The 57671-nt window shown below is 41.4% G+C and carries 52 protein-coding genes and 1 pseudogene (1 of these 53 running past the window's edge); 38 read left to right on the top strand and 15 right to left on the bottom strand.

Translation table 11 applies throughout. The annotated features are described in order from the left end of the window. Positions 1 to 225: part of a PorP/SprF family type IX secretion system membrane protein coding region (locus R2Q80_RS21800; protein WP_316801639.1), annotated on the top strand (this coding region is incomplete at its 5' end). Its footprint begins 499 nt before the window's first position; the window shows 225 of its 724 annotated nt. A gap of 113 nt (positions 226 to 338) precedes the next feature. Then, complete coding sequence (locus tag R2Q80_RS21795) at positions 339 to 986, top strand: response regulator transcription factor (RefSeq protein WP_316801638.1); 648 nt, start codon at positions 339 to 341, stop codon at positions 984 to 986. Between the two features lie 40 nt (positions 987 to 1026). Here the strand turns inward: R2Q80_RS21795 and R2Q80_RS21790 are convergent, their stop codons facing one another. Further along, positions 1027 to 1203 (bottom strand): hypothetical protein, encoded by a 177-nt coding sequence (locus R2Q80_RS21790; protein WP_316801637.1) that lies wholly within the window; start codon positions 1201 to 1203, stop codon positions 1027 to 1029. Positions 1204 to 1450: 247 nt separating this feature from the next. Here R2Q80_RS21790 and R2Q80_RS21785 point away from each other — a divergent pair, with 247 nt between their 5' ends. The 10 genes from R2Q80_RS21785 to R2Q80_RS21740 all read left to right on the top strand — a co-directional run bounded on the left by R2Q80_RS21785 (position 1451) and on the right by R2Q80_RS21740 (position 16849). Further along, positions 1451 to 2848 carry an aminopeptidase P family protein gene (locus tag R2Q80_RS21785; RefSeq protein ID WP_316801636.1) on the top strand — a complete coding sequence of 466 codons (1398 nt, stop codon included), beginning with the start codon at positions 1451 to 1453 and terminating at the stop codon, positions 2846 to 2848. Positions 2849 to 2853: 5 nt separating this feature from the next. Next, entirely contained in the window at positions 2854 to 4530 is a 1677-nt protein-coding gene (locus R2Q80_RS21780) for a M1 family metallopeptidase (protein ID WP_316801635.1), read from the top strand. Between the two features lie 206 nt (positions 4531 to 4736). Next, a complete protein-coding gene (locus tag R2Q80_RS21775) occupies positions 4737 to 5654 on the top strand; it encodes a dihydrodipicolinate synthase family protein (protein WP_316801634.1) in 918 nt (305 codons plus the stop codon). A 14-nt stretch (positions 5655 to 5668) separates the two neighbouring features. Then, positions 5669 to 7255, top strand: coding sequence for an aldehyde dehydrogenase (NADP(+)) (locus R2Q80_RS21770; protein WP_316801633.1), 1587 nt, complete (start codon positions 5669 to 5671; stop codon positions 7253 to 7255). Continuing rightward, a complete protein-coding gene (locus R2Q80_RS21765) occupies positions 7248 to 8249 on the top strand; it encodes a 4-hydroxyproline epimerase (protein ID WP_316801632.1) in 1002 nt (333 codons plus the stop codon). The genes R2Q80_RS21770 and R2Q80_RS21765 overlap by 8 nt, the downstream gene beginning before the upstream one ends. A 65-nt stretch (positions 8250 to 8314) precedes the next feature. Next, positions 8315 to 9556, top strand: a complete 1242-nt coding sequence (locus R2Q80_RS21760) for an FAD-dependent oxidoreductase (RefSeq protein WP_316801631.1) — start codon at positions 8315 to 8317, stop codon at positions 9554 to 9556. Positions 9557 to 9765: 209 nt separating this feature from the next. Then, a complete protein-coding gene (locus tag R2Q80_RS21755; RefSeq protein ID WP_316801630.1) occupies positions 9766 to 10668 on the top strand; it encodes an AraC family transcriptional regulator in 903 nt (300 codons plus the stop codon). A 123-nt stretch (positions 10669 to 10791) separates the two neighbouring features. Next, complete coding sequence (locus R2Q80_RS21750) at positions 10792 to 12222, top strand: APC family permease (protein WP_316801629.1); 1431 nt, start codon at positions 10792 to 10794, stop codon at positions 12220 to 12222. Positions 12223 to 12276: 54 nt separating this feature from the next. Further along, positions 12277 to 14571 (top strand): S9 family peptidase, encoded by a 2295-nt coding sequence (locus tag R2Q80_RS21745; protein WP_316801628.1) that lies wholly within the window; start codon positions 12277 to 12279, stop codon positions 14569 to 14571. A 169-nt stretch (positions 14572 to 14740) separates the two neighbouring features. Beyond that, positions 14741 to 16849, top strand: coding sequence for an FUSC family protein (locus R2Q80_RS21740; protein ID WP_316801627.1), 2109 nt, complete (start codon positions 14741 to 14743; stop codon positions 16847 to 16849). Here R2Q80_RS21740 and R2Q80_RS21735 read toward each other — a convergent pair. After that, positions 16846 to 17187 carry a hypothetical protein gene (locus tag R2Q80_RS21735; protein WP_047800732.1) on the bottom strand — a complete coding sequence of 114 codons (342 nt, stop codon included), beginning with the start codon at positions 17185 to 17187 and terminating at the stop codon, positions 16846 to 16848. The genes R2Q80_RS21740 and R2Q80_RS21735 overlap by 4 nt on opposite strands. A gap of 442 nt (positions 17188 to 17629) precedes the next feature. Between R2Q80_RS21735 and R2Q80_RS21730 the strand changes: the two genes are divergently transcribed. The 14 genes from R2Q80_RS21730 (at position 17630) to katG (ending at position 34477) form a co-directional block, all read left to right on the top strand. After that, a complete protein-coding gene (locus tag R2Q80_RS21730; protein ID WP_316801626.1) occupies positions 17630 to 19408 on the top strand; it encodes a hypothetical protein in 1779 nt (592 codons plus the stop codon). A gap of 46 nt (positions 19409 to 19454) precedes the next feature. Next, complete coding sequence (locus R2Q80_RS21725; protein WP_316801625.1) at positions 19455 to 20645, top strand: PAS domain-containing sensor histidine kinase; 1191 nt, start codon at positions 19455 to 19457, stop codon at positions 20643 to 20645. Positions 20646 to 20663: 18 nt separating this feature from the next. Continuing rightward, on the top strand, positions 20664 to 21692 hold the full coding sequence (locus R2Q80_RS21720; RefSeq protein ID WP_316801624.1) for a response regulator: 1029 nt from the start codon (positions 20664 to 20666) through the stop codon (positions 21690 to 21692). 108 nt (positions 21693 to 21800) lie between these two features. Beyond that, entirely contained in the window at positions 21801 to 22226 is a 426-nt protein-coding gene (locus R2Q80_RS21715; RefSeq protein WP_316801623.1) for a lactate dehydrogenase, read from the top strand. Continuing rightward, the gene (gene hemN / locus R2Q80_RS21710) at positions 22226 to 23572 is read left to right on the top strand and encodes an oxygen-independent coproporphyrinogen III oxidase (RefSeq protein WP_316801622.1); all 1347 of its coding nucleotides are present in this window, start codon (positions 22226 to 22228) and stop codon (positions 23570 to 23572) included. Before R2Q80_RS21715 ends, hemN begins: the two co-directional genes overlap by 1 nt. 11 nt (positions 23573 to 23583) lie before the next feature. Next, positions 23584 to 25968, top strand: coding sequence for a heavy metal translocating P-type ATPase (locus tag R2Q80_RS21705; RefSeq protein WP_316801621.1), 2385 nt, complete (start codon positions 23584 to 23586; stop codon positions 25966 to 25968). Continuing rightward, entirely contained in the window at positions 25965 to 26144 is a 180-nt protein-coding gene (gene ccoS / locus R2Q80_RS21700; RefSeq protein WP_316801620.1) for a cbb3-type cytochrome oxidase assembly protein CcoS, read from the top strand. The genes R2Q80_RS21705 and ccoS overlap by 4 nt, the downstream gene beginning before the upstream one ends. A gap of 76 nt (positions 26145 to 26220) precedes the next feature. Then, positions 26221 to 28359, top strand: a complete 2139-nt coding sequence (gene ccoN / locus R2Q80_RS21695) for a cytochrome-c oxidase, cbb3-type subunit I (RefSeq protein ID WP_316801640.1) — start codon at positions 26221 to 26223, stop codon at positions 28357 to 28359. 6 nt (positions 28360 to 28365) lie between these two features. Next, positions 28366 to 28548, top strand: coding sequence for a hypothetical protein (locus tag R2Q80_RS21690; RefSeq protein WP_316801619.1), 183 nt, complete (start codon positions 28366 to 28368; stop codon positions 28546 to 28548). Further along, positions 28535 to 29491 carry a cbb3-type cytochrome c oxidase N-terminal domain-containing protein gene (locus tag R2Q80_RS21685; protein WP_316801618.1) on the top strand — a complete coding sequence of 319 codons (957 nt, stop codon included), beginning with the start codon at positions 28535 to 28537 and terminating at the stop codon, positions 29489 to 29491. Before R2Q80_RS21690 ends, R2Q80_RS21685 begins: the two co-directional genes overlap by 14 nt. Beyond that, entirely contained in the window at positions 29475 to 30854 is a 1380-nt protein-coding gene (gene ccoG, locus R2Q80_RS21680; protein WP_316801617.1) for a cytochrome c oxidase accessory protein CcoG, read from the top strand. Before R2Q80_RS21685 ends, ccoG begins: the two co-directional genes overlap by 17 nt. 46 nt (positions 30855 to 30900) lie before the next feature. Next, positions 30901 to 31317 carry a FixH family protein gene (locus tag R2Q80_RS21675; RefSeq protein WP_316801616.1) on the top strand — a complete coding sequence of 139 codons (417 nt, stop codon included), beginning with the start codon at positions 30901 to 30903 and terminating at the stop codon, positions 31315 to 31317. Next, positions 31317 to 32015, top strand: coding sequence for a sulfite exporter TauE/SafE family protein (locus R2Q80_RS21670; protein ID WP_316801615.1), 699 nt, complete (start codon positions 31317 to 31319; stop codon positions 32013 to 32015). The genes R2Q80_RS21675 and R2Q80_RS21670 overlap by 1 nt, the downstream gene beginning before the upstream one ends. Positions 32016 to 32209: 194 nt before the next feature. Continuing rightward, entirely contained in the window at positions 32210 to 34477 is a 2268-nt protein-coding gene (katG, locus tag R2Q80_RS21665) for a catalase/peroxidase HPI (RefSeq protein WP_316801614.1), read from the top strand. An 88-nt stretch (positions 34478 to 34565) separates the two neighbouring features. On the opposite strand, the gene R2Q80_RS21660 is transcribed toward katG, so the two are convergent. The 4 genes from R2Q80_RS21660 to R2Q80_RS21650 all read right to left on the bottom strand — a co-directional run bounded on the left by R2Q80_RS21660 (position 34566) and on the right by R2Q80_RS21650 (position 36239). Continuing rightward, positions 34566 to 34862: a hypothetical protein gene (locus R2Q80_RS21660; RefSeq protein ID WP_316801613.1), complete on the bottom strand. Its 297-nt coding sequence runs from the start codon at positions 34860 to 34862 to the stop codon at positions 34566 to 34568. Next, a complete protein-coding gene (locus R2Q80_RS21655) occupies positions 34834 to 35262 on the bottom strand; it encodes a helix-turn-helix transcriptional regulator (RefSeq protein ID WP_316801612.1) in 429 nt (142 codons plus the stop codon). Before R2Q80_RS21655 ends, R2Q80_RS21660 begins: the two co-directional genes overlap by 29 nt. Before the next feature lie 202 nt (positions 35263 to 35464). Further along, on the bottom strand, positions 35465 to 35728 hold the full coding sequence (locus R2Q80_RS21960; RefSeq protein WP_410478782.1) for a helix-turn-helix domain-containing protein: 264 nt from the start codon (positions 35726 to 35728) through the stop codon (positions 35465 to 35467). Then, the gene (locus R2Q80_RS21650) at positions 35691 to 36239 is read right to left on the bottom strand and encodes a PAS domain-containing protein (protein ID WP_316801611.1); all 549 of its coding nucleotides are present in this window, start codon (positions 36237 to 36239) and stop codon (positions 35691 to 35693) included. The genes R2Q80_RS21960 and R2Q80_RS21650 overlap by 38 nt, the downstream gene beginning before the upstream one ends. A 289-nt stretch (positions 36240 to 36528) precedes the next feature. Here R2Q80_RS21650 and R2Q80_RS21645 point away from each other — a divergent pair, with 289 nt between their 5' ends. Together R2Q80_RS21645 and R2Q80_RS21640 are read left to right on the top strand one after the other, a co-directional pair. Next, on the top strand, positions 36529 to 37173 hold the full coding sequence (locus tag R2Q80_RS21645; RefSeq protein ID WP_316801610.1) for a response regulator transcription factor: 645 nt from the start codon (positions 36529 to 36531) through the stop codon (positions 37171 to 37173). A 228-nt stretch (positions 37174 to 37401) separates the two neighbouring features. Continuing rightward, positions 37402 to 38253, top strand: a complete 852-nt coding sequence (locus R2Q80_RS21640; protein ID WP_316801609.1) for a Cof-type HAD-IIB family hydrolase — start codon at positions 37402 to 37404, stop codon at positions 38251 to 38253. Positions 38254 to 38259: 6 nt separating this feature from the next. Here the strand turns inward: R2Q80_RS21640 and R2Q80_RS21635 are convergent, their stop codons facing one another. Both R2Q80_RS21635 and R2Q80_RS21630 read right to left on the bottom strand, forming a co-directional pair. Next, positions 38260 to 41604, bottom strand: a complete 3345-nt coding sequence (locus R2Q80_RS21635; protein ID WP_316801608.1) for a DEAD/DEAH box helicase — start codon at positions 41602 to 41604, stop codon at positions 38260 to 38262. A gap of 74 nt (positions 41605 to 41678) precedes the next feature. Then, entirely contained in the window at positions 41679 to 42326 is a 648-nt protein-coding gene (locus R2Q80_RS21630; protein WP_316801607.1) for a hypothetical protein, read from the bottom strand. A gap of 163 nt (positions 42327 to 42489) precedes the next feature. On the opposite strand from R2Q80_RS21630, the gene R2Q80_RS21625 reads away from it, so the two are divergent. From R2Q80_RS21625 to R2Q80_RS21615, 3 genes are all read left to right on the top strand, one after another. Further along, entirely contained in the window at positions 42490 to 42717 is a 228-nt protein-coding gene (locus R2Q80_RS21625; protein ID WP_316801606.1) for a helix-turn-helix domain-containing protein, read from the top strand. Between the two features lie 404 nt (positions 42718 to 43121). Beyond that, positions 43122 to 44657, top strand: a complete 1536-nt coding sequence (locus R2Q80_RS21620) for a phage tail sheath family protein (RefSeq protein WP_316801605.1) — start codon at positions 43122 to 43124, stop codon at positions 44655 to 44657. 62 nt (positions 44658 to 44719) lie between these two features. After that, positions 44720 to 45442, top strand: a complete 723-nt coding sequence (locus tag R2Q80_RS21615; protein ID WP_316801604.1) for a DUF92 domain-containing protein — start codon at positions 44720 to 44722, stop codon at positions 45440 to 45442. 26 nt (positions 45443 to 45468) lie between these two features. On the opposite strand, the gene R2Q80_RS21610 is transcribed toward R2Q80_RS21615, so the two are convergent. After that, the gene (locus R2Q80_RS21610) at positions 45469 to 46287 is read right to left on the bottom strand and encodes a hypothetical protein (protein ID WP_316801603.1); all 819 of its coding nucleotides are present in this window, start codon (positions 46285 to 46287) and stop codon (positions 45469 to 45471) included. A gap of 234 nt (positions 46288 to 46521) precedes the next feature. After that, positions 46522 to 47454: pseudogene (locus tag R2Q80_RS21605) on the bottom strand (NmrA/HSCARG family protein). A gap of 71 nt (positions 47455 to 47525) precedes the next feature. Between R2Q80_RS21605 and R2Q80_RS21600 the strand changes: the two are divergent. Next, positions 47526 to 47876, top strand: a complete 351-nt coding sequence (locus tag R2Q80_RS21600; protein ID WP_316801602.1) for a helix-turn-helix domain-containing protein — start codon at positions 47526 to 47528, stop codon at positions 47874 to 47876. Positions 47877 to 48283: 407 nt separating this feature from the next. On the opposite strand, the gene R2Q80_RS21595 is transcribed toward R2Q80_RS21600, so the two are convergent. The 5 genes from R2Q80_RS21595 to R2Q80_RS21580 form a co-directional block, all read right to left on the bottom strand. Beyond that, positions 48284 to 48913, bottom strand: coding sequence for a TMEM175 family protein (locus R2Q80_RS21595; RefSeq protein ID WP_316801601.1), 630 nt, complete (start codon positions 48911 to 48913; stop codon positions 48284 to 48286). Positions 48914 to 49129: 216 nt separating this feature from the next. After that, entirely contained in the window at positions 49130 to 49423 is a 294-nt protein-coding gene (locus R2Q80_RS21590) for a putative quinol monooxygenase (RefSeq protein ID WP_316801600.1), read from the bottom strand. Between the two features lie 127 nt (positions 49424 to 49550). Beyond that, positions 49551 to 50069: a site-specific integrase gene (locus R2Q80_RS21585; RefSeq protein ID WP_316801599.1), complete on the bottom strand. Its 519-nt coding sequence runs from the start codon at positions 50067 to 50069 to the stop codon at positions 49551 to 49553. A gap of 93 nt (positions 50070 to 50162) precedes the next feature. Continuing rightward, the gene (locus tag R2Q80_RS21955; RefSeq protein WP_410478784.1) at positions 50163 to 50357 is read right to left on the bottom strand and encodes a phage integrase SAM-like domain-containing protein; all 195 of its coding nucleotides are present in this window, start codon (positions 50355 to 50357) and stop codon (positions 50163 to 50165) included. A gap of 178 nt (positions 50358 to 50535) precedes the next feature. Further along, positions 50536 to 50835, bottom strand: a complete 300-nt coding sequence (locus R2Q80_RS21580) for an Arm DNA-binding domain-containing protein (RefSeq protein ID WP_316801598.1) — start codon at positions 50833 to 50835, stop codon at positions 50536 to 50538. 583 nt (positions 50836 to 51418) lie between these two features. Between R2Q80_RS21580 and R2Q80_RS21575 the strand changes: the two genes are divergently transcribed. From R2Q80_RS21575 to R2Q80_RS21550, 6 genes are read left to right on the top strand one after another with little or no spacing between them, the layout of a single operon-like run. Further along, entirely contained in the window at positions 51419 to 51616 is a 198-nt protein-coding gene (locus R2Q80_RS21575; RefSeq protein ID WP_316801597.1) for a hypothetical protein, read from the top strand. Positions 51617 to 51631: 15 nt separating this feature from the next. Next, positions 51632 to 52456, top strand: coding sequence for an SEFIR domain-containing protein (locus R2Q80_RS21570; RefSeq protein WP_316801596.1), 825 nt, complete (start codon positions 51632 to 51634; stop codon positions 52454 to 52456). A 4-nt stretch (positions 52457 to 52460) separates the two neighbouring features. Next, on the top strand, positions 52461 to 53573 hold the full coding sequence (locus R2Q80_RS21565) for a GTPase-associated system all-helical protein GASH (protein ID WP_316801595.1): 1113 nt from the start codon (positions 52461 to 52463) through the stop codon (positions 53571 to 53573). After that, a complete protein-coding gene (locus tag R2Q80_RS21560; protein WP_316801594.1) occupies positions 53573 to 54580 on the top strand; it encodes a TRAFAC clade GTPase domain-containing protein in 1008 nt (335 codons plus the stop codon). The genes R2Q80_RS21565 and R2Q80_RS21560 overlap by 1 nt, the downstream gene beginning before the upstream one ends. Next, on the top strand, positions 54580 to 55443 hold the full coding sequence (locus tag R2Q80_RS21555; protein ID WP_316801593.1) for a TRAFAC clade GTPase domain-containing protein: 864 nt from the start codon (positions 54580 to 54582) through the stop codon (positions 55441 to 55443). The genes R2Q80_RS21560 and R2Q80_RS21555 overlap by 1 nt, the downstream gene beginning before the upstream one ends. After that, entirely contained in the window at positions 55437 to 57539 is a 2103-nt protein-coding gene (locus R2Q80_RS21550; RefSeq protein WP_316801592.1) for a hypothetical protein, read from the top strand. The genes R2Q80_RS21555 and R2Q80_RS21550 overlap by 7 nt, the downstream gene beginning before the upstream one ends. Positions 57540 to 57671 lie beyond the last annotated feature (132 nt).

The raw sequence follows: 57671 nt of genomic DNA, 5'->3' as shown, positions 1-57671 counted from the left end.
GGTGTAAAGCTCTACGACAAGAGCTATCTTCAAAACGACCTGACACCACGTAACTCTGCTGTTGCAGCGATACAGATTTTTCCATCAGAAAAAATCAGGATTGGTTATGGTTATGATTTCTCTATTGGTCCATTACAGGGCTATAGCGGAGGTACACATGAAATCTCGATTGCCTATTCATTCATTAAGCCAAACATCCGGCTGGCAACACCAAGAGTGTTTTAAGTGCATAAAATCTTTTATATGTATAATAACCTTTACAGAATAAGACAAAAAATAAACTACATTTACGTATAATAAACTAACTTTTTACTAAATTGCCAAATATTCCTAATACAATGAAAGCAAAGAACGCAGTAGCGACGTTTTCAATTCTTATCGCCGATGATCATGAGATTATCCGCAGAGGTTTAAAAAGTTTGATATCAGACTTTTGGGCAGGTGTACAAATTCTGCATGCCTCAAATATGGATCAGGCATTGGTAGAGGCGGAAAAGTCTCCTAACTTGATTGTAATTGATGTAAACTTACCGGGGGGAAACAACCTGAAAGTAATTGATCAGCTAAAATTGGTTCAGCCGAACGCCAGGATCCTTGTATTTTCTTCACTGAACGAAAATATTTATGCCGTACCGTATCTTAAATCTGGTGCTTCAGGATACCTCACCAAAAATGCAGAGGAATCAGAAATTGTAACGGCAATTACCACGATACTTGCTGGCAGCAGGTACTCGAGCAGAAATGTGAAAGAAAACATGTTCAATAGCATACTGGGCAATGATGCGGATAACCCATTTACAAAACTTTCTTCAAGAGAGCTTGAGGTTGCAGAGTTACTGACAAAAGGAATTGGTGTATTGGAAATATCCAATCAGCTCAATCTCCAAATGGGAACAGTAAGTACCTATAAGCTTCGGTTATTCCAGAAACTGAAAATTAAAAGTATAATTGAGCTTGCCGAAAAGATGAGTATTTATGAAAGATAAAAAGAGTATCATACTCTTTTTATCTTCTCCATTCTGATATTTACTTTTTATCCTGATGTTTTGTGCCGGGTCCGTTCTCTTCTCCTGATTCATTTGGAGTAGATCCTGCCTGGCCATACTTTTCTGAGGCCCCTTTTCCATTCTGGTCAAAAGAAGCTTTTTCTTTGGATGTACCACTTGTTTTTCCTTTTGTATTTTCTTTTTCCTTAGTTGCCATAACGTTATCGTTTTATATGATAACATGTAGCCGCCTAAGATGGTTTGAATTAAATCGCAATACTTAGCTGAGTGCGTCTGTGTGGATTTATTTTTACAATAAACTGTACGCTAACCATAAATAAATTGCGATTTTTATACCCTTACGATAACCTTTAATTCGCAAATACTTATCATATATTAGCCATTGATGCTTTAGAGTCAAACTTAATGGTTGCAATCAGGATATTTGCCTAACACAAAAAACGATGTTCGATAAACAAGTTTACATTCAGCGCAGAGCAGCTTTAAAGTCAAAGATAAATTCCGGAATATTACTTTTTTTGGGAAATGAAGATAGCCCAATGAATTATAAAGATAATACTTATCACTTCAGGCAAGACAGTACTTTTCTTTATTATTTTGGTATAAGTGAGCCTGCTTTGGCGGCAATAATTGATTTAGATGGCGATGAGACCATTCTCTTTGGCAATGAAATGGGTATTGATGACATTGTATGGATGGGCCGCCAGAAAACACTTAAAGAGAAAAGTGAGGATGCCGGATTAAAACAGGTATTGCCTTTGGAAAACCTCGATGCCTACCTGACGCAGTATCAGGAAAGAAGAAAACCAATACACTTTTTGCCACCATACAGGCCAGAAAATAAAATCAAACTGGCGAGCTGGTTAAATTTATCTATTAATCAATTGCAAGATGCTGCATCTTTAGCTTTTATAAAAGCTGTAGTATCGCAAAGATCTGTAAAATCGACTGAAGAGATTACTGAGTTAGACAAGGCAGCATCATTGTCTGCAGATATGCATTTGATGATCATGAAAACGGCCAGACCAGGCATGTACGAGCGGGAACTTGCCGCGAAAATACAGGAGGCCGCTCTATCATCAGGAGGTAACCTGGCTTACCCCGCCATACTAACAGTGAAAGGAGAAATTTTGCACAATCATTATTACGGGAACCAGCTCAGCGAAGGGCAAATGGTACTGAATGATTCTGGTGTTGAAACCGCTATGGGATACGCGGGCGACTTAACGCGCACTTTTCCGGTTAGCAAGCAATTTACCTCGGAGCAAAAAGATGTTTATGACATTGTTCTGGAGGCCTATACAAATGCGAAAAACCTGCTTGCTCCCGGTGTCCGCTATCATGATGTTCATCTAACATCTTGCAAAACACTAGCTCAGGGACTAAAAGATCTTGGTTTAATGAAAGGCAATATTGAAGACGCAGTGGCACAAGGCGCTCATGCCATGTTTTTTCAATGCGGAACAGGGCATATGATGGGGCTGGATGTACATGACATGGAAGATTTGGGTGAACAGTATGTAGGCTATACCGATGAACTTCATAAAAATACGACTCAGTTTGGAATAAAGTCGTTAAGATTAGGTAAGGCACTGGAAACCGGATACGTTTTGACCGTTGAGCCTGGTGTTTACATTATTCCTGAACTGATTGATCGTTGGAAAGCTGAAAATAAGTTTACAGAATTCATCGATTACGACCAACTGGAGAAATTCAGAAACTTTTCAGGTATCAGGGTTGAAGATGACTTTCTGATCACCGAAGATTCAAGCAGGATGCTAGGTAAGCATCTGGCCATTACCACTAAAGAGATTGAAGCCATCAGAAGTCAGGCTTATTAGAAAACATGAAAATACTTAACACGACATTTCTAACGCTATTACTGCTGATTTCAGCAGCTAAACTGTTGGCGCAAAACCAGAAACCAGCCTATACTTTAGCAGATACACTTCGCGGGAGTTTAAATGCCGAACGTAGCTGGTGGGATGTGCAGCGTTACGAACTGAGTGTGAAACCAGATTACAATGATAAAAGCATTGCTGGCGATAACAAAATTGTATACAAAGTGGTTCGGCAAAACAGCGGGGGCACACGTATGCAGATTGATTTGCAACAGCCCTTAGTCATTGATAGTGTACTCTACAACGGTATCTCGAAACTTAGATTTGAACATGCAGGTTCTGTGTGGTATATCAATGTTCCCGCTCAGAAACTTTCAGCAACGAATAACATTCATATCTTTTACCATGGAAAGGTTCATCAGGCTATCCGTGCGCCATGGGATGGAGGTTTTATCTTTACCACCGATTCAGTTGGCCGACCATGGATGACAGTAGCTTGTCAGGGTTTGGGTGCCTCGGTCTGGTACCCTAATAAAGACCATCAAAGTGATGAACCCGACAAAGGTGCTTCCCTGACAATGACTGTGCCCGATAGTTTGGTGGCCATAGCTAACGGAAGGTTAAAGTATAAAAAAGTTAACCACGATGGAACAACAACTTATCAATACAATGTAGTTAACCCCATCAGTAACTATTGCCTCATTCCATACATCGGAAAATATGTCAATTTTAAAGAGGTATATCCGGGAGAGAAAGGTCCTTTAGACATTAACTACTGGGTGCTGGATTATAACTATCCTAAGGCGAAAACCTATATGCCGGATCAGGTACATAAGATGATGAAAGCCCTGGAGCACTGGTTTGGGCCTTATCCTTTTTATGAAGATGGTTACCAGCTGATCGATGCTTCGCATACGGGTATGGAACATCAGTCAGCGGTTTCGTATGGCAATGGTTATAAATTTGGTTACCGCGGCAGGGATGCATCTGGCTACGGATGGGGTATGAAGTGGGATTTTATTATCATACACGAAAGCGGGCATGAATGGTTCGGGAATAATATTACCACAAACGACCTTGCCGATATGTGGGTCCATGAGGGCTTTACTAATTATAGTGAAACCTTATTTGTAGATTATACTTTTGGTGAGCAGGCTGGGAATGAATATAATTTTGGTATCCGTAAAGGCATTCGAAATGATAAAACGATTATTCCGGCTTATGGTGTTAATGCACAAGGCAGTGGAGATATGTATCCCAAAGGAGGGAACATGTTGCAATCTATCCGGCATGGCCTGAATAATGATGAATTATTCAGATCAATATTAAGGGGATTGAATTCAACCTTTTACCATAAAACGGTAACTACCCAACAAATAGAAAACTTCATTTCGAAAAAAACAGGATTCAACTATTCCCCTGTGTTTAATCAATACCTTAGAACTGTTCAAATACCCGATTTTGAATTTTACCTGAAAGATGGAAAAGTATTTTTCAAATACAGCAATTGTGTTGAAGGTTTTAATCTTCCGCTGGTATTGAAAACGGATGGTGTTAAAACACTTAAGATCAATCCGTCCACAAACTGGAAACAGATGCCTATCACTGCTGATCAGCAACAACTATTCAATAAAGCAGCTATCGAATTCATGTATTATGTGCAGGTAAAAGCAGTTAAATAAGAGTTTCAATAAACTGCTTGAATATTAGTTTTAACTGGCGCATTTATAGTTGATATTGGTTAAAATCCTATAATCTTCTGGAAAACTGATCCTTTAACTTTGATATTATATCAACCACAACATTTATTGTAAAAGGTGGTTGCCAAAATTAAAAGAGTCATCTCCACAGATTAGAATTTTAAACTAAATCAATTATATAATATACCATGAGTATAAAATGGACTGGGGTTTTTCCTGCTGTTACCACTAAATTTACAGCAAATGACGAGTTGGATTTCGAAACATTCGACTTAAATATTGAAGCGCAGCTTGAGGCAGGAGCCGAGGGGATTATTCTTGGCGGTTCACTTGGCGAAGCAAGTGTTTTAACCGAAGACGAAAAATTCAGTCTTTTATCGCACACCCTGGAAGTTGTTGCAGGCAGGGTTCCTATTCTATTAAATATAGCGGAATCGACTACAAAAAAGGGTATTGAAGTGGCGCAGAAAGCGGAATCGCTTGGTGCTAACGGTTTGATGTTACTCCCCCCAATGCGATACAATGCTGCTGCGGATGAAACGCTAGCATTTTTTGGTGCCATTGCGGAAAGCACTTCTTTGCCCATCATGATTTACAACAACCCCGTAGATTATAAAATTGAAGTTACTCTCGATATGTTCGAGGTGTTAACCAAGTATGATAACATTCAGGCTATTAAAGAGTCAACCAGGGATGTATCTAACGTAACCCGTTTGATTAATCGCTTTGGCGATCGTTTCAAGATTTTTACTGGTGTAGATCCGCTTGCTATGGAAAGCATTGTAATGGGAGCTGACGGGTGGGTTGCAGGATTGGTAGATGCCTTTCCAAAAGAAACAGTCGCCATATTCAGATTGGTTAAACAAAACCGCATTGCTGAAGCCTTAACTATTTACCGTTGGTTTCTTCCGGTACTTGAGCTTGACATACACCCGAAATTAGTGCAGTACATCAAAATGGCTGAAAAGGCAACTGGCTTAGGAACAGAAACCGTTCGCGCGCCACGTTTAGCAGTAGAGGGTGCAGAGCGTGAAAAAGTGATGAAAATTATTAACGATGCACTGGCTGTTCGCCCTCAATTGCCTGCCGGTAGCTGGGGTAAATAGTTTAAAAGCCAAATATGAACGGAAAAAATATAGTAGCAGCGGAATATGTTGACGTTGCTGAAAAGAATCTTCAGGCACTTGACGCTGCTACGGGATCGGTGCTTAAAGGTACCTTTTCGAAAGCCAACGAAACTTTGGTGGATGAAGCCCTCGAAGCTGCAACATCTGCATTTAAGGTTTACCGAAACATCCATAAAGATAAAAAAGCGTTGTTTTTAAACGCCATTGCCGATGAGATTATGCTATTAGGCGATGTACTGGTAGCCAGGGCTTCGGCTGAAAGTGGTTTACCTCTGGCACGTTTACAAGGGGAGGTTGGCCGTACAACGGGGCAGCTCAGGTTGTTTGCCAATCTGGTATCGGAAGGTTCATGGGTAAACGCGATCATCGATCATGGTCAAGCCGACAGGCAGCCGCTACCAAAACCAGATATCAGGAGAATGCTTATTCCTATTGGGGCTGTGGTTGTTTTCGGAGCCAGTAATTTCCCCCTGGCATTTTCTGTTGCTGGTGGCGATACTGCTTCTGCTTTGGCATCTGGTTGTCCGGTTGTTGTTAAAGCCCATCCGGCACATTACGGTACAAGTGCGATGGTTGCCGGAGCAATAAGCAGGGCAGTGGAAAAAACCGGAATGCCGAAAGGGGTATTTTCTATGTTGTATGATGATGGATATCAGATAGGTGCAGCTTTGGTTAAACATCCCTTAACAAAAGCAGTAACCTTTACAGGTTCGTTTAAAGGTGGTATGTCGTTGGTTAAGCTGGCACAGGATAGAGCACAACCTATACCTGTTTTTGCAGAGATGGGTAGTATCAATCCGGTGATCTTTTTACCAAAGGCAATTGAGCATCAGGCGGAAGAATTGGCTAAAAAATATGCAGCATCCATTACACTTGGAGCGGGTCAGTTTTGTACCAATCCCGGACTTATGCTGGCTATTCAATCTCCCGGGCTTGAAAAGTTTAAATCTGTTATGGCTTCAGCAATCGAATTGATCCCTTCTGCAACGATGCTCACTCCGGGCATTGCAGCAAATTACAGCAAGCTTTCAGAAGAAGTGGCTGGCGAAACCGGAGTTGAAATCCTGGCAGTATCAGGTATCAAAAATGATTCACTTAAAAATCAATCAGAAGCCAGGCTGGCTCAGGTTAAAGCTAAGGACTTTATCGGCAATCCAAAACTTAGGGAGGAAATTTTCGGTCCCTATTCTTTATTGGTTGTGGCCGATGATGCAGCACAGCTCTCGCAGGTTGTTGCAGCTCTTGAGGGGCAGCTTACGGCAACAGTGATGGCCGCTGATCATGAGCTAGCAGACTATGCAGATCTCATTCATATATTGACAGAAAAGACCGGCCGTATTATATTGAACGGCGTGCCAACCGGCGTGGAGGTTTGCGCAGCTATGCAGCATGGAGGTCCGTTTCCGGCCACAAACGACAGCCGCTTTACCTCAGTAGGTTCAACTGCTGTTTACCGTTTTGTAAGGCCTCTTGCTTACCAGGACTGGGATCAGAATTTACTGCCCGATGAGTTGAAGGATGGCAATCCACTCGGTATTTATAGAACAGTTGATCAGAAAATAACCCTTCCAGATGAGTAAAACATTTTTTTGTGTAGACGCCCATACCTGTGGCAATCCGGTAAGATTGGTTGCAGATGGTGGCCCTCAACTCAATGGCTCTAATATGAGCGAAAAGCGCCAGCATTTTTTAAAAGATTACGACTGGATCAGAACAGGTTTAATGTTTGAACCACGTGGTCATGATATGATGTCGGGAAGTATTCTATACCCACCTCACGATCCTCAAAATGATGTAGCAGTATTGTTTATTGAAACAAGTGGCTGTTTACCCATGTGCGGCCATGGAACCATTGGCACAATCACGATTGCTATAGAAGAAGGTCTGATCCAGCCCAGGATTCCCGGTGTTATACGGATGGAGGCACCGGCAGGGTTAGTCCAGATTGACTATAAGCAGGAAGGTAAGAAAGTGAAATCAGTTAAGCTGAAAAATGTAGCCTCCTATCTGGCTGCAGAAAACCTTGAAGTAGAGTGCCCGGATTTAGGGATTTTAACTTTCGATGTTGCTTATGGTGGTAATTTTTACGCAATCGTAGATCCACAGGACAATTTTCCTGGGCTGGAAAATTATACCGCAACCCAGCTGATTACCTGGAGTCAAAGCATCCGCAAACGAATCAATGAACAGTACAGTTTTGTCCATCCGCTCGATCCGACAATTAATGGCTGCAGCCACGTATTGTGGACCGGTAAAACCCTGGACCCTACCTCTACTGCCCGCAATGCTGTTTTCTATGGAGATAAAGCCATTGATCGCTCACCTTGCGGAACAGGTACATCTGCACGTATGGCACAATGGCATGCTAAAGGTAAGTTGAAACAAGGTGAAGATTTTATACATGAAAGTTTCATCGGTAGCAAATTTACCGGAAGAGTGGAGGAGGTGGTTGAGTTAAATGGCATTATAGCCATTATACCAAGTGTGGAGGGTTGGGCAAAGGTATATGGTTACAATACCATAAAAATAGATGCTGAAGACGATCCGTATGCTTTCGGATTTCAGGTGATCTAATCAACTAATTTATCATTTGCCAATGGCCCGTTTATCGCCATTGGCTTTTACGTATCGCTACATCAATGGCAAAAGTTTTAATTATCGGTGGGGGAATTGTAGGATTAACCTCTGCTTACTACCTGAGTAAAAGAGGGTATCAGGTGACAGTTCTGGATAAGGGTGATATTACTGATAACTGCTCCTTTGGTAATGCAGGGATGATTGTGCCAAGTCACTTTGTACCTTTAGCTGCTCCCGGAATGATCAGTCAGGGAATTCGTTGGATGTTTAACAGTAAAAGTCCGTTTTACGTACGCCCATCTTTAAATGGCAGTTTGATCAACTGGGGTTTGAAGTTCATGAAAAATGCAAATCAGAAGCATGTTGACGCAGCTGCGATTCCATTGAGGGATCTTTCTTTATTGAGTAAAAAAATGTATGAGGAGCTAGCTGCTACGCCTGAATTTGAGTTTGAACTCACCCATAATGGCATTCTGGCATTTTATAAAACCGATCAGGCAGGAGAAGAAGAAGCACATCTGGCGCAAAAAGCTACAGCACTCGGTTTAGATATGGCCATATTGTCGCCCGGCGAATGTAAAGCGTTACAGCCAAACCTTGCACTGGATGTTTTAGGTGCAGTGCATTACCGTTGCGATGCACACCTGTATCCTGCTAAATTGATGAACGCTCTGCTTAATTATTTAGCTACCAATGGCGTGGAAATTCTTAAAAACACGGAAGTAACCAAAATAGAATCCATCAATGATCAGGTTAGCCGGGGGTATGCTGGTGAAAAAGTTTTCGAAGCCGATCATTTTGTAATAGCTACAGGTTCCTGGTCGCCGGCGGTAGCCAAAATGGCTGGACAAAATATTTCACTCATGCCCGGGAAAGGTTATTCTTTTATGGAACATGAGCCTGAAGGCCGCTTAACTATTCCAGCGCTGCTTTGTGAAGCGAGAGTAGCCATAACGCCAATGAACGGCAGTATTCGCTATGGCGGAACAATGGAACTCGACAAGATCAATTCACGGGTAAATATGCAGCGGGTAAGAGGGATTGTTGAGTCTGTTCCTAAATATTTTCCTGATTTAAAGCCGGTACTCCCTCATGAAAAAGAGATCTGGTATGGTTTCCGACCATCCTCACCTGATGGTTTGCCTTATATTGGAAGAAGTGAGCATAGAAAAAATCTGATCATTGCAACCGGTCATGGCATGATGGGTTTAAGCCTGGGGCCAGCAACGGGATTGCTCGTGAGCGAAATCATTTCGGAAACTCAAACATCAATGCCATTGAATGCTTTTGCGATAACTCGTTAGGGATGTTGCCAATAAACCTACTGTTTTTGGTGTAAATATTTGACACGTAGTGAGTTGTGCGGGTTGGGGTTCTTGTGAGGTTATTGGTTTCATTAAGATATTAGCATATGTTGACCATATTTTAACCTTGTTAGCTGATTTTTTATGTTTTTGAGTTAAAATCCTTAAATTCATTCCATAATCAACCAACCTAAACCAATCAAACTCAGATGAAAGTACTACCGTTTACCATGCTCGTTCCGGATGATAAGAGTGTTATTTCAGAACATATTGAACTGCCTTATTTTTATCAGTATTTGCACCGTCATGATGAGTGGCAAATCACTTACATCGAAAGGGGAGAAGGTACCTTGATCGCCGGAAACGATATGCATGCCTTCCGTTCAGGTGACGTATTTTTGATCGGAGCGAAACTTCCCCACCTTTTTAAGAGTAATCCCGAGTATTTTTCGGGGGACGAGCACAAATCTGTAAAAGCCTGTTCAATTTATTTTAATGCGAGTGGTGCATTAGCTGCTTTATTTGCCCTTCCGGAAATGAAAATGGCCAGTGCTTTTCTTGCTAAAAACAAACATGGTTTTAAGGTGCCGGAAAAACTGGCCAAGGAAATTGCTGCGAAAATGTTTAGCGTTTACCAGGCTTCGGGCGTTGATGTGCTGTTTAACTTTTTGAAACTGGTTAACGGACTTCAGGAATTGAATGAAAATGTTGAACCCCTCTGTTCAGATCTTTATTCATCGAACGTTTCGGAAAACGAGGGGATGAGGTTAAGTAAAATTATCAACTTTATCACTGAAAATTACAACAACCAGATTTCACTGGAAGACGTGGCCAATGCTGCATTTATGACACCTCAGGCATTTTGTCGTTATTTTAAGAAGCATACGGGTCATACCTTTGTGTCCTTTCTTAATGAAGTTCGTATCAACGATGCCTGTAAAAGCCTCATATCTGGCGAGAAAGCTGATTGTATTTCCGGAGTAGCGTATAAAGCAGGCTTCAACAGCATTACTAATTTTAACAGGGTTTTCAAAAGCATCATCGGACAATCACCCCGGGCTTACATTGACAATTATAACAATGTAAGCAGAGTGAGTCTTGTAGGTAGTTAACTTCAACTAGTTCGTGATAATAAATGAGGCCATTTCTTAAATGGATGGCTAGCCTGTTGTCAATTTTTTTTACTCAATGCATCTGTCTATTGACCTGATGTACTGATACTGGTAATCAACTCTATGGACGAAAATTCTGAACATTTCAAACCCTCACTTAAACTTATAGATGCTACCATGCTGGTTGCGGGCAGCATGATCGGCTCGGGTATTTTTATTGTAAGTGCCGATATTACCCGCAACGTAGGGAGTGCAGGCTGGCTGATGGTGGTATGGCTCATCACCGGATTTATGACACTTACTGCAGCATTAAGCTATGGTGAGCTGAGTGCCATGTATCCTAAAGCAGGAGGCCAATATGTCTATCTAAAGGAGGCTTATAATCCACTGGTAAGCTTTTTATATGGATGGAGCTTTTTCACCGTGATTCAAACAGCAACTATTGCAGCAGTGGGTGTAGCTTTTGCAAAATTTACCGCTTACCTCATACCCGCATTCAGTGAGGAACTGGTTGCCATTGATCTGGGTTTTTTATCTGTTTCACCGGCACAGCTTCTATCAATTGCAGTTATTGTATTGCTTACCTTTATCAATAGCAGAGGCGTTAAAGGAGGTAAAACCATCCAAACTACATTCACTGTAGCCAAACTACTAAGTCTTTTTGGTTTAATCATTTTCGGACTGTTATTCCTGGACAAAGATATCTGGAGAAATAACTGGGCAGATGCCTGGAAACTCACCGGATTAACGTCAACCGGTACTGATATTAACTATTCTGCCATTGCTGGAGTGGGTGCAATAGCAATCTCCATGGTAGGCTCTATCTTTAGCAGTGATTCCTGGAATAACGTCACGTTTATTGCCGGAGAGATCAAAAACCCGGCGAGGAACATAGGTTTGAGTCTGGCGCTCGGTACCATCATCGTTACCATACTCTATCTGTTAACCAATATCATATATACGGGGGTACTTTCATTGCACGACATTGCCTATGCTGATAAGGACCGGGTTGCAGTTTCTGCAGCGAATCATATATTCGGCACCGCAGGAACGGTGATTATTGCGGTCATGATTATGGTCTCTACTTTTGGATGTAACAACGGGTTGATCATGGCAGGGGCAAGGGTATATTATTCGATGGCGAAGGACGGGTTATTCTTTAAAAAAGTAGGTACGCTTAATCAAAAATCGGTTCCTGGATTTGGTTTATGGGTGCAGTGTTTGTTCGCATGTTTATGGTGTTTAAGCGGAAAGTACGGCGATTTACTGGATATGATTTCATTTGTGGTGGTGATGTTTTATATGCTTACAATTTTTGGGATTTTCATTCTTCGGAAAAAAAGACCTGATGCCGCACGCCCTTATAAAGCGATTGGGTATCCCGTATTGCCTGTCATCTATATTTTAATGGGACTGGCATTTTGTATTTTACTGATTGTTTTCAAACCTAAATTTACCTGGCCCGGATTAATCATCACCATGATTGGTATTCCGATATATTACCTGATAAAAAACAAGAGCAGGGAAACCCCTGAAGCTGTGGATGCTGAATAGTGTCTTCTCTGTTTTTTTAATTTATATCCTTAGTTTAAATAATTATTTCAACCTATGAATTGCAACAAGCTCAATGGCTTTCTCCTTACTTTTTTCACTATGCTTTCCGCCCACATGGCCATTGCACAACAAAAAGTAACGGCTTATTTACCCGATGCATCAGACATAGCATTAAATTATCAGCAGGCGTCAAAAATAGATACAGCACTACGCAATCTTCCTACTAATAACGATATCACGCCATTCTGGAAGAAGGACGGCACTGCATTCTGGTATAAGAAAAATCTGCCCAGCCGCAACTGGACATACATGTATGTTGATGCCATTTCAGCAAAAAAACAGGAGGCCTTTGATAACCGGAAAGTGGCCGCTGCCCTGGAAACCGTGTCAGGTAAGAAGCAAAATCCGGAAAGGCTGCAGTTTGAAGTGCTTTACTTTTCGGAGCAAAATCAAAATGCAACCCTTAAAAAAGATAACGAATGGTATACCCTTGATCTTAATACTTACCAGATAAAAGAAACCAATGATACAGTTGTATTTAATTATAATGCTAAGAAACCCCTTCAACAGCGGAAGTCGCGCTGGCAGGGCGTGAGGGATCAGAAAAAATCTCCCGACGGAAAATATGACCTTATTATCCGCGGCGGAAATATTTTGGTATTGGACGTCACCACCAGGTTAGAAACACAGCTGAGTTTTGATGGGAATGCCGAACACCCTTATGGAAGTTATACCTGGTCGCCCGACGGCAAAAATATCATTGCTTACAAAACCTTCCCGAAAGAAACAAAGAAAGTACATTATGTGCTTAGTTCAGTTGCCGGTACTACACGAGGTCAGCTTAAATCAAGAGAGTATGCGCAACCAGGTGATGAATTTACATCATATGAGCCCTACATATTTAATGTTGAAGCCAAAAAGTCCATAAAAGTGGATACAGATCCTGTTGACTTTTTTGGACCCCAGGAATTGCACTGGCGAGTGAATAACAACCAGTATTATACTTTCGAGAAAGCCGACCGCGGACATCAGCGTTTCAGGGTAATAGAAGTTGATGTGCAAACGGGTAAGACGAGAAATGTAATTGATGAAAAAAGCAAAACCTTCATTTACGAAAATAGAATTTATACCCGTTACCTGACAAAAACCAATGAAATGCTGTACACCAGTGAACAGGATGGCTGGCAGCATTTGTACCTGGTTAATACCATTACAGGCAAGCAGCAATTGATCACTAAAGGCAATTGGGTGGTAAGGGAAATCGATAGCGTTGATGTAGCTAAGAGGCAGGTTTGGTTTAGGGCAAGTGGGATGAATAAGGATGAAGATCCATATTTTATACACTATTACAGAATTGGTTTTGACGGGAAAAATCTCATTAATCTCACTCCGGAAAAAGGGAACCACAGCTTAACCTTTTCGCCAGATCGGAAATACTATATTGATACTTATTCTCAGGTAAATATTCCGGCAGTATCAAAGTTGAAAATTACGGGTAATACACACACCGTTACTGAATTTGAACGAGCCTCAGCCGATCCTTACCTGGAAGTGGGGGTGAAGCTGCCTGAAGTTTTTGTGGCTAAAGCACGTGATGGCATAACCGACATCTGGGGTATTGTTTGTCAGCCGTCAAAACTCGATCCAAATAAAACTTATCCGGTAATCGAATATATTTATGCTGGCCCTCAGGATAGTTTTGTTCCAAAGAGTTTTCTTCCGGCAAGTGAGATGCAAAGTATGGCCGAACTGGGTTTTATTGTTGTGCAGATGGATGGCATGGGCACTGCAAACCGCTCAAAGGCCTTCCATGATGTATGCTGGAAAAATCTTGCCGATGCGGGTTTTCCCGACCGTATTTTATGGATTAAGGCCATGGCCAGGAAATATCCAAATGCCGACATCAGCAGAGTAGGGATTTACGGCACATCTGCCGGCGGACAAAACTCAACCGGCGCCTTACTGTTTCACCCCGAGTTCTATAAAGCTGCTGTATCAGCGTGTGGTTGCCATGATAACCGAATTGATAAGCAATGGTGGAACGAGCAATGGATGGGCTATCCTGTGGGGCCGCACTATGATGAACAATCGAATATCACCAATGCGGCAAAGTTAGAGGGTAATTTATTTTTAATTGTTGGTGAGGCGGATGAAAATGTGCCACCAGAATCGACTTACCGGCTGGCTGATGCCCTGATAAAAGCTAATAAAGATTTCGATATCTTAAGTATTCCCGGCATGGGGCACAGTGATGGTGGTGTGTATGGCAGACGACGAAAGCGCGATTTTTTTGTACGACATCTGTTAAATGCAACGCCACCAAATCCAAATGCCGTTTTAAGTAAATAATTATTTAGATTTTTTTGACAACCCTTGGCCCAATATGGCGGTAAGGTTGTCAAAAACATTAAATCTCAGCGGAACGCATAAATTAAGATGTCCCTGTGATCTTTCAAATTGAAAACTGTACCTTTGCCCGCGTTTAATTTGGTTAATCCATATTATTCGATTATAAAATATGGGTAAATCAACCTTCCGTACACATATCTCAATTTTCTTCCTGGGTGAGTATTTTTCAGATGCAGTCCGCAATACGCTGTCTGTAGTGTTGCCTGTTGCCTTATTCTTCTGGTTAGGTAAACCCGAAACTGCTACCGGGATTGGTGTAGGTGCATTACTCATCAGTTTAACTGATTTGCCCGACCACAGGGCAAATAAACTTAGGGCTGCAATATATAGCATCATATTGTTTTTCTTTGCTTCACTAATCGTCAGTGCAAGTTTGCCCTATCCACTCCTTGCTGCTGCAGTGCTAATTTGTTTATCCTTTATCTTTTCCATGTTTATGGGCCTGGGTAACAGAATGGGTTTAATCGGAACCATGACACTTGCGCTCAGTACCTTTGTGGTAGGGCTACATCCCAGTCATCCTTTTCAGTTCAGTTGCTATGTGCTGATCGGTGGATGCTGGTATTATGCGCTGAGTTTGGTTCAGGTACTTTTGAGGCCCTACCGCTCACTGCATCACGCAATTTTCGAGTGTTTAATCAGCAGCGCCGCCTTCTTAAGGTCGAAAGCTGAACACTATAATCCCGAAATCCCATTAGAGAGTCTGCAATCCTCCTCAATCAGACTGCATATTCGCGTGAATCAACGCCATGAATTAATCAGGCAATTACTGCTTACTGATAATTATGCCATGAACCCGGAAAATCGACGTGGACAGGTTTTGATAAATAAAGCAAGGCTGGTGATCGACCTATATGAGCAACTTAGTGCGGTTCATTATGATTATGAATATGTGCGTAAAGCGTTGTCGGGTACAGAACGCCTGCCTTTAATTGAACAACTGATTGAGGGTTTGGCAAAAGAACTTGAATTGCTGAGCAGGGATTTCCGTAAACCCAGGCAAGGGGCACTCGCAAATGAGATGCTTAATTACCGACAGTGTAAAGAAATGATTCTGAATGACCGGGCAGGCTTGACCTCCGCACAGCAAAATATCATTTCGAGGATTGTATCAAACGCAGATGAAATCACATCGTTAATCAGCAAAATGAGAACCGAACCTGTAGTCTCTAATAACACTCCCAAGGCACTGGAAGATGAAATTGCCTATCCGTTGTTTGTAAGCCCGGAGAATACAGCCCTGCTCCAACAACTTAAGTTTTCTTCACCAATATTCAGGTTTTCCCTGCGCCTGGCATTTTCCTTTCTTTTTGCTTATATCCTGTTATCATTTTTTGAGCCCAGTAAATACAGTTACTGGGTTTTTCTCACCCTCCTAATCGTATCCCGCCCCAGATTTTCACTCACCTGGAAAAGGAATATACAAAGGGTACTTGGAACTTTGCCGGGGGTAGTTTTAGGTTTGATTGTGGTTTACCTCATCAAATTGCCTGTCGTTTTACTGGGCTTATCTGTGGTCTTCTTGCTTGGTTTTTATGCCTTTAACCGCCTAAACTATGCGCTGTGTGTGGGATTTATCACCGCTGCGGTAATTTTAACTTTAGGAAGTTATCATGGGCATTTTGACCATATTATCCAGGAAAGAATTATCTATACGATCATTGGCTGTGCCATTGCAGTTTTTGCCAGTTATTTGTTTCCAGTATGGGATAGCCGCAAACTGCAGCACTACATATCTCATGCGGTTCAGGCAACGCAAAATTATTTAAACGTGGCAGTATATAAAGCCAGTGCCAAAATCGTGGATCCAACACAGTCCAGAATGGCTCGCAAAAATGCACATTTAACGCTAGTTGAGCTATCTGATGCCATTGGGGCTGCAAAACTTGAACCCATCAGCCATTCGATTGATTTTTCTTCGTTAAATGCTATACAGTTTAACATTTATCAGATAGGGGCCTTAACTACTTCGATTTTCCTCAGCAGCGAAGAAGCTAAAGTCCACCCACAGCTGGATCAGGTAAACAACCTGTTTGGAAAAATTTTAGCTATAAGCGATGATCAGACTTTGACCACCAGTAGCCAACCGGTTTTCAACTACCAACTAAGCAGCGATGGAGTAAGCAGTGTAACCCACAAACTGAATGAGATTATGAAGCTGACCGAAAGCCTGTCTCATTACATGGCCAGTTTCAAAACAGCAAAAAACCAGGATTAACTAAAGTAGTCTTCCAGCAGCGCCAAGAAGTTAGGATCAGGTTTATTCTTAGTTTTGTTAATCAAAGTATGCTGCGCAGAATTGTACTTTTCAATAAATGTGGCCTGACCTTCATTGAATTTCAAATAGCCTTGCTCAAAATAACGCTCTTCAACAGCTGGAGACGAATCCATTGAATTGAACCAGAGTTTTATAAATGCACCATTTTGACGGTCGAGATATAGCCATTGATAAAGGTCTGATAAATCAGCACTATCAGGTAAATCCAGACGTTTAACTTCTACAATAAATAAGGTTGAACTCTCGAAAAGATATAGGATCTTAAAAGTAGGCGACATGACGCAAAAATACCAAGTACCTTAGCCAAATGCAAGGTTAATCTGAAAGATTTATTAAGATAAATAACTCATCACGATTAGCGTAAATTGTTTTTTAAAACATCACAACCCCTTTATTTATTCATATTGATAATTGTCAAATCTTAATGTCAGATTGTTCGACAACTTAAACAGCAGGTACTTATTTTTGATTTTAATTCATGAGTTCTTGTCTATCCTCTTGAATATAAGTTGGATTGGTATACAGTTTACTAGGGACATTAAATTGTAAACCAAGGTAAAGAGCGGCATTATTGTTCGCTCTTTATTTTTTAACGACGTTGTGACGAAAGACATAGCAAGCCAACCTCAAAAGTGATCTAAGTCATTTTTTTTGGTGATCGTATCCTGGCACAAATACCAGCTTCCTTGATAGTTTTGCTGATATAAAAAGAAGTTATTTATGTCGCATACCTTTCATATACCCGTTTTAGGTTTAGGTTTTTCTATTGATACCCCTTTAAAGGTTGCCAAATACGGCATTTCCTCGGTTATTTCAATTGTTGATGATGAATTGCTCGAGCGCATGCGCGAATATCATAGTGGGAAAAGGGCACAGGGTTTTGAAGCTATTGGCAAAACAAGCGCCGATAGCCGGAGTAAGCGGATCACTGCTTATCTGAATTTTCTTCACCAGAACATCTGCACAGACTTTCTCAGCCTAAAGCAAATGGATTTTATCAGGGGAAACGAGCTTTGCCGGTATTTTGAACTTTTACCCGATACCTCACCATTAAAGCATGGATATGAGCTGATGATGGACTATCCCGAGGGCGAGCAAAAGCAGATTTTCCAGCGTTTGCTGAAAAACGGTATGGTGATGGGATCTATCGATGTGAATATCATGGCTAAGGTAGATAAGATGAATTTTGCGGATGGTGCCTACACCGGCGATGAGAATACTGATGCCCTCGCCGCCCTTCGTGGATTTGCAGAGAGCGACTTATCGTCCGCATTGATATTATCGGCAGGAATGAACCCGAAACTTTACAGCTACCTTGAACATTTCGGGGATTTCTTCCCTGATGAGAAAGGGGAGACAAAGAAAAAAATTATATTGAAGGTAAGTGACTTCAGGTCGGCAATTATTCAGAGTAAGTTTCTGGCAAAAAAGGGATTATGGGTATCTGAGTTCAGAATAGAATCGGGATTAAATTGTGGGGGCCATGCTTTTGCCACCGAAGGTTTTTTGCTCGGGCCCATTCTGGACGAATTCAAACAGCGAAAACAAAGCATGCTTGATGAATTGAAGGATATCTGTTCAAATGCGCTGAATCAAAAGGGCATTGCAGTCAAAAATACACCCGAACAGCGCATTAGTGTCCAGGGTGGGATTGGTACCGCAGAAGAAAACAGTTTTTTACTGCAATACTATGGTTTAAATGCTACCGGCTGGGGCAGTCCCTTTCTTCTCGTGCCCGAAGTCACCAATGTAGATGTTGATACTTTGGCTAAGCTTGTGCAGGCAAAGAACGACGATTTTTATTTAAGCCGCTCATCGCCACTGGGTATTCAGTTTAATAATTTTAAAGGAAGCAGTATTGAGTCGCTAAGGTTAAGTCGATTGGAAAAGGGCAGGCCCGGTAGTCCATGCACCAAAAAATATTTATGCAACAATACTGAGTTCACCGAACAGGCCATTTGCACAGCATCAAGAGAATACCAGCACCTTAAAATCAAAAGCCTGCAATCGGCAACGCTGCCGGCGGATGAATACCAAAGGAAATTGGACGAGGTTACAGAGAAAGTATGTTTGTGTGAAGGATTATGTGCCTCAGTATACCTGAAATACCAGATTAATAAACCCAAAGAGCATCTAGCTGTAGCCATTTGCCCCGGACCAAACCTAGCATATTTCAATCAGGTATATCAACTCGAAGATCTGGTAGGACATATTTACGGTAGGATCAATCTGTTAGAACAGGTAGACCGTCCACACGTTTTTATTAAGGAACTGAATTTATATATCGATTACCTGCAGAAAGACATTCAGCAACATGTACAACTTTTTACAGCTAAAAAGAAGAAGCAGCTTGAAGATTTCAGATCGCAGTTATTCAATGGCCTGAACTATTATAAAAACCTTTTTGAGGAGGTCAGGAACCAGGTTTCTTTTCAGTTTGATGAAATTGCTGAACAACTGAACCTGTCGGGGAAGGTACTGGAAAGCCTCGTCATATAATCCTGTAGAATGGCATAAATTTCTATATTTACCTCAATAACGATACATGGACAGATCAAAATTCTTAGATGCAATTATAGAAAATGCTATTGATGGGATTATTACCATTGATGACAGGGGGATTATCGAACATTTAAATCCTGCTGCTCTTGAGCTTTTCGGTTACAGCCGTGAAGAACTTATCGGGCGCAACGTTTCGGTGCTAATGCCTGAGCCTGACCGTACCCGGCATGATGGTTATCTGGAGAAATATGAGCACACCGGTAAAAAAAATATCATCGGCATAGGCAGGGAAGTGTCCGGCAGGCGGAAAGACGGTACGGCTTTCCCTTTCAGATTAGGCGTTAGCGAGGTGAATTTCAGCGACAGAAAAATATATACCGGTTTTATTCATGATTTATCCAGAGAGAAAGAAGATGAAGAGAAGATTAAATCCTATACCGAAAAACTAGAGGTAAAGATCAAAGAACGTACACGCGATCTGGTGAAACTGGTATCTGAACTCGAGGTGGCGAAAGAAAATATGAGTGCACTTTTTGAAAAGGAAAAAGAACTCAATCAGCTTAAAACACGTTTTGTATCTATGGCCTCACATGAGTTCAGGACACCCTTAAGTTCAATGCAGTTATCTGCTTCATTGATTGATAAATATAGTATCAAACAAGATGTTAAAAGTGTGGAGAAGCATACTGCTAAAATCAAAAATTCCATCAATAACCTCACCACCATATTAAACGATTTCTTGTCACTGGAAAAATTGGAAGCCGGCAAGGTAGAACCAGCTGTTACTGTTTTTAATATCATCAGCTTCGCAGAAGAGATTACAGAGGAAATGCAGCTGATGACCAAACAAAATCAGCACATCATTTACGAACATACCGGCACCACAGCGCAGGTTTTTCTGGACCCGAACCTGCTTAAAAATTGCATCATCAACTTGATCTCCAATTCCATTAAGTACTCCGGAGAAGATACTTTGATCCAGTTTAGTACGATTTTGGAGGGGGATGAGCTGATTGTAAAGGTGAGCGACAATGGTATCGGTATTCCGGAAGTTGATCAGCACAATCTGTTTGAACCATTTTTCAGGGCGCATAATACCGGCGATATACCGGGCACAGGCCTTGGCCTTAACATTGTGAAGCGTTATGTGAGTTTGATGAAGGGTTCGGTAAGCTGCGAGAGCGAGCAAAACTCCGGTACGGTTTTCATCCTTAAGTTCAGCTTTAACGCATAATACACCATTAGCATTCCTATGAACAAAAAAGTTTTGATTATTGAAGATAACGATGATATCCGTGAAAGTACTGCTGAAGTGCTTGATCTTGCAGGCTACCAGACTTATACGGCCAGGAATGGTAAGACAGGTGTAGACCTGGCGACAAGCCATCTTCCGGATGTTATTCTATGCGACATTATGATGCCTGAGCTTGACGGATATGGTGTGCTTTACCTTTTAGGTAAAAATCCCAAAACAGCCAGTATTCCGTTTATTTTCATTACAGCTAAAACAGAAAGGGCGGATATGAGAAAAGGGATGGAAATGGGAGCCGATGACTACCTGACTAAACCTTTTGATGATTTGGAATTGTTTAAAGCTATTGAAAGCCGGTTTAAGAAGAAACAGCAATCCGGTAGTTTCGGGGGAAGTGCTGCCAGTCTGCAACCTGTCCTCGATGAGCTTCGCAGAAAAGGCAAGGTGAAAACGTTGGCTGCAAAACAGGTTATTTATGTAGAAGGTGATGAGCCCACGCATCTGTACTATTTGCTACAGGGACAAGTGAAAACCTATAAGCGTTTCAAAGATGGACGAGAACTTTCTTCGACACTTTATCATGACGGCGATTTCTTTGGCTTTGAAAGTATCTGTAATGGCGAACTGTATGCCGACAATTCCGCAACACTGATTAGCTCTGAAATTATTCAGATTCAGAAATCAGACTTCATGGAATATCTACTCAATCATCAGTCGGTTTCTAAACTGTTTATTTCGTTGTTATCAGGGAGTATAAGGGATAAGGGTAAACAAATGCTTCAGCTTGCCTATTCATCTGTACGTAAACGTGTGGCTGATGCGTTGTTGCAGGTTGCAGATAAATTTGGTAACGGTGATGACAGTTGTACCATCAAAATATCCAGAGATGATCTGGCCGCACTGGTAGGTACTGCGAGCGAAACGGTGAGCAGAATGCTTGCTGACTTTAAAGAGGAGAAGCTGATTGAAAAAACCGGTAACGCCATTAATATCCTTTCCAAAGAAAAGCTGTGGAATGTAAAGCAATGATCTGTTCTATCCGAAATAGGAAATGTAATCAACATCACTTTTTAGGCTAAGCGTTCTCATCTGCCAACAACTTTGCACGTCATAGCTTTGTGTATATAAATTCTGTACATGAAAGCTATCGCATACAACATTAAACCCGATGAAAAGGAGTGGCTGGTTCTGGCCAATTACAAGAAGCATGATATAACCATCATCGCCAATAGTTTAACTGCCGATACCATCTCTTTCGCTGTAGGTAAAGAAGCACTTCTGGTATTCAATAATGATCCCCTTAATGCGTCGTTAATTCAGGGCTTACAAGCACTGGGGATAAAGTACATTGCCACTGCATCATTCGAAACTGCACATCTGGATCTCGACGCTGCGGGCCTTGCAGGAATGAAGATTGCCAATGTTCCTTTTGCAAAGGCACCTGGTGTGAAACGGCGTATGGAGCAGGTTATTCAAAACCTCGATCGATGGGCAGCAGGAAAGTGTGTGGGCAAAGCCTGCTGTTGCCAGAACAATTGTGCATCAGTTAAAGCATTGAAATAATGGGAAATCAGGCACTTTTAAAAAAGTACAATGTCGCAGCGCCTAGGTACACCAGTTATCCAACAGTCCCTTATTGGGATGTGGATCATTTTAGCAATGCTGACTGGTCAGCCTCAGTTTTGGAAACTTACAAAAAACATGGCGACGATGGAATCAGCGTATATATCCATTTGCCATTTTGTGAGCGCCTATGTACCTATTGTGGCTGCAATACCCGGATAACCCGGAATCATGGTGTAGAACGGCCCTATATCGATGCTGTGCTGAAAGAATGGGGCATGTACACCGGCATGCTTGGCGGAAAGCCAAAAATCAAAGAACTACACCTGGGTGGAGGCACACCTACTTTCTTTAGTGCCGAAAATCTGGAGCTTCTGATTGAGGGTATTGCCAGCCAGGCTATTTTTAGTGCCGAAGCTGAATTATCCTTCGAGGCCCATCCGGCCAATACCACTACCGCTCACCTCAAAAAACTGCACGCAGCAGGCTTCAGGCGCTTAAGTCTGGGAATTCAGGATTTTGATCTGAAAGTACAGCGTTTGATTAATCGCTTTCAAACCCCAGATCAGGTTTTGAAGGTGACTCAGGGGGCGCGGGCTATCGGCTATACATCTATTAATTTCGATTTGATTTACGGTCTTCCGGGTCAGCATATTGACGGTTTAAAAGAAACCATTGCAACGGTTGTTAGTATGCAGCCAGATCGTATTGCTTTCTATAGCTACGCCCACCTACCTTGGTTAAAACCCGGCCAGCGGCATTACACTGAAAAAGATCTGCCGGTCGGCGATGAGAAATTCAGGCTTTATCAGATGGGTAAAAATATGCTTACCGATGCAGGTTATGGTGATGTGGGAATGGATCATTTTGCACGGAAAAGCGATGCACTTTTCGAGGCTTTTAAGCAGGGGGCTTTGCACAGAAACTTCATGGGTTACACCACTCAGCATACCCGGCTGTTGATTGGTTTGGGTGTTTCCGCCATCAGCGATAGCTGGACAGGGTTTGCACAAAACGCCAAAACAGTTGAAGGATACCTGGAAAAGATTCACTCAGGTGAGCTCGCAGTACAAAAGGGTCATTTGCTCAGCAGCGAGGATCTGTGCATCAGGATGCATATCCTGAATATCATGTGTCGCAACAAAACGGTATTTATTCAGGGCATACCAGATCATATCAGGCAGCGTTTACGGCCTTTGCTTAACGATGAACTGATTTCCATCCAGGGAAATGGAATTCAGGTATCTGTGCAGGGGGAATCTTTTCTCCGGAATATTTGCATGGCTTTCGATGAGAAACTCTGGCTAAAACAGCAAGATGCGCAAACCTTCAGCTCGTCAATTTAAAATACAATATCATGAAAGATCAGGAAAATATTGTAGAAGCGGCAGTATGCTATCACTGTGGAGAAGATTTACCTCAGCACAAATATGCTTTCGATGGCAGAAATTTTTGCTGTGCCGGCTGTCGTGGGGTGTATAAGATTTTATCGGAAAACAACCTGTGCAATTACTATGTATATAACAGTTCTCCGGGGCAGCAGTTTAAAACAGAAAGTCATTATGAGTATCTGGATGAACCCAATATCATTAATCAGCTTCTGGATTACAGACACGAAGGTTCCAGTATTGTCACCTTTTATATTCCGGCTATTCACTGCAGTTCATGTATCTGGTTGCTCGAGCACTTATATAAAATTAATCCCGCAGTTTATCATTCAAGGATTGATTTTCTGAAAAAGCAGGTTACCATTAGCTTTAATCATGAAGGCATTTCCTTGCGGGGACTGGTGAGTACCCTTAATCAGATTGGCTACGAACCATTGATCAGTTTGCAGGATGTGGTGAAAGAACATAGCAGCTCGGTAGATCGGGCACTGGTGCTTAAAATTGCGGTTGCAGGCTTTTTGATGGGCAATGTGATGTTGTTCAGTTTTCCGGAATATTTTGGTCTGTCGGGTGTGGAAAAACAGTTCCAGTATCTGTTTGGATGGCTTAACCTAATCTTCACCATTCCAGCATCTTTTTACTGTGGGAAAGAATACTTCACTTCTGCATTTACAAGCCTCAAACACCGGCACATCAACCTGGACACACCGTTGGCGCTGATCATTGCAGTATTATTTTTACGCAGCGGATTTGAGATTGTTTTTAATACAGGTCCGGGTTTTGCAGATACTTTAACGGGACTGGTGTTTCTTTTGCTAATGGGCAAATGGTTGAAACAGCGGACGTATCATCATATTTCTTTCGACCGTGATTACCGTTCTTATTTCCCCATTGCGGTAACCACGCTTCTGGAGGGGAAAGAAAAACCCGTTTCCATTAATGAAGTCAAAATTGGCGACCGCCTGTGGGTGAGGAACGGGGAGCTGGTACCTGCCGACGCTATTTTGATGAAGGGAGATGCTTGGATGGATATGAGCTTTGTTACAGGGGAATCGGCACCGGTACATAAAGTATTGGGTGAGATCATTTACGCCGGTGGCAGGCAAACTACCGAAGCCATAGAACTGGAAGTCATTAAGCCTGTATCGCAAAGTTATCTTACCGGATTATGGAACAATGAAAACTATCAGGTCATTAAAGAAAAAGAAACTTTTAACGACAGCGTAGCAAAATATTTTAGTTTGGGCGTATTCCTGATTGCGTTTTCAGCTTCGGCGTACTGGCTTTTTCAACATGACAGCCATAAGGCATGGTCGGCCTTTACAGCAGTTATCATTGTGGCTTGTCCCTGCGTTTTAGCATTAAGCACGCCATTTACCTTATCTGCAATACTTGCCGTGTTTGATAAAAAAGGATTTTTTGTAAAGAACACCGATGCCGTTGAGGCCCTCGCCAAATGTGATACCATCATTTTTGATAAAACAGGAACGCTAACCAGTAACGAAAAGGCCGAGATCAGCTTCAATGGTTCCTTAGATGTGGAGGAAAAGATGCTGGTGGCCTCGCTGCTACGTAATTCGATTCATCCCTTAAGCAGGCATATCCTGAAAGCACTGAATGTGGCAGCATATTACACTCCTGAAAATTATCATGAAGTACCCGGCAAGGGTTTAAGTGCAAAAATCGGTACACATCAAATTTACGCAGGCCATCCATCTATTCTCCCTGGTTCAGTTCAACACCTTTCAGCAGCAGGAGTGCATATCGTGATTGATCAGCAATATAAAGGCTATTTCGATGTGGACCAGCAATGGCGGCCAGGGTTGTCGCAGTTGATCAACCGTTTATCGCCATATCCGCTTCAGCTACTGTCGGGCGACAGTGATAAAGATTACCAGATGCTCAAAACCATTTTTAGTCCGGCCACCAAGATCAGGTTCAGGCAAAGTCCGCATCAAAAATTAAATGAGGTACTCGAACTTCAGCAGCAAGGCAGAAAGGTGATGATGCTTGGCGATGGGTTGAATGATGCGGGTGCACTGAAACAAAGTAATTTCGGTATCGCACTCACGGATAACATCAATAATTTCACACCAGGTTGTGATGCAATTCTTAAAGGCAGTTCGCTTTATTTTTTACCTGATTTTACGCAGCTGGCTAAAGATGGACTAAAAATTATCAGAAGTAGTTTTGCAATTGCTATCGCGTACAATGGAGTTGGAATTTATTATGCCGTGCAGGGCACTCTTTATCCGCTGGTAGCGGCAGTACTGATGCCGATAAGCACAGTTACCATTATCTGCTTCACCACCTTCTCCACCCGTTATTTCGCACGCAAAAATAAACTGGTATGAACATCCTGTACTTTCTGGTGGGGTGCAGTGTGGTGATGGCACTTCTCTTTCTTGCTGCTTTTTTCTGGGCTTATAAAAGCGGACAGCACGACGATGTGCACACTCCAGGCATTCGTGTACTCTTTGACGATGAACCGGATGGTGAAAAAGATGATGGGAATCACTTTTCGAACTAAGCACCGTCACCGCCTGGGTTTAATGCTCAGGATACCTTTGGCATACAATAACAAACAACAATATCCTTTCCGAATGATGCAGTTAGAAAAATTTACTTACGATAACAAAATTGTCCGCAATTTCGGTATCGCCACCCTGGTTTGGGGAATCGTAGGCATGACCGTCGGCCTGCTGGCGGCCATGCAGCTCTTTAAACCGGCCATGAACATGGGTAATCAATACACTACCTTTGGCCGCATCAGGCCATTGCATACCAATGCTGTTATCTTTGCTTTTGTAGGTAACGCCATTTTTATGGGTATTTATTACTCCTTACAACGTTTACTTAAAGCGCGTATGTTCAGCGATGTGCTGAGCAAAATCCATTTCTGGGGCTGGCAACTCATTATTGTTGCAGCAGCCATTACGCTGCCTTTGGGCTTTACCACCTCTCACGAGTATGCAGAACTGGAATGGCCCATTGATATCGCCATAACCTTGATATGGGTAGTTTTTGGTATTAATATGTTCGGTACCATCTTTAAAAGGAGAGAGCGTCACCTCTATGTAGCCATATGGTTTTACATTGCCACTTTTGTAACCATTGCCGTGCTGCATATCGTCAACTCTTTTGAGTTACCGGTTTCATTTATGAAAAGCTACTATGTATATGCAGGCGTTCAGGATGCGCTGGTACAATGGTGGTATGGACATAATGCGGTGGCATTTTTTTTAACCACCCCTTATCTGGGCATGATGTATTACTATCTGCCAAAAATGGCAGGCCGGCCGGTGTATTCCTATAAACTGAGTATCCTGCATTTCTGGTCGCTAATATTCATCTACATCTGGGCAGGACCCCACCATTTGCTTTATACTTCACTGCCGGGCTGGGCACAATCTTTAGGCGTGGCTTTTTCCATTATGCTAATTGCACCAAGCTGGGGCGGAATGATTAACGGCTTATTGACATTACGCGGTGCCTGGGACAAAGTAAGGGAAGATGTTACCCTTAAATTTATGGTGGTTGCTCTTACAGCCTATGGAATGGCAACATTTGAAGGTCCAATGCTGTCGCTGAAACAAATTAATGGGGTGGCCCACTTTACCGACTGGATCGTTGCGCATGTGCATGTTGGCGCATTGGGTTGGAATGGCTTTTTAACCTTTGGAGTGTTGTACTGGTTAATCCCAAGAATTTACAAAACTTCCTTATACTCTAAAAAGCTGGCAGCATTTCATTTCTGGATTGGAACTTTAGGGATTTTGTTTTATGCCATTCCGATGTATTGGGCAGGTTTTACGCAAGGTTTGATGTGGAAGGAATTCACAACAGAAGGCTTGTTAAAATACCCGAATTTCCTGGCTACAACCTTACAGATCATCCCCATGCACGTATTGCGTTCAATTGGCGGAGCGCTGTACTTAACCGGCGTAATCGTGATGACGTATAACCTGGCGAAAACCATGCTGGGTGCGAAACTGGTGGCCAATGAACCTGCAGAAGCTATGCCTTTGCCAAAAGCAATTGAAGATCATTCGGCAGCAGACAGGGCCTGGCACAGGGTGCTGGAACGGAAACCCATGAAGTTTATGGTCCTTTCACTGATTATTATCCTGATCGGTGGAATGGTAGAGATGATGCCAACGTTTACGATTCAATCCAATGTACCCACCATTGCATCGGTAAAGCCTTACAGCGCGCTGGAGTTACAGGGAAGGGATTTATATATCCGGGAAGGTTGTGTAAACTGCCATTCGCAAACAGTTCGTCCCTTCCGTTCCGAAACCGAGCGGTACGGGGAGTATAGTAAAGCTGGTGAATTTGTTTATGATCATCCTTTTTTATGGGGCAGTAAACGTACAGGGCCCGATTTGCACCGCATTGGCGGTAAATATTCTGACGCCTGGCACTATAATCACCTGTTCGACCCTACGTCGATGTCGCCGGGAAGTATCATGCCACCATATCCCTGGCTGGTTACGCAGCAACTCGACGTCAGCACTACGCCAGCAAAAATAAGGGCGATGCAAAGTCTCGGTGTACCTTATCCAAAGGGCTATGATCAAATGGCCAATCATGATTTAACTTTCCAGGCAGAGAAGATAGCTGCAGAGCTGAAGCAAAATAATATCACCGTGAAAAGCGATCTTGAAATTGTAGCCATCATTGCTTACCTGCAACGTCTGGGTACCGATATCAAAGCAAATAAACAACAGGTTCCATCTAATTAATAATTTATGTTCAATCAGATTAAAAATTTGGCTGGTGGCGAAATCTACCTCATCAGCTCGCTGCTTATGTTCATGGTGTTCTTCATTATTGTGAGTATTTACCTGCTTAAACTGAGTAAGAAACACATTGCAATGATGAGCGAATTGCCTATCCGGGAAAATCAACACAGTAAAAATGAAGAAGCTTAAACTATCTATAATCCTTACATTTTCAACCATCGGTGCTTTTGCTGCCGATGAACAAACCATTGCAAAAGTTCCATCTGCGCCAGGCTTAGGCCTGAGCCAAACGGATATGCTCATCGTGATTTTACTTGTTTTTGCATTTGTACTGCTGGTGGTATCGGTAACCTTATTAAATGCCTTTAAAGTGATGTACCGGGAACAGCTTAATCCAACACCATATTTATCACCGGTTAAAGAAAAAGTGCTGGATTATGAAGCATGGTTAACCCTTAAAAAAAGTAAGCCCTCAGTATGGGAAAAGCTGTTAAGTTTAAAGCCTATCGAACAGGAAAAGGATCTGGAGATAGATCACGCTTACGATGGTATTAAGGAACTCAACAATCCGGTACCGGCCTGGTTTAATTTTCTTTTTTTCGGAACCATGATTTTTGCCGCAGGCTATCTCTTTTACTACCACATCGGGGGCTATGGCGATCTCCAGGATCAGGAATATGTAAAGGAAATGCAGCAAGCTGAGGTAGATAAAGCTGCTTATCTGCTAAAATCGGCCAATGCTGTTGATGAAAACACTGTCAAAGTGGACAATACGCCAACGGTGCTGGAAGAAGGAAGAGGGATTTTCACGGGTAACTGTGTAGTTTGTCATGGCGACAAGGCCCAGGGAATTATAGGGCCGAATCTAACTGATGATTACTGGCTACATGGCGGTGGGATTAACAATGTGTTCAAGACCATTAAATATGGGGTTACGGAGAAAGGGATGATCAGCTGGGAGAAAACGTTAAGTCCGAAACAGATCAGTGCTGTGGCAAATTATATCCTATCGTTGAAAGGATCGAATCCTGCAGGCGCAAAGGCGGCCCAAGGGGATAAATATGAAGAGAAAGATCCTCAGGACAATGCCATGAAAGATCCTAAAAACAGTGTAAATGCGGATAAAAAATAAAACGGAGCAAACCGGCCCGGGCAGAGACTTTCTTTATCCAAAGAGACCTTCCGGGAAGTTGTATCAATACCGTAAATGGGTGAGTTACCTGCTGCTGACTATTCTGTTTGCTTTTCCCTTTGTCAGGTTCAGAGGTGAGCAGCTGGTACTGCTGAACTTCCTGGAAAGAAAGTTTGTTTATTTCGGGTTGATTTTTACGCCTCAGGATTTTTATTTGTTTGCACTGGCAATGTTAATCTTTGTGATGGCGGTGGTTTGTTTTACTGTGGTGCTGGGCAGGCTATGGTGCGGCTGGGCATGTCCGCAAACCATTTTCATGGAAATGGTTTTCCGCAGGATTGAATACTGGATTGAAGGAGATGCAACGAAGCAGCGAAAGCTCGACGACGGACGCTGGAGCAGGGAAAAGGTATTTAAAAAGAGCATCAAACATTTTCTCTTTATACTGATTTCCTTTGCAATTGCCAATGTGTTTCTCGCCTATATGATCGGCTCTGATCAGCTGATTAAAATCATGACTGAACCGATCGCTCACCATATATCAGGTTTTGTATCTATCTGGTTCTTCACCTTTGTGTTTTATATGGTGTTTGCCTATGCAAGGGAGGTGGTATGTACGGTTATCTGTCCCTACGGAAGGCTTCAGGGGGTATTGCTTGATAACCAGAGTGTGGTTGTGGCCTATGATTATACACGGGGAGAACCGCGCGGCAGCATCCGTAAAAATAGTCATGAACCTACAAATGGCGACTGCGTAGACTGCAATCTATGCGTGCAGGTATGCCCTACAGGGATTGATATCAGGAAAGGAACGCAAATGGAATGCGTGAATTGTACAGCCTGCATTGATGCCTGCAATTCGGTGATGTTAAAGATCAACAAGCCGAAAAACCTGATTGGTTTCTATAACCAGGATTTTATTGCGGACAGGAAGCCGTATAAAGCCGGACTTAAATCCTACGGTTACGCGGCAGTTTTGTTTGTAGTGATCATGGTCTTTTCTTCACTGATATACAAGCGGGAAGATGTACAGACTACCGTGCTAAGGGCCAGTGGGACTTTATTTCAGGTACATGGTGCAGACAGTACCAGCAACTTATATAATGCAGAGATCATCAATAAAACCAACAGGCAGCTGAAAATTGAATTTAAGCCACAGGACAAAAACGATAAGATTGAATTTATACAGAACAGTATTGTATTGCCTAAAGAAGGAACGGTTCACATTGCCTTTTTTCTCATCAGGAGCAATAGACGTATCCGCGGCTACAAAACGGATGTAGGTTTTAAGGTAATCGCAGGAGGGAAGGTGATGAGCGAGGCGGGCACGAGCTTTTTCGCGGGTGTGGATCATATGGAATGATATAATAAATGTTTACTTATTGAATGAGAGAATGATGAACTGGGGAATGAAAATATTATTAGGCATGGCTAGTTTCATGCTCTTCATCATCGGCATGGTGGCTTATATGTTCCATGTACACGGGCGGGATGCCTTGATTGAGGAGAACTACTATGAAAATGGGATCAACTACGATAAAGCATACCATGCACAACAGCAGGTAGCGATTGAAAAAGCAAGTCCGAAAATTACCGTGACCGAAAATCAGATCATCATCGAACTCAAAAAGCAGGCTAGTTACGAACTTTTGCTGCTGCGCCCTTCTAACCAGCGTGATGACATGAAGCTGCGGGGAGAAACTGCTGAGCCTGCTCATCTCATTGTGGTAAACAAAAAAGGACTAGCCAGGGGCATGTGGTTCCTTCAGCTGAAATGGCGTGCCGGTAACAAAGAATATCTCTTTAAAAACAACATCACGCTGTGATGCAGCTACTGCCACTGGCTTTCCTGATGGGCTTTTTCGGAAGTCTGCACTGTGCCGTAATGTGCGGCCCCATTATGCTGGGTATGCCATTTGAAAAGAAAAGCATTCTGCAGGCGGGTTTTCAACTCTTGCTCTATCAATCGGGCCGCATACTGATATACACCCTGCTGGGGCTGTTGGCTGGTGCAGTGGGTAGCAGCATTAAAATTTTTAGCAATCAAAGAGTATTAGGCCTTTTTATCGGTACGCTGCTGATATTGCTTACTTTGCTACAGTTTCACAAGGCTTATGGAAAACGTTTATCTCAGGTTCAGCTATACGCCTTGAAGCCTTTAACCAGTTTGATGGGCAAAATTTTCCAGTTCAGGTACTGGAGTTTTCTTGCCGGCATACTTAACGGATTGATTCCCTGTGGAATGGTTTATCTGGCTATGGCTACCGCATTAAGTACAGCCAGTATGCAGTCGGGCGGGGTGTTTATGTTTCTTTTCGGAATGGGTACAGTTCCGCTAATGATGATGGTTTCTCTTGGTGGTTTTTACCTTAAAAAATACATTCACTTTAATACCCGGAAAATTCTTCCATATCTAACGCTCCTTCTGGGAATGCTCTTTATACTCCGCGCAGCGGAGTTGGGCATTCCCTTTTTCTCGCCCGAAAATCTCCACGGCTACAGTCATGTGGCAGACTGTAAATAATTCTCCCTGTTTACAGTTTTGATTTAGCATTGCAAAAACCTTGTATTCTGTTTATTAAGCTTCTTAATAGATTTTACCTATCATATCATAGAATTAAATGATTGTGATTGGTTGAATCAATGTTTTAATTTTATCTCAATATTTAAACATAAAGCTTAAATTAGTATTTATCTAACAGAACATAAAAATAAAACATGGACAACGGATCAAACGACATCAGCAAATGCCCATTTCACAATGGCGCTATGAAAACTAACGTTGGCGGTGGGGGTACCCGCAACCACGACTGGTGGCCAAATCAATTGAAACTTAATATTCTTCGTCAGCATTCATCTTTATCTGATCCAATGGGTGATGATTTTAGTTATGCTGAAGCATTTAAAAGCCTTGATCTTGAAGCGGTGAAAAGCGATCTGCATGCATTGATGACGGATTCACAAGACTGGTGGCCGGCAGATTTCGGACATTATGGTGGTTTGTTTATCCGTATGGCCTGGCACAGTGCAGGTACCTATCGTGTTGGAGATGGCCGTGGTGGTGCGGGTGCAGGATTACAGCGTTTTGCGCCATTGAACAGCTGGCCTGATAATGTGAGTTTAGACAAGGCCCGAAGGTTATTGTGGCCGATAAAACAAAAATACGGGCGTAAAATTTCATGGGCGGATTTGATTATCCTTACCGGAAATATCGCACTTGAGTCGATGGGCTTTAAAACCTTCGGCTTTGCAGGTGGCAGGGAGGATTTATGGGAAGCGGATGAATCAGTATATTGGGGTGCCGAGAAAACCTGGTTAGGTGGTGATTTACGCTATGCACACGGCTCTGATGGTGCGCACAAAGATCACGGTGTATTGGTGAGTGATGATGATGCCGATGGCGATGTGCATACCCGCAATCTGGAAAAACCACTGGCAGCGGTGCAAATGGGTTTAATTTATGTAAATCCTGAAGGACCGGATGGTAATCCTGATCCGCTTCTTTCAGCTAAAGATATCCGCGATACTTTCGGTCGCATGGCGATGAACGACGAGGAAACGGTAGCACTTATTGCAGGAGGCCATACCTTTGGTAAAACACATGGAGCCGCTTCGGCAGATCATGTAGGTAAAGAACCTGAAGCAGCGGGTATAGAGAGTCAGGGATTTGGATGGAGCAATAGCTATGGATCGGGTAAAGGTGCAGATACTATTACCAGCGGTTTAGAGGTAATCTGGACAACTACGCCAACCAAATGGAGCAATAACTTCTTCGAGAACCTGTTCAAATACGATTGGGAACTGACCAAAAGCCCTGCAGGTGCACACCAATGGGTAGCCAAAAATGCGGAAGCGATTATTCCTGATGCTTACGATAGCGCTAAGAAGCACCTTCCAACTATGCTGACAACGGATTTAGCTTTAAGGTTCGACCCGGCTTATGAAAAGATTTCAAGAGGGTTTCTTGAAAATCCGGATGCCTTTGCTGACGCTTTTGCACGTGCGTGGTACAAATTAACACACCGTGATATGGGGCCAAAAGACCGTTATTTAGGTCCGGATGTACCACAGGAAGAATTACTTTGGCAAGATCCGATTCCTGCTGTAGATCACACCCTGATTGATGATAATGATATCGCTGCTTTAAAAGGTAAAATATTGGGTTCGGGATTAACGGTATCTGAACTGGTTTCCACCGCCTGGGCTTCAGCTTCCACTTTCCGTGGATCCGATAAACGTGGTGGTGCAAACGGTGCACGGATCCGTCTGGCCCCTCAAAAAGACTGGGAGGTGAATCAGCCTGCACAGTTAAGCAAAGTATTAAACGTACTTGAAGGTATTCAGAACGAATTCAATGCTGCGCAGTTCGATGGGAAAAAAGTCTCCCTTGCCGATTTAATTGTACTGGCTGGTAATGCCGCTATCGAAAAATCAACAGGAAGTGCAACTCAAGTGCCATTTTATCCAGGTCGTATGGATGCTTCCCAAGAACAAACCGATGTAGAATCATTCGGCTACCTGGAGCCACTGTCTGACGGTTTCCGTAACTACCGCAAATCGAAATTTGGAGTGTCTACAGAAGAATTGTTGATCGACAGGGCTCAGCTACTCAACCTTACTGCACCTGAACTTACCGTGTTGCTAGGTGGATTGAGAGTGCTGGATATCAATGCTGACGGTTCGAAAAACGGCGTGTTTACTGAACGCCCTCAGCAGCTGTCGAATGATTTCTTTGTAAATTTACTGGATATGAACGTAGCCTGGAAAGCGACGTCGGATGACAAAGAAGTTTACCTGGGTACTAACCGTGCAACAGGTCAACCAAAATGGACTGCCACCCGTGCTGATCTGGCTATTGGCTCAAACGCCGAGTTAAGGGCGATTGCCGAGGTTTATGGAAGCGCTGATGCAAACGATAAATTTGTGAAGGATTTTGTAAAAGCCTGGAACAAGATTATGAATGCTGATCGTTTCGATCTGGTATAAATTAGTTTAATTTAGTTCAAAAGGCCATCCGGTTTATTATTGGAGGCCTTTTCCATTGGAATAATTTGTGGTGATAAGATTTGATGGCTCATACGAGTGATAGGCTGACCGATTTACCATTAAGATCAAAAACAACAGCAGTATTGATGGCCTGAAGCCCCGTTTCTGTTTGCATAATCCTGTAACGGACAATGTCATGCCGGCTAAAAATTTGGTCGGCATTTTTATTGACAAAAGCGATTTCCTGATTATTACAATCTACAATGATTCCGCTGCATTTTACATGACTATACGATACTACAATTCCGGTTCTTAACATAATGGATAGTTGTTTTTGTTTGATAATAAGGTGAACATTAATGCTGGTTCCCTTGTAAGATTTCATTGAAATTTTCAAGCAGTTTAATGTATCTGTCCATCCAGTAATAAACAGATTCATTATCACCTCTGTCAAGGTTCTTATTTTCAAGCAGCGACTTGATGCTGTCTATTTCGTGGTAAATTCTCAATTTATTCGGGAATTCAACAGAAAAGTCGTGATCGATAATCTGAGCAAGCTTGTGTATGTTTTCTGTGGAAATGCAGTCGCTTTCGAACCAGTTGTACAGGGTTCGCCTGCTGACGTTCATTTTACGGGCAATTTCACTAATCCCCATTCGGTTGCGCCTGATGATGCGTTCAACCATATGACCCTCATGTCTCAGTGTTTGACCAGCAGAGGTTGCTTTTTTTGTTTGTAAAACAATTGAAGAAATATCCTCTTTAGAATTATTTTCAGCTTGCATATTCTCTGCGTTTAAAGGCGTATTCATAAATATTTCAACTTGCGTTTCCAACGCGCGGTTAAAAATGGATTTATGGAACGACTAACTATCTAACGCAGGGATATGTAAATTTACTCCAAGAGACAATTAATTTCAACCTGTTTAAGCTCAATTAATAGCTGTAAAAGCTCTATTTGTTTTTTAAGGGATTGGTTGTGATATTTCAATGGTAGGATTTACCCTCCTCATCAACACTAACTATCAGATTCTTGCATAACGAGTTATCCTGAAGGTATTTTTTATAACGTATAGAAAAATTAGATGGATTAGAGAAGTTAAGAATATTTGCCACTTGCCCTTTGGTATATTTCCTTTCGCTTAAATAGTTGAAAGCCAGTTTCATCTGCAATTGCCGATAGTAGTTAAATAACGTTGTTCCATACTTCTTTTTAAAATTGCGTTTTAAGCTTGAAGGCGGATATGCCATATTGTTTCGAAAGACCCAACACTCCGGGAAAGCCATTGAGCAGGCTATTGTGAAGCGTTTGTTCTATCTCATTCATGAGCTCATCGTTCGTATTACCTAAACGAAGTGTTTTTGGGATTTGTTTAGTGTGATTGTGATCCAGAGGACCTATGTCAAATATATTGGCGTAGAAACCCATTACTTGTCCTGATACGATCTCCGGAATATATATAGTGCGACTTTTTTTAATTTCTCCAGACGCTAGTGTAATGAGCATTTCGAACGCTTGCTCGCTTCCCTGAAGTGCTGATATCAAATATTCTTCTCTTTTTTCAAAGTGTGTTCCCAGGAAATCACGGATGTGCATTTTATTAATCATGTCCTGTGGACCGATACCAAACCATTCAAAATGCGCTGCATTTGCATATCTGCACATCAGGTTGTAATCCCAGTAAGAAATTAATATTAGCGTATTTTGTAGTGCACGAAAAGCCCTGTTGTGGAGCGGTTCGTTATCACCCTGTATTGACATGTCTAATAAATTAGCTGTTAGGTAAGTATCAAATTTACTATTAATGTAATTTAACAGAAGCGAGTAAAAATACGTGAATTTCAATTTTTTAAGACAATTAATAGCTATCTAAATTTTTCTTGAAAACGGTAATTCTGTAAAGTTTTTTCAAAGACTATACAGTTTAGATACAAATGAATATTGGTAGATAAACAACCTGGTTGTTTTTATTACTTTGGTAACATTGAATTCAGTAAGTATAAATTACCATTTTCTTCTATTTCATCAATTGCTTAGGAACAGTAGTCAGATGCTGAAAATATTAATTTTCGAATCCCGCGAGATTGTGCTGGAACACTTAAGGACTTTACTGGCAGGGCAAAGCTTTTGCGAGATCGTGGAAACAACGATGAGTAAAGATGGGTGGATTGATTTTTTGCGTTCTGAATCGCCTCTTGATATTGGCATTGCCGGTTGGAATAGTTCGAGGAGTAATGGTTTGGAATGGCTGTCGGAAGCAAAAAATATCAGGCCCGAACTGCCGCTGTTAACCATGGGTAATATTTCAGTTGCTGAACAAATCAGGCAGGTGTTTTTTTCGGGAGCTTCGGGATATATATTAAGCACTATCGGCAGAGAGGAGTTACTGTTTGCCATCAGGCACCTGGTTATGGGTGGTGAATATATTTCCAGCCAGCTGGGTGTAGATAAGTTCAAACTTGATGATGTTTCGGTGACGAAAATACTTCCGGTAGCAGATAAGGATTATTCGGCAGCAGAGCTACGGCTGTTCCAGGCCATTTCTGATGGCTTAAATAGTAAGGAAATAGGGGATATCTTCTTTCTCAGCCGGCGAAGCATTGAAAGCCGGCGGGCCGGCTTACTGGCAAAAGTAGGCGTCAGGAATACCGCTGCATTAATTAAATATGCAGCGATGAGGGGCCTGGTTACTTAGGAAAAATCCCTTACAATAATTGCCGGATTACTTTAGCCATTCCACTTTCAATTTTTTCACATTCTCCATTTCTTGCAGTATTATGATATTATTTGCCTTAGATGATTTATTTTTGCGATGAACCTTGCCGGTAGGCACTAAAATGGTCACATTGATTAGTAATAGCCTATCTAAAGCATTTCGCAATTTTTAATTGCGATCATCAGTATATCATCGGGAAGCCAGAACATGAATAATAATAGTAACGAACAAATCAACCAGGGAAATAGCAAACCAGATATCAAAGCAGTATTTTTTGATGTGGATGGCACATTAGTCAGTTTCAAAACAAATCGCATTCCAAACTCTACTAAAAGAGCACTTGAAGCACTCCGTAACAAAGGCATTAAAGTAATCGTAGCGACCGGGCGTTCCATTCAGGCCCTGGAAGTTTTAAACGAGTTGTCTTTTGATGGATTTATTTGTTTTAATGGAGGGCTTTGCGCCACTACCGATGGAGAGATTCTGCATAAACAACCCATGCATGCAGAAGATATAAAGGCACTGGTGGATTATCAGAAAAAATACAACATGAATTTCGCATTAATGTATCATGATGGCGTTTTCGTGCATACGATTACCGATATGGTGAAACAAATGCATGATCATATCAACCTGCCTTTGCCTCCGCTATTGGATCCTGAAAATGTGGATTTTGGAAATGTGTTACAGGCAAATGTTTTCATGAACCCGGAGGAGGAAGTGCTGTTCATGGAAAACGTGATGCCCAACTGCGTGGCAAGCAGGTGGACACCATTGTTTGCTGACGTAAATGCCGGCGGATTAAATAAATATGTTGGTATCGAAATTTTCTGTAAGCATTTTGATATTCAACCTTCTCAAACGATGGCCTTTGGCGATGGGGGTAATGATATTGCCATGCTCACGCATACTGCCATTGGAGTAGCCATGGGCGATGCCAATACAGGCGTTAAAGCCATAGCCGACTATACCACTGCTGATGTAGATGACGATGGTATCTGGAAGGCATTGGTACACTTTGGTGTTTTGGAGGATGTGGCTGACTTTGTTGCCGACTAAGCTGCATTACCCGAACAATTTCAATAAATCTTCTTTCCCAAGCGATTTCAATATACCGTCATCGCTTGGGATCAATTCACCCGCGAGCTTTCTTTTCCGATCCTGTATCTCTAAAATTCTTTCTTCCAGGGTATCCTTGCAGATCATCCGGTAGGCCATTACATGTTTGTCTTGCCCGATACGGTAGCAACGGTCGATGGCCTGGTTCTCTACAGCTGGGTTCCACCAGGGGTCGATCAGGTAAACATAGTCGGCAGCCGTGAGGTTCAGACCCGTTCCGCCAGCTTTTAAACTGATCAGAAAAACCCTGCAATCCTCATCATTCTGAAATCTGTTTACAGCGGCCTTTCTCTTGTCCAGCTTCGTACTGCCATCCAGGTAGGCATAAGTTATGCCTTGTTGTTCCAGTTCCACTTTGATTAAATCCAGCATTCCTGTAAAAGCCGAAAAAACCAATAACTTATGTCCAGTCGTCTTTTCCATGATGTGTTCCATTAGTTCGGTGATTTTGCATGGAGCGCCTTCATAGGCCGGTGCATCTTTGATGAGCGCCGGAGAATTGCAAATCTGCCTTAGGGCCATTAATCTCCTCAATACCTCAAACTGTGAATTTTCCAGGCCTACAGAATCAATCTTGTTGACCAGTTCGGCCTTGAATTCCTTGCTGTAACTATCGTAAATCCTTCGTTGTGCGGGTTCCATTTTACACCATATCGTCATCTCTGTTTTTGGTGGCAGATCTGTGGCAACCTGCTTTTTAGTACGCCTTAAGATAAACGGCCTGGTCATTTTAAGCAGCGTATCCGCACGTTCTTTATCTTTGTCATCTCCGTTCACTGCAAGGTTATCATTAAACATGCGCATACTCCCAAAGAAGCCTGGATTAACAAAGTTCATCAACGCATAAAGATCCGACGAACTGTTTTCTACTGGTGTTCCCGTGAGCGCAAGCCTGTGTTGTGGTGCAAGGAGCGTTGCCATTTTATATTTTTTGGAATAGGGATTTTTAATGGCCTGCGCCTCATCCAGGATTACATAATCAAAATTGATTACCTTTAAAAATTCGATATCTACTGCAGCTGTACCGTAAGATGTAATGACGAGATCATACTTTTTCAACTCGTCGGTATTTTTTTCGCGAAGCAAACCATGAAAAACCAATACTTTCAATTCAGGACAGAATTTTGCTGCTTCATCCTGCCAGTTGTATAGCAAAGACGCCGGAGCTAGTAACAAATGCGGACCAGCTACAAGCCTGTTATTTTTGAGGTGCTGAAGCAAGGTAAGTATCTGCAGGGTTTTACCCAGGCCCATATCATCAGCCAGCAGGCCTCCCCATTTTAAGGAATGCAGGTGGCAAAGCCAGCTAAAGCCAATCAACTGGTAGGGGCGCAATACTGCATTCAGGTTATTGGGAACTGGCATACGGGGTATTTTCTCCAGCTCGCTAAATAGTCTGTCTCTTTCTGCCACCATATTGGCCAGATCCGGCCTTTCTGCTTTCTTGTATAAGTGATCGATGAGCATATAGTGTTGCCCGGTCAGTTTTACTCCATTATCTGTTATTGTACCGCTGCGGAAAATAGCACCAAGCTTTTTGAAAAACTCCTTCGGTAGATGTGCCGTTTTTCCATTAGCGAGCACCAAGGTATCTGCACCCTTTCTGATTGCTTTTTGGATTTCTTCGGGGCTGAGTCGCAGATTTCCGAAAGTTACTGATACGCCGATATCCAGGGAGCCATTTTCCTGCTGGATCTTTACATCAATCTCAGGCAGCTCCATATGAAAATCAATGCCAGTCAGGTTCTCCAGGCCTGAAAACGTGATGTCAGGATCAGTAAGGTTATAAATCGTCCTGGCAAACCAGTGGTCTCTTTTAAGGGTGTCTTTAGTCAGGTAAAAATAGGGCAGGGATTCCTGCTGTTTAAATGTTGGGTGGAGTGCTATAAAAAGCGCTTTAAAAGTAGCTTCCTCTGCTTTGTTTCGTTGTAATACTCGTAACTGACCATTTTCCATTTTCGGAAACTCAATGCCGGCAGACTGCACAGGGACAACCAGTCCATCAGGGTAAATAACCTCGGGAATAAAAGCCACAAATTCACCCTGATCAACGGTTCTGATTAGTTTGGCTTGAATGTTAAGCAACGTCGGGTCTGCTTTTTTTGTCAGCTCAAACCTCACCGGAAAATTCGATGCGAGATTCAATAATATGGCCCGGTTAAATTCTTCAAAGTCCTTTTCGAGGATGGTAAAAGTTGCTCTCGCCCGGAATATTTCGCTTATAGCCTTTCCTTCTTCCAGGTTACGGAACTGGTGGAACAAACCTGGGGATTGTTTTAGTGAAAAGAAAAATGGATCGTTGTTCGGCAATACTTCAGCAATCTCGCAATCCTGGCCGTTTAAGCGGGCGTTGACCCTAAGCTTGTAATGGCCGCTATGTTGGGACAGGGTAAAGATAAACGAAGCCTCCTCATCCGTGAGCGCAAATGGTGTCATGCTGTCTTTAGTAAGCGTCGCTTTGGAGAGCAACTTATTGTAAAAAGTGTGGTAAAACAAATGCTTTTGTTCCTTTAGAACTGGTAGCAGTTGTTTCCAGTAGTTGAAAGCGGTATACCGCAAGGCTGCAGTATTCTCGTCGACAACATATCTGGATTGCTTATATTCCGTTTCAAAATTTAAAAGCAGATCAAAATCCTGACTGTATGCATGAAGTAATTTATCGGTTAAATTTAATCGCTTATCTGCAAACACAGGTTTATAAAAATTTACAAATGATTTGATGTCATGGCCATACTGATAAAAAATTGCCCGGCAAGGAATCAGCATAGGAATATTCAGATCACGCTGCGCACCAACAATATAAACCACCCCGGTTAATTCTTCGTCTTTTGTTTTTACCGGCAACGGGGAGAATGCCGGGTAACCCATAAAGGATTCTGGTTTGATGGCATTTTGATAATTGTATATGTGGCCGTATTCACGTTTGGGGAGCACACTAATACCGGAATAGTTCCCTTTTAGTACCAGATACCTTTCAAAAAAGTCGGGGTCGGTGAAGGGGTGTTGTTTAAAGCGACCGAAGAACTTGAATTCCTTTCGATCGATCATTTTATTAAAAAGTTTAATGGCGTGGCTGCAAAGCCCTGTTACCTCTTGTGAGCAATTGCAGGATACCGTAATGTATCCATCCATCAGGCTGATCTTTTGCTCATGATATTCCTGCCATCCTGAACGGACGATGATGGTCTGCTCTTTAAAATCAGTAACGCTGTAATCGCAGTAAGGATATTTCTCCTTTTTCATCTCTTCTGTAATCATCACGTCGGCTGGGTAGGGTAGCTGAGTCTTCACGTTCAGTTGCAGTTTGTAAGGCGTGGAAGCGTTCCTTTTTGAACTATTTTTTTTTATCATAATGATCCTATTCTCTATCCGTGATAATGTATTTTATTCTCTATCGTCTTCATGTGAAGATGTTTACTTGCCATCAACTCGTATACTGCCAGTTTCACAAATAAAGGTTTGATCATGGGGTCGAAACGGGAAAACTTTAAGTGCGTATAAATATCAACAGGTTGCTGTGGGTATTTGAAAAACGAACGTTCAAGTAACTTCATAACCGCTGTTTTATATTTATTAATGATCTCGAGCCTCGCGTCGTCAGGAATGATATAGTCATATTCCTCGTATGTGATGCGGCTGTTTTCTTTTGTTCCTTTCTTTTTGTTAACTACATCCCATGGATGAATAAGGCAATATTGAATTTTGCCCGCCTGGTAGGTTTTGATACCTCTTATAGCTCGCTTTTCATGGAAACCGTAGGGGTCGGGAATTAAGTTTAATTCTACATCTGATGTGGAGTGAAAAATAGCTTTTAAAGCAAGTTTATCATTATCATGAAGCTTTACGCCATCATTGAGTTCTTCATAATCGCGATAAAAATAGGGTTGCTTCCCCATCAGAAATGAAACTTCTTCCTGAGTGTATCCAGATGCAATTCGTGAAATGCAACATTGATATCGGATCGTAAATTCACTTTGAGTCATTAAACCCGAATAATGATACGGTGTGTTCATAATTAGATTTGTTATAGTCTGTAAATGTTTATTGGTTAAATATCACTAATGTAATGTTTAACATTACTAAAGTAATTATAAACAGTCTATTTTCCAAATTATTATTATCACTTTGTTCAATGCGCTTATCTTTAAATGAATTCTGAAGAAAATTTCAATTGTGATGACCAAATTAGGAGAGTATTTAGCTAAACGATCTGTTAGTAAAGCCACATTAGCAAAAAAGACAGGCATTACCAAACAACGGTTAAATGACCTCACCTTAAAGGATAATGCGAGGCCAATGGGCTTTGAACTTTATCTGATAGCGCTTGCAATTGAAGCAGAGGTTGTGGAGATAAATAAGTTTTTATACGGACACCTGAAACTGAAGGAAGAAATGGAGGGGTAATCGCATTATAGGCTTAATTTATGGTCAAAGTATAAGCTAAGCCGTAAAACCTCTGTATCTGGTATTAAAAAGTGCTAAGCTACATTATTGCCTTTTTCTGCTTGACGTAATGCTGTGTTGGTGTCAAGGTATATTGATAGTAGGCAACAGGCATAATCCTCCCACTACGGCCTATAACTTGTCCGGGTTTTGTACGTGTCTGGAACGTGTCTGGAACGTGTCTGCTACGTCTTTTTACGTTTCAGGTACGATCCTGGTATGCTCTTAGTTAGTACTAGCCCTTTACCGGTTATATGCCGTGGTCGAACATGTGTGCCGGGAAGACCGAACAATACCCATAGCGAGACCTGTAGCTGGAAAAAAAGTTATTAGTTCGTAAAAATTATTATTAATCAAAGTCAAGTATGCCAGATTACAAAACACCAGGAGTTTATATTAGTGAAGTTGCTGCCTTCCCCAATTCAGCTGTAGCTGTTGAAACTGCCATTCCAGCTTTTATCGGATATACCTTCAAGGCTGAAAGAAACGGCAACTCCCTGCTAGGTTTACCCACCAGAATCAATTCCCTTGCCGAATATGTAGAAAGCTTTGGCGGTGCATTTTCCCCAAAATTTAAAATTGAAGAAGATAATGTTCATTCTGCTACCGCATCATCTATTAAACTTGGTGCCGCTACCGTAAATATTTCGTTCGAAGCACACAATGAGTTATATTTCTATAACAGCATTCGCCTCTTTTATGCCAATGGGGGCGGATCATGCATAATTTTGGCGGTGGACACTTACGGTGATAAGCAGAACGGACTGGAAGTTAAGGCTTCTGACTTTACCAAAGCCGGTGGCCCGCTGGAAATTCTTGAATATACCCACGAGCCGACCCTTATTGTGATTCCGGATGTTGTGAAGTTAAAGGAGGAAGCTTATGCGGTTTATGCGGAAGTACTGGCACATTGCATCCGTATGCAAGACCGTTTCGCAATTTTCGATTTAAAAAAACACGATGAAACGTCGAAACCGGAAGAGGTAGCAGCGGATTTCAGAAACATGATTGGAGATCACTTTCTCAACTATGGAGCAGCCTACTACCCCTGGCTAAATACCAGTGTGGTTGATGATGATGAGCTTACTTTCGAAAATCTGCCTGATACAATTAGCAAATACCTGGAAGACGGTGAACCGATAAAAATATGCCAGGATTTTGCAGTTAAGTTGGCTCAGCTGGAAACTCTGATGCAGGAAAAGCCGGATGATGGCAGCTTCTGGGATCAGCTCATCAGCCTAAAAAAGAATCATCACCTTGCACTTAAATCTGCAAGCCCCAATTACAAGGCTATTCTACAACATGCGAGATATTTGGCAAACCAGTTGCCTCCGAGTGCTGCGATAGCTGGTATGTATACCATGATCGACAATGCCAGAGGTGTATGGAAAGCACCAGCGAATTATTCACTAAATCAAGTTTTAAGTCCCATTGTCAACGTATCGGGCGAGATACAGGGATTTTTTAATTTAGATCCTGAAACCGGAAAATCAATAAATGTGATCCGTCCGTTTGAAGGGTTGGGGACGCTGGTATGGGGAGCAAGAACATTGGATGGAAACAGCAATGACTGGAAATACGTCAATGTGCGTAGAACATTGATCATGATTGAGCAATCTATAAAAGCTGCAACCAGGGCTTATGTGTTTGAACCGAACGATGCCAACACCTGGATTACGGTTAAATCCATGATCGGTAATTTCCTTTTTAATCTTTGGAAACAGGGTGCTTTAGCTGGTGCAGTGGCTGAAGAAGCTTACGATGTGCAGATTGGACTTGGATCTACAATGACCCCAAATGATATATTAGACGGTAAAATGCTCATCTGTGTGAAGGTGGCTATTGTGAGGCCAGCCGAATTTATCATGATCACTTTCCAACAGCTACAACAGCAATCATAAATAATTCTGGTAAAACCTATCAAAAAAATATCCAGCCATGGAAGATATGAATTATTTTCGTGATGTTTAATATCGATATCTTAATGCCTGTCATCATTATTTCGGGCATGGCTTACAGCATCCTGGCCAAAAAGCTGACGGTTGCGGCAGCTTTCACTGGAGCTGTGATTGCGATAACTATTTTTATTGCTGCGGGATACCCCGGATTAGCCATGATGACGACTTTTTTTATATTAGGCTCTGCTGCTACCTCCTGGCAACGGCACAAAAAGCAGTCATTAATTAAATTTGAGGAAACTGGAAATGGGAGGAATATGCTGCAAGTTCTCGCTAACGCAGGGGCAGCTGGCATCGTCGGTATCATAGTTATTAATTATCCCCAGCACTCGGCGCTGTTGTTGCCTGTAATGGCTGCCGCTTTCGCATCTGCTACAGCTGATACACTATCCTCTGAGCTCGGAATGGTTTATGGACGACGGTTCTTCAATATCATTTCCTTTAAAGCAGATGCCTGCGGTAGGGATGGGGTGGTTAGTCTCGAAGGAACCGTAATCGGTATTTTAGGAAGTGCTGTAATAGCGGTTATTTATGCACTTGGATGGGGCTGGGGCATCAGCTTTTTACTTATAGTAATTTCAGGCACGATAGGTAATATTACTGATTCAGTATTGGGGGCTTTACTGGAGCGGAAGGGAATTATCGGGAATGATGCCGTTAATTTCGTGAATACATTGGTGGCAGCAGGGGCGATCCTGGGGCTTGAGGTAGTTTTTCTTAGTATCTAAATTACTATTCTATTTGTGCTAATATTTTAATGACCGAGTTCTTTCAAGAGCTTTGGTGCGGAGCCTTTCATCCAGTTGAGTTTGGACGCCACAAAATTGTCTGCATGGATTTCCTTGTCAAAATAGAACCTCCTAGGTGCGAGCAGAGTATCAAAATCACGAATGATACGTGTTTCCAGTACAGCTTTAACCTTATCAGATACATTGAGGCTGTTTTTGGAAAAACGACCTTTTGTTGAAAAGAATTCTACCATTGCCCTGAGCTGTTGTCCGGCACTGATCAGTTGGATCTGAATATGTTCATCAGCCTGGAGGTAAGCTACCAGGAAGTCTTTGATGGATGGGTTATGGAAGCGCAGGAAGACGGTTTCTTTGTGTCTGTGGACCATGATAAAAGAATTGTCGAGTTCTTTAATAGCGCATTTAAACTCCGAACGGCCTATCCCACCGCTTTTGGAAAACTGGGCTGTGTAGATTTCCACCTGTGAGAAAACGTGTTCATATTCGGGACTGGCATCGGCGATGAGCAGGCACAAAAGCACAGCCCGGCATTCTTCGCTGATCTGATATTCAAATGCATGTTCCCAGACTTTAAACGGGCTTTCAAAAATCTCCAGCATAGCGATGGGAAACTCCTTTGGGGAATACTTTTCCCAAAGCCGGCTGTTGGCGATGTACTCGATGATCCGGGGATTATAATTGTCGTGGTTAATAAAACTCATCAGAGAATCCTGGCGGATGATCTCTGAAATATACGCGTAAGGAATCTGATTAAAGAACAGGTGATTATACAGGATTCCGTACCTGATTATGTATGGAATGAGCAAAGACCAGAGGGAAAGCATGAAGCCGGATTGCTATTCGCATGTTTCCTAATAGTCTATGTACAGCGAAAGGCATCTGATCACTAAGGGAATTTATCTTTGTATTTAGCACTTCATTCTAGGGCGTCAGGCCTTACTATAATGTGATAATTGCTGCATATAACTTCACCAGTAAAAGTGAATGAAACAAAACGGTATAGATTGTCGCGCCTTTAGTGCGACAATCTGTAATTTGCTACTGCATTTGATCATAGTTTATTTTAAGTCACTATAATTTTTTTGAAGTTGCGCTTTATGATGCTCTGGGAAGGTTTTGAGTGATTCAGGCTGAATGCCAAATTCTGCAATTTCCTGCGGGTCTACTTTATAACCTTCTACATTTTGCCAGAGATAGGAATCGATGCCATATTTAAACAACCCACTGTTAGCAGCTTCTTCCTCAGTTTGGCTGATGGCTTCAAATCGTTTGCCAACAACCGAAGACAGTACATCAGCAACTTGTGTCATAGTAAGGTTATCACCTGTTATGGCAAACTCTTTTTTATTAAATTTCTCGGGCTGCGCAAAAGCTTCAGCTGCGAAACGCCCAATATCATTAGGAGATACCCAATCTATTTTTGTGTCCGGTGCGATTGGAGTGAGTATTTTACCCTCTCTAAGAGTAGAAAACATCACTTCATCCATAAGTGGAAGTACGTTCACCATAATAAATGGCGGTTTGATGACTGTCCAGTCCGTAAATACTGCGGTTTTAACAGCATCAATTGCTGCGGCTTTCTCTTCCCAGTATAGCGGCTCCCATCTGCCTTCTTCCCAGCCGGCAAAGTTTTCGTGTTCTCCGGCACGCGCAACCGAAGTATGTACGATCTGCTCTATCCCTGCCGCCTTTGCTGCTGCAATTAGATTATTGGCATGCAGGGTTTCTTGACCTTTATTGCCTGGGTGTGTTCCCATTTGTACAGAAAATACTCCTGTGGCGCCTTTGGCAGCCTAAGTTAGACTTTTCAGGTCGTCGAAAGTAGCTTCGGCTATTTCTACATTCTTTGCTGCCAATGCCTTTGCCGCTTCACTATTTTTATCCCTTACGATTGCCCTGACAGCAATGTGTTTAGCTAATAGTGCCTCTATAACTGCACCACCCTGTGTTCCGGTGGCACCGGCTATTAGTATCAATGGTTTATTGTTCATATCTGTTCGTTCATTTTTTTTTTTAAATTTACGGAGCCGTTGGTTTATAAAACATACCAGTTACCTAAAGGATGCCAGATATACAAGAGGATAAAGCAACCATTGACCAGCAGATACGACATTTGCAGGATACGCTGTATGTAATAAATGGGAAGTGGAAACTGCCTATACTGGTTGCTGTCCACCAGGGGAATACCCGCTTTCGAGATATACAACGGAGTACTGGCGGTATTACCACCAAAGTATTATCTAAAGAGCTTAAAGAACTGGAACAAAATAAGCTGGTACTACGCAAAGTATACGACACCTCTCCACCCCGTGTGGAGTACACGACTACTAGCTATTGCGATACGCTAAGCAATATGATTGCTGAAATGATTGACTGGGGTAAAAACCATCGAAATAAGATAAAGGAGGATTAATAATTGGGTTTCTAAATTTTTTGAAGCAAAAGATCTTCAGATTATATCCTTAAATAAACGGATTTTTAATATCAAAACCGCCACCGTCACAATTTGTAAGAAAAATTAGTGTATTATAACACTGGCGTGAAAATTTACGCTTCATCGGTCTTCCAAGATCATATTATGCCTTTTTTTATATCGTTCTTAAAAAAACCTAACTCATATAGAGAATCCAAAGCATGATGACAAAACTTTCATTCTACAATCGCAGCACGATTATTGTCGGTTTTTTTTTCATGAAAAACATACACCTTCAGTCATCAGAAAACGAATCCTGATCACTATTTACTAGCAACATTAATCATACCACTAATGTGTAATTTAGCTGTTTGCTGGCCTTTGTTCTACAGATTCTTATAGGTTAGCTAACCTTGAATCGACTCGTTCCTTTCCCTTATCTTCTTTTCGCTGAACCGAGGCAGCGCAAAATAGATGTAGAGTAATACTATGGGAATAATACTAAAAGCCACGTTCCAAAAAGAAATAATTAAGGCAGCTAAGTGTAGCACAGGGGCGATCGCATACTCTCTTGTCAGCAGTTTGACAAGTGCCGGGTCTGTATTTTCTTCCAAAAGACCTTTCTTTCTGGTGGCATACCACCATACGCAGTTATAAAGTACTGTCATCAACACCAATATAGTATGATAGATCAATGCTGCCGTTCTTTCGTCTGGTTTGCCTACATGGAGTGCCAATAATCCTGTAGTGAAAGACTGGAGTGTGACAAACATTAAAAACAAGATATGTAATATGAGCAGGTACTGATCTGTCTTTTTTATATAAATAAACATGTTGTGATGGTTGGACCAGGCAACGCATATAAACAGGAAAGACGCGGCGAACGCAGCATAATGAGGCCAGTTTTTCAATATCTCTCCCAGCAGATCTGTTCCGGCTTCCGGTTTAGGCAATTCTGTGGCGAGTAATGTTGCGGCAATAGCTAAAACAGCATCGCTAAAATATTCAAGCCTGTCAGTTGTTCGATGATTGTACATAAGATCCCTATTAAACTAATTTTTTTTGCAGGCCTGAACTGAAAACCAAATATCTATTGATATCGGCAATTGATCACAACGATATCTTATGTGGTTGGATCGGGTAATATTTGAGATTGTCCACATAATCCGATCAGATCATATTCAGCAGGCAAGTGATAGCGGTCGGCCTGTGCCGAATGCCGACCTGCAGTCACTGCCAGCTTTTGTTAGAGATCACTTAAAGGCAAGTATTTTTACTTTGTCAATCACTGGCGTCGAAACAAGTAGTTCATCGGCGCTGGCCATCAGTGCTTTAGCGATCTCACCGTTTAAGTGCGCATCTCGACCGGCATCATCGGTAAATGTATCGAATATACCAAAGGTGGAAGGTCCGAGCTGCAATGCATACCAGCGAATAGTACCGGATTCAGCTTCTGCCAAAGGCAAAGCGCTTGTAAGGAAGTCAGCAACTTGTTGTTCTTTACCGGGTTTAGCCTCAAAGTGGGCCAGTAACGCTAAATTTTCCATTTGATCAATTTTAATAGAACGGTTCGTTAGCGGCAATATACCGCCATAATAGATTGAACACGAATAGTGCCACGATCAGGCAATTCAGATGCTTAGCAAATACATAATTATTTTCACAATTGATAGGTTAAAAGTCTTTTAACTGTCCATCTGCTTGGAATAGCAATCCTTTGACCGCGTTCATCCGGTTTCCTATGCGGCGCTTTTTGACCCTGGCATAACGCTGGGTAGTTCTTATACTTTTATGTCCGAGCATTTTGCTCACATCTTCCAATGGGAATTCCAGGACGTTGAGCATGATGTCTGCAAAAGTATGGCGTGCAAGGTGGGTATTCAGCTCTCTTCCGATACCACAAATATCGGCAAGTTCCTTCAAGTAGGTATTGTATTTCGCACTGCTATTTACCGGTAAGAGGCTATTTTTAAAACGGCAATAGGGATCATCTTTGTATTTATCAATGATTTCATCCACTATGGGGAGCACCGGTACCATCTCAGTCACCTTTGTCTTTCCTCTTTCCTTAACCAACCATCGTTCCCGTTCAACACCGTGTTTTTTGATATGCTGCGGTGTCAGGGCATAGATGTCCTGATAGGCAAAACCTGTAAAACATTGGAAAACGAAAGCATCTCTAACCTTGTCCAAGCGTAAAATGTCAATTTTTTTTCCAGATCGCACCAACTTCCTCCATTTCCAATAGCGGGATCTCCGCTTCATCGCCTTTGCAACGGTACTTTTCTATAGGGTTTTCAGTAACCAGCCATTGGCTTCAGCTAAATTTAACACTTTCTTCGCATTCTTGATCTGTTTATTTGCGGCGGCGGCCTTTAATTTTTTTAACCTTTTGATCGTGAGGTACCGGAAAAGCTTTTGCGCAAATGAAAATCCAATTTTGGACAGGAGCAGATCGTTACATTTAAATTCAAAAGAAATAAATTCTTAAGCTTCCTCTGAGAAGACCTCCATTGCCTAAGCGTTGCTTTTGAACGCTGGCCAATTGCCGCTAGTTCTGCAAATTCAGCCAGGTGATATTTACTTAGCTCCAGAAGCGTCGGTATTTCCTCAACAGTTGTTCTTTTGCCAATTTTCTCCAGGTGTAAGGGTGCATTTTTTAGGCATTTCTAACCATTTGTGGTGTAACAAAGCCATGGGACATCCGGAGAACCTTAAAGTGGGTTTCAAGATCCGACTCCACATCACTCAGTGTGAGGTTGACAGCTTTGTGATCCCTACCACCAGATGCCCGTTTGGTAACCAGATCCCAGTGATCGGTATCAACTTTTTTGGATGTAGAGAATTCCTTTTCCATCCCGTCGATGGTAATCCTACAGATCACCGTTGCGTAGCCGTCCTTACCGGCTTTTGATTTTTTGTGCCAGAACAATATGTTCATGACCTGATTGCTTTTCATTTTCAATCCATTTAAAGTAAAACATGTTAGTTCCCGGACGGATCCGGCAAAACGGCTTATGTTAAAAACTGATTCGATAGGTGGGGAGCCTAATGGTGGCCAACAAATTTAATTCATAATATGGCCAGTGAATTCACCACCATACAGATTGAATTAAGTTGTATTTGATTGATTTATCTTCGAAAAGCTATCTTGGTCTAAATATTATTAAACCAAAAAAGACGCAATTTCTTCCGTCTTTCTGTGATCCCGCTGGGATTCGAACCTAGTTCATAAATCAGCGTTTAAATGGTATTTGGTGTGGTTTTTAAATTCGACTCACCGAATCGCTCACCTTTTTGTCTGTATTTTTTAGTTGCAATTGCTACGTGTTAAATATAGTCAATTACCTTTAAATTTAAGTGATTTATTTTATACTTCTATTTTGTTTTCCACTGCTAAAAACAAAGTTAACAACAATTAATCTATCAACACCCCTATTTTGTTTATGGGAATTTAGCTTATCTTTAGTAAAAAAAAATCGATGGGGTGTAAATTTAGGATAAATCATTCAGGAAACATTGATAATCTTTATCAATTGGCAATGAATGAAATTAAACAATATGATGCTCAATTCAGTGGCTCAAAATCCGGTGGAAGTTTTACTATAAATACGTTGGGTAGCCGATTTGAAGGTAATTTCCAGGTTACTGGAAATGTCGTGGAGTGGCAGATTGATAAAAAACCGTTTTTTGTACCTTGTTCCGTAATAGAAAATTTTTTAAAAAACCATATTAAATAAACTCTCAACTAATTAATGGAGGAAATTGTTTCACCAACAGTATTTATAAGCTACGCTCACGATACTGTCGCTCACGAAGAACGTGTTTTGGAATTAAGTGATAAATTGCTTAGCAGATATATCAATAGTAACTGTGATCAGTACGTAGAAGATGGAAACCCCGAACGAGGTTGGCCAAATTGGATGGAAGAAAATATCAGAGTTTCCGATTTCGTTCTGGTCGTCGCATCAGAGCGATTTCTTGAAAGATTTGAAGGACGTGCAAAAGCGGGGACGGGTCTAGGAGCAAAATGGGAGTCCACCTTAACGGCAAACGAAATTTATCAAAACGATTCGGTTAATAAGAAATATATTCCAGTCGTTTTTGACAGTGCTGATAAGAAATTTATACCTACTTTTCTACAGCCATTTACCTATTATAATTTATCAACAGAAGATGATTTCGCTCTTTTGTTAAAAAGACTAAAAGGAGAGCTGAAGAACCGAAAGCCAAAGATGGGAACTCCCCATCTAGTAAAGAAATCTGATATAGGCTCCCTATTGGAAAAAAAAACCACTACTGAAGGAAACTCTAACACCTTACCTGAAATCCCTCAATTTACAAATGACATGAAACCAGGAATGAAGATATTACAAGCTTTTTTTGTGTTACCTATTAGCAATAGGTTCAAAATTGCTTCTGATTTAAATCTTGTTGAAATAGGCGAAACTATCGAAGCCAACAATGTAGATGAAATTTCGGGAAGATTTTTAATAAGGGCAAAAGAACGCAATATGTTAGCCGACCTTTGGTCTAAGTTATTTGACGAGAATATTGATCCAAATCCATTTAAATCATAATAAAATGAGTTATTCTGCAAAAGCGCTATTTACAGACTGGTATAATACAGCAACAAAAAAAGAAAGTTCAAAAGAAGAATTACAATCCCGTAGAAAAATTATAGATGGTTATTTTAAAGATAACACCACAGGTTTCTGGTTGGGATTACTCAAAATTTACTTGGGAATTAGCAAGGAGACTTCACCGGAATACATTGATTTGGTTGACAAGTTTAAATCGAACGATGAACTTTTCTCAGTCCAAAACACAAATCTTCTAAGATTACTTGCCGGGTGTTCAATAGCGGAAAAAATTGAAGAGAACAGATCATACTTGAGCGATATGCTAGCTCTCGGTATCTGTACCCGAATAGGATCACAAATTGACATCCTCCCGCAACTCATTCCTCTGGCAGAACAGTTTTGGATAAATGAATGTGAAAGAGGTAGAGACATGCCCGTAACCGATGTTCCAAAGAAATTAACGCAATCATTCTCAAAGGTTGTCATGACCGCGGGTGCAGAAGGGCCAGCTGCGATCACTGTTGCAGATGAAACTATAAAAAATCTTACGCTTGTACAGAAGGACACAAATAATTTATTGGTGAATGCTAACAAGATTTTTGATATGATTACCGAGCTACAGACAAATCAGAAGTATTTAGCTGAAGAATCGAATGTTCTTTGGTGGATTTTTGGGGGATATAGTGAGGTGATCGGGAAGAAATTTTGTGCCGTAGCCCCTGAATTGGTTGCGATTATTACTCCGTTTGAACTAAATAGATTGACACTGAACCTACCCGGACTGGGTAAAATAGATAATATGGTTTCCAAAATCTTTGAGTTGAATGCAGAACAAAAAAAAGCAGAAACCTTGGGAAGTATAGTATCTTCACTAGGGGTCGATAGTGAGGGGATTCAAGATGTATTGCCAGAGATTGATCCAACTATAAGCAGCTTGTGTCCATTGCTCAATGCATTGCACAGCTATACCGAGTTTGCAGGCAACGAATGGAAACCCATTTATGAAAAAAGAAGTGGAGTAAAAACAGATACCCATTTTGAGCTGTCGTTTGTTTCAAATCAATTGTATAAGGAATTAATGCTCACAAGAGTATTGGAAAAACTTCAGGGGTAATGGATACTGTTCAAGGATTTATTAAAGCCTGTTCGCAAACAGGCTGCTCTTTCAATACAAACGGTCTTTGTATGGAGAACAACGGTGATGATTGCCAATACCTCACGCCAGTGATTAAAGAGGAGATTGTTACCGAATCAGAAACTACAATTCAGGACGACTACGATTTATTCCAGCTATCATCTAATAAGGAGATCGATGAAAAAAACATTTCACTGATAACCAATAAATTTCCTTGCAACCTGATTGTTCTAATAGGCGAGCCTGAATGTGGAAAATCAACTTTATATGCTGCCTTATTCGATAAATTTAATAAAGGAGGCTGTGCAGGATACTACTTTTCAGGCACTGGGACATCGATTGCATTTGAAAGAAGGTGCCACCATGCTAGAGTTATTTCTCAAAATAATACTCCAAAAACTGAACGAACTTATAGCCGGGAATTTGCCTACTTACATCTAAGTGTACGAAAGGCTTCCTTAGACAGCTCCTCTAAACATCTGTTGTTTGCTGACGTTAATGGGGAGAAATATCAGGCAGCAAGAAATGATGACGACGAAATGCAGTCCTTAACCGTGCTTAAAAATGCTGACCATATATTTTTTATCGCTGATGGGGAATTATTAATGGATATCACGAAAAGACAGGCGATCAAATCAGATATAATAAAATTAATAGGGCGTGCCATACAGAACGAAATGACTGTAAAAGAAAAAGGGATCAATCTTTTGATTACCAAATGGGATAAAGTGGATGAACAACATAAAGGTGAGGAGGTAACAAAGTTCCTTGATGAAGCAATTGAAATTAAATTTCCAGGCTTAATAAGAAAAACAATCCATATTGCATCTAGATCTCAGAATGCAAATTTTGTTGCTGGATCGGGAATTGAAGATTTTTTTGAACTGTGCCTTTCCACACCACAGATTGAAAATTACGACTATAAAGATATAATAGAGGATTTGCCAAAAATGCGCACATTTCAAAAGTTTAAGTACCTAAGTTAATGGAAATAACAAATAATCAGATACTATTATTGGGTTTGCCAGAGTCAGGTAAGACTTCATTTTTGGCAGCATTCTATCACTTCATAGATTCAGACGTAGAGGATAAGCCACTTTCTCAGGCTAGGTATTCAAAGAATACAACATATCTAAATTATATTGTGTCTAAATGGCTTAATTGTGAGTTGATTGGAAGAACCGCGGAATCAACAGGGGCATCTACCAAGGAAGTGATTTTGCATCTTGTCGATAATCAAAAAAAGATTCAATTTGATTTGAATATGCCGGACATGGCAGGTGAATCATTCGTACGACAATATACAGACCGCACATGGGAACAAGAATATAAAGTGCAGGCTGAAAATTCCGAAGGGAGCATCCTGTTTATTAATCCAAGTAAAGTACGGGCACACGTATTAATAGATGAGATAGCTGGTGTCTTACAGGCGTTTGGAGATGAGCCCGAGGATCTCGCTGAGCAGGTAGATTTTAATGCAGAAAAGTCACCTAGTCAGGTGATGCTTGTCGACATTTTAGCTGGTCACGCAGAAACACTTTTTGGGAAACTACAAAAAATCGCTATTGTGATATCCGCTTGGGATGAACAGATGGCAAGCCATAAATCGCCTGCTAAGTGGCTTGAAAAAAATATGCCATTGTTAAATCAGTATCTAATTACCAACCCCGAATTATTTCAGTTCAAAGTATTTGGGATAAGTGCTCAGGGAGGCAGTATATCGGAAGCAGAAAGTGTGTTATCTTTGCGAAAGGTTCCTGAACCTGCTGAAAGGATAATTGTTCAGGAAGAAGATAAGACTCATAAAAACATTTGCGCACCAATTGAGTGGATAATAAACGAATGGTAGAAAATAATATTAAGGTACAACAAACTATTCATGGATATAAGGAAGGTCATACGCTCCTTTCCTCTTCCCTTGACTTGACAATTGGAGAACGTAAAGAGCTTCAATTATTAAGTGATTATTCCGGTACCGGGATTGAATCTAGTTTCAGTGAGTATATAACTGGATATCCCTTATCAAATAGTAAATACTATGCGCTGGCAAAAACTTGGTATGCAAGTGAAATGCCCCGCCCAGGATGCGTATGGACACATACTTTATTAATTGAAATTTCTGCAATATGGACTATTAAGAATTTCGAGCTTTTACTTGGAGCCTTCAAAAGGCCTGCGAAAGAAATGGTCAATAAAAAAATTGAACCTATCGAGTTTTCAATATCCGAACTGAGCAATAGAAAATTAAGACCAACTCCAAGGCAATATGCTGTTTCTTGTAGTTTATATTCAAATGATAAACCATTAATCATTTACTCAAATGCTGAAACAGAGTTTCAAAAAGACATTCTGACAATTTGGACTTACCAATGGCCAAGATTAAAAAGGAACTTTTCTTTTTGTACAGGATCGATTGCATTGAGAAGCATAGGAAAAGAGTTTTTTGATTTACAGGTGATGCCAGAGAATCGAGAAAGGATGTTGACGAGGCTAGACAAAGAAAAATTCAGTTTTTATGTCTCTGGGACAAAAGGATGTAATGATGAAATTCTTGATTTATACAAAAATCAAGATCCTGAAGTAGTGTTGGATTTTATGACCAAATTTGGTTCTGATCTGCTCCCAAACAAGGAGAATTTTTCCTTACTCTTGAGGGCTTATGCCGCAATGAATAATATCAATAGCCAGGAATATGTCAAAATAATGCAACTATTGGTAAGAGATCTACCTTTGCCTTCGGAGGGGAAATTATTAAAGTCAAATCTTGTTCAGCTATTATTCAATCTTTCACCTAAGAATAATTTCAGTCTAATTACAAGCCTTTTGACCGAAAACGCATTTAGTGAACTGAATTGGGATTTTGCGTTGGTTATCTTCACCAGCTGGACTGGAAAGAACTTATCGGAAGTTCAGGTTTTAAAGCTCCTTGAGCTCCTTAAGGACTCTGAAACAAATCGGCCAGATTTTATAAGATTATTAACAACCTTACCTAGTAATGTCTGGATTTCAAGACCAACTTTGTATAAAGCGGTTTTAAATGATATTTTGACTCAAAATGGCGAATTGATATACAAGGAATTGATCTGGAAATCTGAAGACATTGTGCAGGATTTGTGGTGGAGCAAGATAACGCGAATTAAGAATCCAAAGTGGCCAAAGATTATAGATAATATGCTCGAAGCTGAGAACGGAAGGTTTTCAGAAGAAATCTTTTCTATTCTTGGAGATAGAGTTTTTGAACCGATTTTTCAATGGTTGAATAGAGATAATAAAATACTACCATTGGATTGGGAATATCTCATAAAGCAAAAACCATCTTCTGCGTTTAAAAGTCTTAGTATACTTAATAAATATAACAATTCCCAGTTATCCATTATTCCCAAGGTACTTTCTCCAACAGAAGGGGCTTGGTTTGAAGTTTCGGATAGTGATTTTGAAAGATTTTTTAAAAAAGTACAGACCATTGGTGATCTCCAAACACAGACTTCATTGTATACATTTTTTACAACGACTGCTTTTTCAAATTCAGTAGTACATCCTGAAATCCTAAGCGAATTAATTTTTCAGCCATTGCATAATAATTTAAAAGGTTCAATATTTGATTTTCACACTTGGAATCGCTTTAAGATGTTAATGGGAAGGGATCTGTATGATATGATTGAACTTGATTTCTTTTCAAAGCTATTTAAGGAGCGCAATGAAGTGCCAGAATGGGATCATTGTGAGTTTCTAAGAAGATCATTGATAAGTTGTTTTCTGAAATATAAGTGGGATCCTTATTACATAGTTCAAATTGTTAAGGATGAGCATACTTTTAAAAAAATCGTTGAATTTGGTGTTGATGTGAAACCCGTAAAAAAAATCTTGAAGCAGGCTAGGCAAAAACTTGAAGAAAATCGTTTAGAAAAAACTTTTTATTATAAGATTTTAGATAAAAATCTATAATTGGTGGTTTCCGGCAAAAGGTGGCCAACTGTTATCCTCCAAATTGGCCACCTTTTTCGGGTATGTATTTCAATTTTCGAGCTTATCTTCAGTAATTTTTCAGGACTAAAGATAGTTTATCATCAATTGGTT

Origin of the sequence: Pedobacter frigidisoli (genome assembly GCF_032678525.1) — a bacterium.
Lineage (GTDB): Bacteria > Bacteroidota > Bacteroidia > Sphingobacteriales > Sphingobacteriaceae > Pedobacter > Pedobacter frigidisoli_A.
This window is presented reverse-complemented; position numbering and strand designations above follow the sequence as displayed.

What these genes read in the sequence shown, in the direction of transcription:
- R2Q80_RS21795 (WP_316801638.1), top strand. Translation starts at nt 339, where the DNA reads ATGAAAGCAAAGAACGCAGTAGCGACGTTTTCAATTCTTATCGCCGAT.
- R2Q80_RS21790 (WP_316801637.1), bottom strand. Translation starts at nt 1,203, where the DNA reads ATGGCAACTAAGGAAAAAGAAAATACAAAAGGAAAAACAAGTGGTACA.
- R2Q80_RS21785 (WP_316801636.1), top strand. Translation starts at nt 1,451, where the DNA reads ATGTTCGATAAACAAGTTTACATTCAGCGCAGAGCAGCTTTAAAGTCA.
- R2Q80_RS21780 (WP_316801635.1), top strand. Translation starts at nt 2,854, where the DNA reads ATGAAAATACTTAACACGACATTTCTAACGCTATTACTGCTGATTTCA.
- R2Q80_RS21775 (WP_316801634.1), top strand. Translation starts at nt 4,737, where the DNA reads ATGAGTATAAAATGGACTGGGGTTTTTCCTGCTGTTACCACTAAATTT.
- R2Q80_RS21770 (WP_316801633.1), top strand. Translation starts at nt 5,669, where the DNA reads ATGAACGGAAAAAATATAGTAGCAGCGGAATATGTTGACGTTGCTGAA.
- R2Q80_RS21765 (WP_316801632.1), top strand. Translation starts at nt 7,248, where the DNA reads ATGAGTAAAACATTTTTTTGTGTAGACGCCCATACCTGTGGCAATCCG.
- R2Q80_RS21760 (WP_316801631.1), top strand. Translation starts at nt 8,315, where the DNA reads ATGGCAAAAGTTTTAATTATCGGTGGGGGAATTGTAGGATTAACCTCT.
- R2Q80_RS21755 (WP_316801630.1), top strand. Translation starts at nt 9,766, where the DNA reads ATGAAAGTACTACCGTTTACCATGCTCGTTCCGGATGATAAGAGTGTT.
- R2Q80_RS21750 (WP_316801629.1), top strand. Translation starts at nt 10,792, where the DNA reads ATGGACGAAAATTCTGAACATTTCAAACCCTCACTTAAACTTATAGAT.
- R2Q80_RS21745 (WP_316801628.1), top strand. Translation starts at nt 12,277, where the DNA reads ATGAATTGCAACAAGCTCAATGGCTTTCTCCTTACTTTTTTCACTATG.
- R2Q80_RS21740 (WP_316801627.1), top strand. Translation starts at nt 14,741, where the DNA reads ATGGGTAAATCAACCTTCCGTACACATATCTCAATTTTCTTCCTGGGT.
- R2Q80_RS21735 (WP_047800732.1), bottom strand. Translation starts at nt 17,187, where the DNA reads ATGTCGCCTACTTTTAAGATCCTATATCTTTTCGAGAGTTCAACCTTA.
- R2Q80_RS21730 (WP_316801626.1), top strand. Translation starts at nt 17,630, where the DNA reads ATGTCGCATACCTTTCATATACCCGTTTTAGGTTTAGGTTTTTCTATT.
- R2Q80_RS21725 (WP_316801625.1), top strand. Translation starts at nt 19,455, where the DNA reads ATGGACAGATCAAAATTCTTAGATGCAATTATAGAAAATGCTATTGAT.
- R2Q80_RS21720 (WP_316801624.1), top strand. Translation starts at nt 20,664, where the DNA reads ATGAACAAAAAAGTTTTGATTATTGAAGATAACGATGATATCCGTGAA.
- R2Q80_RS21715 (WP_316801623.1), top strand. Translation starts at nt 21,801, where the DNA reads ATGAAAGCTATCGCATACAACATTAAACCCGATGAAAAGGAGTGGCTG.
- hemN (WP_316801622.1), top strand. Translation starts at nt 22,226, where the DNA reads ATGGGAAATCAGGCACTTTTAAAAAAGTACAATGTCGCAGCGCCTAGG.
- R2Q80_RS21705 (WP_316801621.1), top strand. Translation starts at nt 23,584, where the DNA reads ATGAAAGATCAGGAAAATATTGTAGAAGCGGCAGTATGCTATCACTGT.
- ccoS (WP_316801620.1), top strand. Translation starts at nt 25,965, where the DNA reads ATGAACATCCTGTACTTTCTGGTGGGGTGCAGTGTGGTGATGGCACTT.
- ccoN (WP_316801640.1), top strand. Translation starts at nt 26,221, where the DNA reads ATGCAGTTAGAAAAATTTACTTACGATAACAAAATTGTCCGCAATTTC.
- R2Q80_RS21690 (WP_316801619.1), top strand. Translation starts at nt 28,366, where the DNA reads ATGTTCAATCAGATTAAAAATTTGGCTGGTGGCGAAATCTACCTCATC.
- R2Q80_RS21685 (WP_316801618.1), top strand. Translation starts at nt 28,535, where the DNA reads ATGAAGAAGCTTAAACTATCTATAATCCTTACATTTTCAACCATCGGT.
- ccoG (WP_316801617.1), top strand. Translation starts at nt 29,475, where the DNA reads ATGCGGATAAAAAATAAAACGGAGCAAACCGGCCCGGGCAGAGACTTT.
- R2Q80_RS21675 (WP_316801616.1), top strand. Translation starts at nt 30,901, where the DNA reads ATGAAAATATTATTAGGCATGGCTAGTTTCATGCTCTTCATCATCGGC.
- R2Q80_RS21670 (WP_316801615.1), top strand. Translation starts at nt 31,317, where the DNA reads ATGCAGCTACTGCCACTGGCTTTCCTGATGGGCTTTTTCGGAAGTCTG.
- katG (WP_316801614.1), top strand. Translation starts at nt 32,210, where the DNA reads ATGGACAACGGATCAAACGACATCAGCAAATGCCCATTTCACAATGGC.
- R2Q80_RS21660 (WP_316801613.1), bottom strand. Translation starts at nt 34,862, where the DNA reads ATGAAATCTTACAAGGGAACCAGCATTAATGTTCACCTTATTATCAAA.
- R2Q80_RS21655 (WP_316801612.1), bottom strand. Translation starts at nt 35,262, where the DNA reads ATGCAAGCTGAAAATAATTCTAAAGAGGATATTTCTTCAATTGTTTTA.
- R2Q80_RS21960 (WP_410478782.1), bottom strand. Translation starts at nt 35,728, where the DNA reads ATGGCATATCCGCCTTCAAGCTTAAAACGCAATTTTAAAAAGAAGTAT.
- R2Q80_RS21650 (WP_316801611.1), bottom strand. Translation starts at nt 36,239, where the DNA reads ATGTCAATACAGGGTGATAACGAACCGCTCCACAACAGGGCTTTTCGT.
- R2Q80_RS21645 (WP_316801610.1), top strand. Translation starts at nt 36,529, where the DNA reads ATGCTGAAAATATTAATTTTCGAATCCCGCGAGATTGTGCTGGAACAC.
- R2Q80_RS21640 (WP_316801609.1), top strand. Translation starts at nt 37,402, where the DNA reads ATGAATAATAATAGTAACGAACAAATCAACCAGGGAAATAGCAAACCA.
- R2Q80_RS21630 (WP_316801607.1), bottom strand. Translation starts at nt 42,326, where the DNA reads ATGAACACACCGTATCATTATTCGGGTTTAATGACTCAAAGTGAATTT.
- R2Q80_RS21625 (WP_316801606.1), top strand. Translation starts at nt 42,490, where the DNA reads ATGACCAAATTAGGAGAGTATTTAGCTAAACGATCTGTTAGTAAAGCC.
- R2Q80_RS21620 (WP_316801605.1), top strand. Translation starts at nt 43,122, where the DNA reads ATGCCAGATTACAAAACACCAGGAGTTTATATTAGTGAAGTTGCTGCC.
- R2Q80_RS21615 (WP_316801604.1), top strand. Translation starts at nt 44,720, where the DNA reads ATGTTTAATATCGATATCTTAATGCCTGTCATCATTATTTCGGGCATG.
- R2Q80_RS21610 (WP_316801603.1), bottom strand. Translation starts at nt 46,287, where the DNA reads ATGCTTTCCCTCTGGTCTTTGCTCATTCCATACATAATCAGGTACGGA.
- R2Q80_RS21600 (WP_316801602.1), top strand. Translation starts at nt 47,526, where the DNA reads ATGCCAGATATACAAGAGGATAAAGCAACCATTGACCAGCAGATACGA.
- R2Q80_RS21595 (WP_316801601.1), bottom strand. Translation starts at nt 48,913, where the DNA reads ATGTACAATCATCGAACAACTGACAGGCTTGAATATTTTAGCGATGCT.
- R2Q80_RS21590 (WP_316801600.1), bottom strand. Translation starts at nt 49,423, where the DNA reads ATGGAAAATTTAGCGTTACTGGCCCACTTTGAGGCTAAACCCGGTAAA.
- R2Q80_RS21580 (WP_316801598.1), bottom strand. Translation starts at nt 50,835, where the DNA reads ATGAAAAGCAATCAGGTCATGAACATATTGTTCTGGCACAAAAAATCA.
- R2Q80_RS21575 (WP_316801597.1), top strand. Translation starts at nt 51,419, where the DNA reads ATGAATGAAATTAAACAATATGATGCTCAATTCAGTGGCTCAAAATCC.
- R2Q80_RS21570 (WP_316801596.1), top strand. Translation starts at nt 51,632, where the DNA reads ATGGAGGAAATTGTTTCACCAACAGTATTTATAAGCTACGCTCACGAT.
- R2Q80_RS21565 (WP_316801595.1), top strand. Translation starts at nt 52,461, where the DNA reads ATGAGTTATTCTGCAAAAGCGCTATTTACAGACTGGTATAATACAGCA.
- R2Q80_RS21560 (WP_316801594.1), top strand. Translation starts at nt 53,573, where the DNA reads ATGGATACTGTTCAAGGATTTATTAAAGCCTGTTCGCAAACAGGCTGC.
- R2Q80_RS21555 (WP_316801593.1), top strand. Translation starts at nt 54,580, where the DNA reads ATGGAAATAACAAATAATCAGATACTATTATTGGGTTTGCCAGAGTCA.
- R2Q80_RS21550 (WP_316801592.1), top strand. Translation starts at nt 55,437, where the DNA reads ATGGTAGAAAATAATATTAAGGTACAACAAACTATTCATGGATATAAG.